The 57,671-nt window shown below is 38.1% G+C and carries 34 protein-coding genes, 1 tRNA gene and 1 pseudogene (1 of these 36 running past the window's edge); 32 read left to right on the top strand and 4 right to left on the bottom strand.

The window, feature by feature from the left end:
* From JO950_RS08650 to JO950_RS08615, 7 genes are all read left to right on the top strand, one after another.
* Nucleotides 1–1,158, top strand: partial view of a DUF4394 domain-containing protein gene (locus JO950_RS08650; protein WP_202702275.1) — the 3' portion only. Its footprint begins 378 nt before the window's first position; only the last 1,158 of its 1,536 coding nucleotides appear in the window; its start codon lies off the left edge, out of view; it ends in the stop codon at nt 1,156–1,158.
* Between the two features lie 171 nt (nt 1,159–1,329).
* Nucleotides 1,330–1,764 carry a hypothetical protein gene (locus tag JO950_RS22460; protein WP_370528117.1) on the top strand — a complete coding sequence of 145 codons (435 nt, stop codon included), beginning with the start codon at nt 1,330–1,332 and terminating at the stop codon, nt 1,762–1,764.
* Nucleotides 1,765–1,954: 190 nt separating this feature from the next.
* A complete protein-coding gene (locus JO950_RS08635; RefSeq protein WP_202702274.1) occupies nt 1,955–2,629 on the top strand; it encodes a response regulator transcription factor in 675 nt (224 codons plus the stop codon).
* Between the two features lie 12 nt (nt 2,630–2,641).
* Complete coding sequence (locus JO950_RS08630; RefSeq protein ID WP_237732321.1) at nt 2,642–3,979, top strand: cell wall metabolism sensor histidine kinase WalK; 1,338 nt, start codon at nt 2,642–2,644, stop codon at nt 3,977–3,979.
* Between the two features lie 106 nt (nt 3,980–4,085).
* On the top strand, nt 4,086–4,271 hold the full coding sequence (locus JO950_RS08625) for a hypothetical protein (RefSeq protein WP_202702273.1): 186 nt from the start codon (nt 4,086–4,088) through the stop codon (nt 4,269–4,271).
* Nucleotides 4,272–4,450: 179 nt separating this feature from the next.
* Nucleotides 4,451–5,686, top strand: coding sequence for a metallophosphoesterase (locus tag JO950_RS08620; RefSeq protein WP_202702272.1), 1,236 nt, complete (start codon nt 4,451–4,453; stop codon nt 5,684–5,686).
* Nucleotides 5,687–5,760: 74 nt separating this feature from the next.
* Nucleotides 5,761–6,063 carry a co-chaperone YbbN gene (locus JO950_RS08615; protein ID WP_068844990.1) on the top strand — a complete coding sequence of 101 codons (303 nt, stop codon included), beginning with the start codon at nt 5,761–5,763 and terminating at the stop codon, nt 6,061–6,063.
* Between the two features lie 24 nt (nt 6,064–6,087).
* On the opposite strand, the gene JO950_RS08610 is transcribed toward JO950_RS08615, so the two are convergent.
* Together JO950_RS08610 and JO950_RS08605 are read right to left on the bottom strand one after the other, a co-directional pair.
* Nucleotides 6,088–6,723 (bottom strand): polysaccharide deacetylase family protein, encoded by a 636-nt coding sequence (locus JO950_RS08610; RefSeq protein ID WP_202702271.1) that lies wholly within the window; start codon nt 6,721–6,723, stop codon nt 6,088–6,090.
* A gap of 95 nt (nt 6,724–6,818) precedes the next feature.
* Nucleotides 6,819–10,097, bottom strand: coding sequence for a DUF2723 domain-containing protein (locus tag JO950_RS08605; RefSeq protein ID WP_202702270.1), 3,279 nt, complete (start codon nt 10,095–10,097; stop codon nt 6,819–6,821).
* A gap of 245 nt (nt 10,098–10,342) precedes the next feature.
* On the opposite strand from JO950_RS08605, the gene JO950_RS08600 reads away from it, so the two are divergent.
* Nucleotides 10,343–10,413 (top strand) — tRNA-Gln (locus tag JO950_RS08600).
* A 50-nt stretch (nt 10,414–10,463) separates the two neighbouring features.
* Here JO950_RS08600 and JO950_RS08595 read toward each other — a convergent pair.
* Nucleotides 10,464–11,288 (bottom strand): universal stress protein, encoded by an 825-nt coding sequence (locus tag JO950_RS08595; RefSeq protein WP_202702269.1) that lies wholly within the window; start codon nt 11,286–11,288, stop codon nt 10,464–10,466.
* Nucleotides 11,289–11,454: 166 nt separating this feature from the next.
* On the opposite strand from JO950_RS08595, the gene rimP reads away from it, so the two are divergent.
* From rimP to JO950_RS08570, 5 genes are all read left to right on the top strand, one after another.
* A complete protein-coding gene (rimP, locus tag JO950_RS08590) occupies nt 11,455–11,919 on the top strand; it encodes a ribosome assembly cofactor RimP (RefSeq protein ID WP_202702268.1) in 465 nt (154 codons plus the stop codon).
* A 13-nt stretch (nt 11,920–11,932) separates the two neighbouring features.
* Nucleotides 11,933–13,186 (top strand): transcription termination factor NusA, encoded by a 1,254-nt coding sequence (gene nusA / locus JO950_RS08585; protein WP_017498147.1) that lies wholly within the window; start codon nt 11,933–11,935, stop codon nt 13,184–13,186.
* Between the two features lie 48 nt (nt 13,187–13,234).
* On the top strand, nt 13,235–16,114 hold the full coding sequence (infB, locus tag JO950_RS08580; protein ID WP_202702267.1) for a translation initiation factor IF-2: 2,880 nt from the start codon (nt 13,235–13,237) through the stop codon (nt 16,112–16,114).
* A gap of 154 nt (nt 16,115–16,268) precedes the next feature.
* Nucleotides 16,269–16,778, top strand: coding sequence for a DUF4920 domain-containing protein (locus JO950_RS08575; RefSeq protein WP_202702266.1), 510 nt, complete (start codon nt 16,269–16,271; stop codon nt 16,776–16,778).
* A gap of 221 nt (nt 16,779–16,999) precedes the next feature.
* Nucleotides 17,000–17,782 carry a phosphatase PAP2 family protein gene (locus tag JO950_RS08570; protein ID WP_202702265.1) on the top strand — a complete coding sequence of 261 codons (783 nt, stop codon included), beginning with the start codon at nt 17,000–17,002 and terminating at the stop codon, nt 17,780–17,782.
* 131 nt (nt 17,783–17,913) lie between these two features.
* Here JO950_RS08570 and JO950_RS08565 read toward each other — a convergent pair whose 3' ends face one another.
* Nucleotides 17,914–18,303, bottom strand: coding sequence for an SPOR domain-containing protein (locus JO950_RS08565; RefSeq protein ID WP_202702264.1), 390 nt, complete (start codon nt 18,301–18,303; stop codon nt 17,914–17,916).
* Nucleotides 18,304–18,522: 219 nt separating this feature from the next.
* Here JO950_RS08565 and JO950_RS08560 point away from each other — a divergent pair, with 219 nt between their 5' ends.
* The 19 genes and pseudogenes from JO950_RS08560 to JO950_RS08470 form a co-directional block, all read left to right on the top strand.
* Nucleotides 18,523–19,857 (top strand): c-type cytochrome, encoded by a 1,335-nt coding sequence (locus JO950_RS08560; RefSeq protein ID WP_202702263.1) that lies wholly within the window; start codon nt 18,523–18,525, stop codon nt 19,855–19,857.
* 32 nt (nt 19,858–19,889) lie between these two features.
* Nucleotides 19,890–22,949 carry a TAT-variant-translocated molybdopterin oxidoreductase gene (locus JO950_RS08555; RefSeq protein WP_202702262.1) on the top strand — a complete coding sequence of 1,020 codons (3,060 nt, stop codon included), beginning with the start codon at nt 19,890–19,892 and terminating at the stop codon, nt 22,947–22,949.
* Between the two features lie 33 nt (nt 22,950–22,982).
* Nucleotides 22,983–24,386: an NrfD/PsrC family molybdoenzyme membrane anchor subunit gene (gene nrfD, locus JO950_RS08550; protein ID WP_017498154.1), complete on the top strand. Its 1,404-nt coding sequence runs from the start codon at nt 22,983–22,985 to the stop codon at nt 24,384–24,386.
* Nucleotides 24,379–24,903 (top strand): DUF3341 domain-containing protein, encoded by a 525-nt coding sequence (locus JO950_RS08545; protein WP_017498155.1) that lies wholly within the window; start codon nt 24,379–24,381, stop codon nt 24,901–24,903. Before nrfD ends, JO950_RS08545 begins: the two co-directional genes overlap by 8 nt.
* Before the next feature lie 8 nt (nt 24,904–24,911).
* Nucleotides 24,912–25,457, top strand: coding sequence for a cytochrome c (locus JO950_RS08540; RefSeq protein ID WP_026110155.1), 546 nt, complete (start codon nt 24,912–24,914; stop codon nt 25,455–25,457).
* Between the two features lie 27 nt (nt 25,458–25,484).
* Complete coding sequence (locus tag JO950_RS08535; protein WP_202702261.1) at nt 25,485–27,005, top strand: quinol:cytochrome C oxidoreductase; 1,521 nt, start codon at nt 25,485–25,487, stop codon at nt 27,003–27,005.
* A 19-nt stretch (nt 27,006–27,024) separates the two neighbouring features.
* Nucleotides 27,025–28,221, top strand: a complete 1,197-nt coding sequence (locus JO950_RS08530) for a cytochrome c oxidase subunit II (protein WP_202702260.1) — start codon at nt 27,025–27,027, stop codon at nt 28,219–28,221.
* Nucleotides 28,222–28,252: 31 nt separating this feature from the next.
* Nucleotides 28,253–30,055, top strand: a complete 1,803-nt coding sequence (locus JO950_RS08525) for a cbb3-type cytochrome c oxidase subunit I (RefSeq protein ID WP_202702259.1) — start codon at nt 28,253–28,255, stop codon at nt 30,053–30,055.
* Between the two features lie 586 nt (nt 30,056–30,641).
* On the top strand, nt 30,642–33,269 hold the full coding sequence (gene mprF, locus JO950_RS08520) for a bifunctional lysylphosphatidylglycerol flippase/synthetase MprF (protein WP_202702258.1): 2,628 nt from the start codon (nt 30,642–30,644) through the stop codon (nt 33,267–33,269).
* Nucleotides 33,269–33,940, top strand: coding sequence for a DUF998 domain-containing protein (locus JO950_RS08515; protein WP_202702257.1), 672 nt, complete (start codon nt 33,269–33,271; stop codon nt 33,938–33,940). The genes mprF and JO950_RS08515 overlap by 1 nt, the downstream gene beginning before the upstream one ends.
* 231 nt (nt 33,941–34,171) lie before the next feature.
* Nucleotides 34,172–35,602 (top strand): AcvB/VirJ family lysyl-phosphatidylglycerol hydrolase, encoded by a 1,431-nt coding sequence (locus JO950_RS08510; RefSeq protein WP_202702256.1) that lies wholly within the window; start codon nt 34,172–34,174, stop codon nt 35,600–35,602.
* 154 nt (nt 35,603–35,756) lie between these two features.
* Entirely contained in the window at nt 35,757–36,593 is an 837-nt protein-coding gene (locus JO950_RS08505; protein WP_202702255.1) for an alpha/beta fold hydrolase, read from the top strand.
* A 1-nt stretch (nt 36,594) separates the two neighbouring features.
* The gene (locus tag JO950_RS08500; protein ID WP_202702254.1) at nt 36,595–37,089 is read left to right on the top strand and encodes an RNA polymerase sigma factor; all 495 of its coding nucleotides are present in this window, start codon (nt 36,595–36,597) and stop codon (nt 37,087–37,089) included.
* The gene (locus tag JO950_RS08495; protein ID WP_202702253.1) at nt 37,076–37,645 is read left to right on the top strand and encodes a hypothetical protein; all 570 of its coding nucleotides are present in this window, start codon (nt 37,076–37,078) and stop codon (nt 37,643–37,645) included. Before JO950_RS08500 ends, JO950_RS08495 begins: the two co-directional genes overlap by 14 nt.
* Nucleotides 37,646–37,972: 327 nt before the next feature.
* Complete coding sequence (ruvB, locus tag JO950_RS08490) at nt 37,973–38,995, top strand: Holliday junction branch migration DNA helicase RuvB (RefSeq protein ID WP_017498167.1); 1,023 nt, start codon at nt 37,973–37,975, stop codon at nt 38,993–38,995.
* An 11-nt stretch (nt 38,996–39,006) separates the two neighbouring features.
* Nucleotides 39,007–40,353 carry a cytochrome P450 gene (locus JO950_RS08485; protein ID WP_202702252.1) on the top strand — a complete coding sequence of 449 codons (1,347 nt, stop codon included), beginning with the start codon at nt 39,007–39,009 and terminating at the stop codon, nt 40,351–40,353.
* A complete protein-coding gene (queG, locus tag JO950_RS08480) occupies nt 40,350–41,276 on the top strand; it encodes a tRNA epoxyqueuosine(34) reductase QueG (protein ID WP_017498169.1) in 927 nt (308 codons plus the stop codon). Before JO950_RS08485 ends, queG begins: the two co-directional genes overlap by 4 nt.
* A gap of 270 nt (nt 41,277–41,546) precedes the next feature.
* A complete protein-coding gene (locus JO950_RS08475) occupies nt 41,547–54,515 on the top strand; it encodes a gliding motility-associated C-terminal domain-containing protein (protein WP_202702251.1) in 12,969 nt (4,322 codons plus the stop codon).
* A 478-nt stretch (nt 54,516–54,993) separates the two neighbouring features.
* Nucleotides 54,994–57,671 (top strand): annotated as a pseudogene (locus tag JO950_RS08470) (hypothetical protein); the annotation flags it as partial.

Raw genomic sequence — 57,671 nt, 5'->3', positions numbered from 1 at the left:
ATTGAAGGAACATCGTCTTCTATAGATTTTAACCCCACGGTTGACAGGGTGCGTCTGGTGTCTAATAACGGAAAAAATCTGAGATTGCATCCCGAACTCGGAACTGTAGCTGCAACCGACGGAAATATTAACGGGGTAGCGAATGCTCAGGTAGGAGCGATTGCCTATACCAATAGTCTTTCAGGAAGTACGACAACACAGCTTTTCGATATTGATTATGCTACGGATAAATTGTACCTGCAAAATCCCCCAAATGATGGAACTCTTCAGGAAGTAGGAAGTTTAAAAGTTGATTTTTCGGGAGTTGGAGGTTTTGATATACAGCCCGATTCGAATTTGGGAATAGCGGTAAACAATAAAAATAGCCAATCAAGATTGTATACGATTAATTTAACGAATGGAGAAGCAACCTGGGTCGGGGTTTTTACACAGCAGATTGTTGAAGTAGCCTTTAAAACAAAACCTATCGCCTTCGCGACATCCGAAACAAACATTTTGTATCGATTTAATCCGGTTACAGGAACTTCAAATTCAGTTGCTCTGATGGGGATGAATACAAGCGAGCAGGTGGTTGGTTTAGATTTCAGGCCTGCAAACGGAGCGCTTTATGCCCTGACCAATCAAAGCAGATTGTTAACGATTAATTCTTCAAACGGACAGGTGACCGCCGTTGGTGCTGGATTGTCACCAACATTATCCGGACAAAATTTTGGGTTTGATTTTAATCCCACGGTTGACAGAATACGTGTAGTAAGCAATACAGGACAAAATCTCCGATTGCATCCGGATACAGGGGTTGTTGCCGCTACAGATCTCAGTCTTAATCCGGGGACGCCATCCGTTACAGCTGCTGCTTACACGAATAATTTTGCACAAGCTTCGACTACACAGTTATTTGTTATCGATTCCGGTACTAGTAGCTTATATCTGCAAAATCCTCCAAACAACGGAACTTTAGTATTAGTAGGTAGTCTTGGAGTGACAGCCACAGGAATGAATGGTTTTGATATAGGAGGTAACAGTAATGAAGCCTTTGCAGTATTAACAGTTAGTGGTGTGCAGTCTGTTTATAAGATTAACCTAACTACTGGTACAGCAACAAAAACAGTTGATTTTTCTCCGGCAGTTACTTCGATGACTTTAGGATTGGGCTTTTAAAAAAGACAGCATTAAATATACATGCGATAAAGCGACAGGATATTCCGGTCGCTTTTTTTATAAATTAAAGTTAAAATTTTAATGGGACATGATTTCTTCATTTTGTCTTCATATTACGAGGGTAAATTTGATCTGTAAAATAAAAGGTATTAATATAAAAATGTAGAAATCATGAGAAATTTATTGATGTTATTAGTAGCAGTTTTGGGAACAAGCGTTATGGTACATGCATTTCCGGCTAAAGATGTTAAACCGGCTCCGGTCAAAGAAGTAAAAGCGACCAAACATCCTAAACACAAAGCGGATAAAAAAGTAAAATCACCAAAAATGGCAGCTCCAAAAGCAGAAGCTCCAAAAGCAAAAAAAGAAGACTATAAAAGGATAAAAAAGATAAATCAATTTAAATTAAAAATTATGAAAAATCTAGTAATGTTACTCGTGGCAGTTTTAGGAACAAGTGTAATGGTTAGCGCACAAACAGCTCCGGCACAGACAGCTCCTGCAAAAGAAGTGAAAGCAACTAAACATCACAAAAACAAAGCCGATAAAAAAATGAAATCGCAAAAAAGCGAAGCTCCAAAAGCAGAAACAACCAAAATGAAGTAGGAAAAATTGTTTTCGTTTTGCTTACGAAGAATTGTATACGAGGCAAAACAGAAGTAATGATTATGAGAATGCGGTTGAAGAGAGCCGGTAAAGAAATTTACTGGCTTTTTTTTATTCGTTAATTTTTTTAATAATGCGTAACAATGCTTTTTATAATTGCTTAAATTTAGTTGCATTTAAAAGTCGAATTATGAATATTTTGATTGTTGAAGATACGAAAGAACTTGCGGCAGAAGTTTACGATTTTCTGTGTAATGCAGGCTACATCTGTAAAATAGTTCACAACTGCAGTGATGCTCTGGAGGAGGTAAACAGTAATGATTATGATGCTATGCTGCTGGACCTTGGTCTGCCTGACGGAGATGGATTTGAAGTACTGAAAACAGTTCGTAAAACGAAATCGAAAATGGCCGTTATTGTACTTACAGCCCGTGGAGAACTGGATGACAGGATAAATGGTTTGCATCTGGGCGCCGATGATTATCTGACCAAACCTTTTGCCCTCACAGAGCTTAGTGCGCGATTGTTTGCGGTTATTCGCAGGATGCATGGTTTTACTATGAATAATTTAAGCATTCATGGTTTTTTATTGCAGCTTCAGGATTATAAAGTGAGTTATGATGAAACGCCCATTAATTTGACCAAAAAGGAATTTGATATTTTTCAGTATTTAGTCCTTAATAAAAACAGAGTAATTACGAGGTTGCAATTGACAGAACATATTTGGGGAGACATTCTCGAAGTCAATTCCGACTCTAATTTTATTGACGTCCATGTTAGAAACCTTCGAAAAAAATTAGACAAGCATACAGAAATTGATTGGTTTGAAACCGTTAGAAATGTAGGGTATCGTATAAACGAATAAAGAATACAGGTTGTGAAGATAAAACATCAATTGGCTATTTTTAATGCGCTGACAAGACTGTTGGTTATTTTTATTTTATGGCTGATGCTGCCTATTTTGGTAGAAAATGTGGTGTACAGGCATATCAATAACGGGCTGCTCGAAAAGAAACAGAAGTTTATTGAACATCTGAATCAGAATGAAATCGATGACTTTATTGAAAATTCAGGTGATTCGACCGAAACCTATTCACAGTTTTCAACCCTTCACAGCGAGTTTTTGGTGCTCTCAAAATCTTCTCTAAAACACGACCAGAAAAAACCTGTTTTTAGTAATGACTACCGAATTATTGAAGGAGAAGAAAACGAATACAGAATCTTGCAGTATCATTTTACCTTCGGAAATCAGGGATACCAGCTCGAAATTGGAAGCAGTTTGGGAGAAGTAAAAGACCTTACTTTTATCATCCGATTTTTTATTATTATCGTTTTTGTAGTGATATTATTGATTACTTTTTTGGCAGATACTTTTTATATCGAATACTTATTAAAGCCTTTTTATAAAATTATTGATACCAAGATAAGGCGGGTCAATGAGCCTGAGGCTTTTGATCATACCCCAATCAAAGTCAGGTCTCATGATTTTAGAGAACTCGATTCTGTTTTAAACCAAATGATGGACCGTATTGCGGAGCTTTTTAAAAAAGAAAAACAGTTCATATCAAATGTTTCCCACGAGCTGCTAACGCCAATTGCATTGCTCAAAAGTAAGTTTGAGAACTTATTGCAAAATGAATCTTTAGATGATAATGCTATTGATAAAATTGCAGGAGCATTGAAAACATTAGATATGCTCAAAAAAATCATTAATAATTTATTGTTGATTTCCAGAATCGAAAACAATCAGTATGAAGCCAACGAGAATATAAATTTTCATGAAATAGTCACCGATTTGCAGGAAGACTTACAGGATCGTATCGACGACAGAGAAATTCAGTTTTGGAATAAAATGAACCATCATTATGTTTTTACAGGAAACAAAACGCTGATTCATATTCTTATTTATAATTTGGTTACCAATGCCATAAAATACAATAAACCTCAGGGCAGCATAAGTGTTGCGGATGGTTTTCAGGATCATTACTATTTTATTTCTATTGCCGATTCCGGTGTTGGGATGAATGATTTTCAAATAGAACAGATATTCAACAGATTTGCCAGACTTAGTTCAGATCAGGAGGGGCAGGGTTTAGGGCTTGCTATTGCGGAGAGTATTGCTTCTTTTCATCATATCGAATTAAAAGTTACGTCTGAGATTGATAAAGGAACCACCTTTACATTATTGTTTCCGGGAGGGCAAAAACACAATTAAAAGTTAATTTTTTCAGACAGGCCTAATCTTCATTTTATCTTCATTTTGTGAGAATATCTTTGGGGTATAATAAATGAAGATAATAATAATCATAAAAACTAAAATCATGAGAAAATTAGTAATGTTGGCAGTAGCTGTTTTAGGAACAGTTGCGATGGTGAACGCTCAAACAGCTCCAGTAAAATCAGCCCCTGTAAAAGAAGCAAAAGCTCCTAAAAAAGAGAAAAAAGCAGATAAAAAAGCGAAAAAAGAAGCAGCCGCTAAACCGGAAGCAGCAAAAACACAAAAATAAAAAGGTATAGTTTATTTCGGTAAACACATGTTGTGGATTTTAAAAGGTTTTAAAAATTTGGTAGAGAAAAAGCTGATAGAGTAATCTGTCAGCTTTTTGTTATTATCAGCGTTAAATTTTTGATAATAAAAAGCCATAAGATTTTCATTCTTTGTTACTTTGTTCAAAACTAAAAAATAATGATCCTTAAGTTTCTAATTCTTTGTGCTCTTCTATTATTTATTGAGTACTATTCTTACCAGGCATTTCGAGCCTTAATCAAGTTAAGATGGGTTTTGATTAGTTATCAGGTTATAAGTTTACTAATTCTAATTTTTATCATTTATTCTTTTTCGCAAATTGACCGGTCTGTTGGACAAACGAAACAATTTATGTTTACAACAGGGTTAATGTTATTGGTTTATGTGCCAAAAATTGTTCTTACGCTTTTTATGTTTGGTGAAGATATTTTTAGAATAGGGGTTAGCATCGTCAATTACTTCGTGTATAATGTTCCAAAAAAGGAAATGATGCCTGAGAGGAGAAAATTTATCAGTCAGATCGCCTTAGGATTGGCAGCAGTTCCTTTTCTTTCTTTGATTTATGGGATATTTGAAGGAAAATACAATTTTAAGGTAATCAAGCAAACTGTCTTTTTTCCGGATCTTCCGGATGCTTTTGATGGTTTTAAAATCACTCAGATTTCTGATGTTCACAGTGGAAGTTTTGATAATCCGGATAAAATAAATTATGCTATTGATCTGATCAATGCTCAGGAAGCTGATCTGATTTTGTTTACAGGAGATATTGTTAATACACATGCTAAAGAAATGCATCCCTGGCTGGAAACTTTTAAGAGAATAAAAAACTATAAATACGGGAAGTTTTCTGTTTTAGGTAACCATGACTATGGGGAATATGTAACCTGGCCTTCTGAAAAGGATAAAAAGGAAAATTTTGAAGAAATTAAGAGCCTTTATGGGCAAATTGGATTTGAGCTTTTGTTAAACGAGCACCGATACATTCAAAAAGGAGATGACAAAATTGCACTGATTGGTGTAGAAAACTGGGGAAAGAATTTTGCGAAGTACGGAGATATAGATAAAGCCTCTCAGAATGTGTCTCAGGGCGATTTTAAAGTGGTCATGAGCCATGATCCGACACACTGGGAATACGTAATTAAAGAGCATCCGAAAAATTTTCATTTAACCTTGTCAGGTCACACACATGGCATGCAATTTGGGATAGAAATTCCGGGTTATTTTAAATGGAGTCTGGCTCAGTATATTTATAAACAATGGGCAGGCTTATATGAAAATGTAAGTCGATACGTTTATGTAAATCGTGGATTTGGTTTTCACGCATATCCGGGGCGTGTAGGGATTATGCCCGAAATAACCGTGATTGAACTAAAAAAGGGGAACAATGTGGCTTAATTCGTTAAAAATGCTACATTTGTATATAATTACCTCTTTTTAAAAGATTAAAAAAGAATTAAATTTTTGGTTTTATGTCAAAATTTGGAGAACTTATAAATGCTCAAGTTCCAGTGTTGATTGATTTTTACACCGATTGGAACGAATCATCTGTATCAATGCATCCTGTAATTAAGGATGTTGCGGCTGCACTTGGCGATAAAGCCAAGGTGATCAAAATTGATGTGGATAAAAATCAGGAATTAGCAGAAGCACTGCGTATTAAGGGACTTCCTACTTTAATGATTTATAAAGAAGGGCAGATGATTTGGAGGCAATCCGGAGAACTGGATGCGAATACGATTATAGGAATTGTTCAGGAACAATTTAATTTATAGAATACTACTTCTTAAAGATATTATTTAGTGAATAATATCAAATGTATACCCATTTTCTTTTAAAAAGTGTAAGGTTTTAGGTAAGGCAAATTTTAAATTTGGCGAGGCTTTTATGCTGTCGTGAAATACAATTACGCTTCCTGATTTCACATTTTTTGTTACGTTTTCAAGACATTTCTCAGGTGTGATGCTCTGGTCAAAATCAGCGCTTAAAACGTCCCACATGATGATTTTATATCCTAATTTTCGAAGGATTCTGGACTGTGCCTTTTTGATTTTTCCATAAGGCGGACGAAAGATAAGATTGCGTGTTTTTTTCTCTTCCAGAACAGCGGCACAATTTTGTACATTTTTAATGTAATCATCGGTGTGGCTTTTCCAGCCATTGACATGGTTCATGGTATGATTGCCAATAGAATGTCCTTCTTTGATTAGTTTTTCAAACAAAGAAAGGTTTGCTTTTATGTTTTTTCCAATACAAAAGAAAGTGGCTTTTGCGTCAAATTTTTTCAATTCAGATAAAACCCAGTCTGTAATCTCGGGAGTTGGGCCATCGTCAAAGGTGAGATATATTTTCTTTTCGTTGTTTGGAATGTCCCAACAATATTTAGAAAATACCTTCTTGATGAATGAATTTGTTTTTACCCAATAAAAGCTCATTTTGTTTTGGTTTACAGATATGTAAAATTAAAAAATGCAGCGCTACTAATCAAGCTGCGCTGCATTTTTTTAATTACTATGTTTTTCGTATCTTATTATTCTTTTTCTCTTCCAAAACGTTCGAAAACATTTACATAAGTATTAAATGTTACTTTGTGCTTCTCATAGAAAGTAAGATCGTTGTTTTCTTTCATCACTTGTAATAGACTTCTGTAGCGTTCAATGTCAGTAATGATGTCAATCGCTAAGTCAGTTTGGTCACCAGGAGTCAGAGTGGCGTAATAGTTTAGTTCCTCTTTGTATTTCTGAACCAGTTGGTTGAGTAAATTGTGTGCTTTGGCAGTTTCTCCTACTTTGTAATATCCTCCTGCAAAAGGTTCAACTAACGAATAATAACCAAACTTATCTACCGGCATTTTTGTCATTGCCAGTTCGATCACTTTTTTGGCTTTATCTGTTTTGCCTTCAGCAATCAATTGATCCATCAAACGGGATAAATTAGTACGGTAGGTAATACTGTTTCTTCTGGTTTCGGGATCGTGATAAATAGTCCCATTGCTATTGCCCCAGTCCCACTTCATTACGATATCGTACGATTTATCAGCATCCATTTGCCCCATATCCATAGGGCCTCCGTCTTTTGAAGGGATATTTTTAATAGGTACTAATTTGTAAACCATTCCGTCCAATTGCAGATAGTTTTTCAGCCATAAGTAATCTTCGTCGTCAAAAGCTCCTCCGCTAAAATAAATAGGTCTTTTCCAGTTATTGTTGGCCAAAATGTCCAGCATCATTAAGCGATTTTTATATAAAGCACTTCCTTTGATGTCGATATCCATGTAAGGAACAATAGAGTCGTTGTATTTCGGATTAACGACTTTGTTTTTGATAATCACATTTTTGTCAATAGGAACTCTGATTTTGTTCGTAGGGTAAAAATGGATCGTTTGTCCGTTTTGTAAACCTACTGTGGATTTTGGATTTTTAATAAAATCAATAAAATCTTTGATGTTCCAACGCGTGTCAATTTTAGGAATATGAGCTACATAGTCCAATTTGTCACCCACATATTCATCATGGGTAAAGGATATTGGTAACGGATCAGATTCGTAAGCTTTCGCTTTCATTTGATCAATGTACCAGTCGGTCATAAATAAGCTGGTGTTTACTATCTTAACATCGGTTCTGATGCCTTCGATCTCCTGGGCATACCAAAGCGGGAAGGTGTCATTGTCTCCAATAGTAAATAAAATAGCGTCTTTATCGCAAGAAGTTAAATACGCTTTAGCCATTGCAACTGCAGTATATCTTCCGGATCTGTCGTGATCGTCCCAGTTTTGAGAAGCCATTAAAATCGGTGCAGCTAACAAACTTCCGGCAATAATAATTGGGCCGGCAATTTTAGGGGCGATATATTTTTGAATGCTTTCGTAAAGTGAATAAACACCAAAACCAATCCAGATCGCAAACACATAAAAAGATCCTACTAATGCATAATCTCTTTCGCGAGGCTCAAAAGGTCTTTCGTTCAGGTATATTTTTAAAGCAATTCCGGTAAATAAGAATAGAGCCAATAGTACGTAAAAACTTTTTAAGTCCTTGTTGGCATGGTACATTAATCCGATAAGCCCCAAAATAAATGGCAGGAAGTAATAAACATTTCTTCCTTTATTGTTGGTAACATCAGAAGGTAAATTGTCTTGTGAGCCAAGATGTAAAGAGTCAAGTGCTTTGATTCCGCTAATCCAGTTTCCGTCAATATTATCGTATTTCCCCTGATTGTCGCTTTGACGTCCAACGAAGTTCCACATCAAATATCTCCAGTACATATATCCAAATTGGTATTCAAACATGAAACTGAAATTGTCGACAGCAGATGGTTTTTCGATAATCAGGTAATCGCCATAGCTTTTTAAGAATTTCACATAACCTTCGTTATCAATTTGTTTTTGAGCATAAGCTTTTCTAAATTCTGAAATTGTTTTTTCAACTTCATTTCGCAATTGAGCTGTAGCTTTGTTGTATTCTTCTTCAGTTAACTGACTGGCGTCAATTCCGTATTTTCCTAAATCCTGCTCGTAGTCATAATTTGGGTTTATTCGGAAGTTAGGCGGGGTCGTAAAGTTAATATAGTTTTGAATGTGCCCCATTTCAGTGCTCCACATTCTTGGAAGAATCGTTTTTTGGTTGTCGTCAGAGTTTTGCTGAGCGTTTTTGAAATTATTGGTAATGATGTATTTACCTGTTTTGTAATCTCTTTCGTAGTTAGGAGCCTTGTCTGAATAAGGATTTTTGGCATCAAGGCCTGCGAAATACTCCGTGTACTGAGGTCCGTAAAAAAGAGGATTTACTCCATATTGTTCACGATTGTAGTACGCCAGTACTTCTGCGGCATCCGAAGGTTTGTTTTCGTTGATTACGGTGTTGGCATTAGCGCGAACAGGCAGCATTATCCAGGTAGAGAATCCAATAAATATAAAAAGAACACAAAGAATAATAGTGTTGTAAAAAATTAATCCTTTTTGTTTGGTAAATCTTAACCCAAAATAGAAGAAGGCGATTAGGATCAGCGTTACGAAAATTGTTCCCGAGTTAAAAGGCAATCCAAAACTATTTACCATAAAAACTTCAGTGTCAGCAAAGGCCTCCATTGTTAAAGGTAAAAGCAATTTGAAGATAAAGAGAAGAACACCAATTACAACAACATTGGCAATAAGAAAGTTTTTGATGGTAACTTTTTCGTAATGTTTAAAGTAATACAGAAAACCAATAGAAGGAATGGTTAACAAAGCCATAAAGTGAACTCCAAACGATAGTCCGATAACAAGAGAAATGATCAATAACCATTTGTTTCCTTTTGGTTGGTCCATATCTTGTTCCCAACGTAAACCAAGCCAGAAAAGCAAGGCAATTAAAAGGGAGGCCATCGCGTAAACTTCCGCTTCAACAGCATTAAACCAGAAGCTGTCTGAGAAAGTGTAGGCAAGGGCTCCAACAAAAGAACTTCCTAAAATAACAATTGAATTGTTTTGGTCGATTTTGGCAAAACGGGCTACGATTTTTTTCAAAATCATAGAAGAAGACCAAAACATAAATAGAATAGTAAAGGCACTTGAAAAAACCGACATCATATTAACCATTACCGCTACATGTTGTGCATCTGTCGCAAACATTGCGAAAAAAGCACCCATCATTTGAAATAAAGGAGCTCCCGGCGGGTGTCCCACTTCCAGTTTTGCGGCAGTGGCAATATATTCTCCGCAATCCCAGAAACTCATCGTGGGTTCAACAGTTAAGGTGTAAGTAATTAAAGCGATTGCAAATGCAAACCAACCAATAATAGTATTCCATTTATTGAAATTGAATTGTGCCATATTTAGGTGTTAAAATTTTGTAATTTTTCTATCGTACAAAGAAAATGTTTTTTTGTTTAAAGAAACGAGCATTAACAAAAAAATCTGTAAAAGTATTTGGTTGAAGTAAGGTGTTGTTTGTGAAATACTTGTAAATGTGTTACGGATTTTGAGCAAAAAAAAACAGTAAAAAATGATTTTTTTTGCTCAAAAAGTTTGCACAAACTAAATAAAGCTCTAAATTTGCACTCGCTTAACAGCACTGCTGGTCTATGGTGTAATGGTAACACAACTGTTTTTGGTGCAGTCTTTCTAGGTTCGAGTCCTAGTAGACCAACATAAGAAGCCTCTCAATCGAGAGGCTTTTTTTATGTGTTTATTTTTTTTTTAAATTTTAAAAGTAAGTATCGGTCTGATGGCATGATTTACAAGTCCTTCGCTGATACTGCCGTTGAAAAAATGAGCAAAGCCGGTTCTTCCGTGTGTGCACATTCCTATAATATCGGCATTGATGCTGTTGGAGAAGTTGATGATTCCTTTTTCGATGTTGGTGTCGTTGTAGATATGAGCAGAGTAATTGGTCAGGTTAAATTCGGTTACAAAGGCATCTATTGTTTTCTGTAATTCATGAGTTGGTTTGAAGCTGTTCGGAGTGCAAATGGTGACTAAGTGTATCTTAGAGTCAAAGACACTGGCGAATTTCAGGAATTTTTTGAAGGGTTTTTTGGCTTCTTCTGAAAAGTCTGAGGCGAAAACAATGTTGGAGGCATTGAAGTTGGCAGTGTCTTTTTTGATTATCAGGACCGGGATTTCGGAATTTCGGACTGCTTTTTCGGTGTTTGATCCAATTAAGAGTTCTTCTATGCCGGATGATCCGTGTGATCCCATTACGATCAGATCGATTTCGTATTCTTTGCTTACCTGAGTGATGCCGTGAATGGGTTTGTCTATTTTTACAATTTCTGTAATTGGGATTCCGTCCAGATACGGTCTTGATGAAACCTGATCCAACATTTCGTTGGCTTTTTTCATGAAAAGCATTGTTTCGGGAATACTTGCTCCGCCTAAAACGGCATCGTTCATTTGACTTGGTAATTCGAGCATGTGTAAAATGATTATCTCAGAATTATTCTTCTTTGCAATTTGTGAGGCAACTTTTAAAGCGTTCTCTGCATGTTCGGAGAAATCGGTAGGTACTAGGATTCTTTTCATGGTGTTTTAGGGCTTGAATAGTTAAAAAATCGATTATTATAAAGATAAGAAATATTTTTAGGTTAATCTATTTATTTTGATTTATAAAAAAAACACTATATTTGCACCGTTATTTATTAAAATCTAAATAATGAGGGGACTAAGTGTCCCCTCTTTTTATAAAATTATGACATTTAAAGAAAAAGTAAACGGATTAATTACAGAAGCTCTTCTGGAGAAGCCATCGATCTTTTTGATTGATCTGGCTGTGTCAGACTCTTTTAAAATTAGTGTTGGTTTAGATGGTGATAATGGAGTGGCGCTGCAGGATTGTATTGACATAAGTCGTGCAATCGAGAATAATCTGGATCGTGAAGAGCAGGATTTTTCGCTTGAAGTAGCATCTGTTGGAGTAGGATCGCCTTTGAAAATGACAAGACAATACATTAAAAATATTGGTAGAACGTTGATTGTTACTACAAATACTGAAAAAATTGAGGCAGAATTGGTGGAAGCTAACGATGTTTTTATAATTTTGTCTTGGAAAGCAAGAGAACCGAAAAAAGTAGGAAAAGGAAAAGAAACAGTTCAAAAAGAGCAACAAATACCTTATACAGATATTAAGGAGGCAATTGTTACAGTAACATTTTAATTAAAGAATTCGCATGGAAAATTTAGCATTAATCGATTCATTCTCAGAGTTTAAGGATAATAAACTTATTGATCGTGTAACGCTTATGGCAATTTTAGAGGACGTGTTTAGAAATGCATTAAAGAAAAAATACGGTTCTGATGATAACTTTGACATCATTATAAATCCTGATAAAGGAGATATGGAGATCTGGAGAAGAAGAGTAATTGTTGCTGATGAAGATCTGGATTTCGAAAACGAAGAGATTACTTTGACTGAAGCAAGAATGATTGAAGCTGATTTTGAAATCGGTGAAGAGGTTTCTGAAGAGGTGAAATTGATTGATTTAGGAAGAAGGGCTATTTTGGCTTTGCGTCAAAACTTAATATCTAAAATTCACGAACACGATAATACAAATCTTTACAAGCAATTTAAAGATATTATTGGTGATATTTATACTGCCGAAGTGCACCACGTACGTCCAAGAGTTGTAATTTTGGTCGATGATGAAGGAAATGAAATTGTACTTCCAAAAGAAAAACAAATTCCATCTGACTTTTTCCGTAAAGGAGATAATGTACGCGGAATTATTGAAAGCGTTGAATTAAAAGGAAACAAACCTCAAATCATTATGTCCAGAACTTCTGAGAAGTTTTTGGAGAAATTGTTTGAGCAGGAAATTCCTGAGGTATTCGACGGTTTGATTACAGTTAAAAATGTAGTGCGTATTCCTGGAGAAAAAGCAAAAGTAGCGGTAGATTCTTATGATGATAGAATTGATCCTGTTGGAGCTTGTGTGGGGATGAAAGGATCTCGTATTCACGGAATCGTTCGTGAGTTAGGAAACGAGAATATCGATGTAATTAATTATACAAACAATATTCAATTGTTTATTACAAGAGCTTTAAGCCCTGCAAAAGTTTCGTCTATCAAAATTGACGAAGAAAATAAAAGAGCTGAAGTTTTCTTGAAATTAGAAGAAGTTTCTAAAGCAATTGGTAGAGGAGGTCACAATATTAAATTAGCAGGTCAGTTAACAGGTTACGAGTTAGATGTAATTCGTGAAGGAGATGTTGCAGGAGCAACGGCAGATGAGGATGATGTTGAATTAACAGAATTCTCAGATGAAATCGAAGGCTGGGTAATTGAAGAATTTGCTAAAATTGGTTTGGATACAGCAAAAAGTATTCTAAAGCAGGAAGTAGAAGATTTAGTAAGAAGAACAGATTTAGAAGAGGAAACTATTCTTGATGTTATGAAAATACTAAAAGAAGAGTTTGACAGTTAGTTGTCTGCTCTAACAACACAACGAAAAAGGTAATAATAAAAAGGTTATATGTCTGAAGAGAGAGTAATAAGAATAAACAAGGTTTTAAGGGAATTAAATATTTCGTTAGAAAGAGCTGTTGATTATCTAAAAGATAAGGGAATTGCTATTGATGCAAATCCGAATGCAAAAATTTCTGATAGCGAATTTAATATCCTACAAAGCCAATTTGCGGGCGATAAGGGGAATAAGGAAGCTTCTAAAGAGGTAGGGGAAGAGAAAAGAAAAGAGAAAGAAGCATTACGTGTTGAACGTGAGAAAGAAATTGAGGACAAACGCAGACAAGACGAAGAGCGCCAAAAACAACAGGAGGTTATAAAAGCGAGAGCTGTTGTAACAGGACCTGTTCAAGTAGGTAAAATTGATTTAAACCCGAAGAAACCTGCAATTGTTTCTACTCCTGTTGAGGAACCAGTGAAAACCGAAGAGCCAAAAGCAGTTGTTACTCCAACTCAACCAGAAAAACCTGTTCAAAAAGAAATTGTACAGCCAGAGCCGGTAGTTGCTCCTGTAGTTTCTGAAGAGAAAAAGGTAGAAAAACCTATTATTACAGAGAAGAAAGAAGTAAAAGTAGAGTCTCCAAAAGTAGCGCAGGAACCGGTTGTTTCAACTGATCCTAACACTGCTGAGGAAATAATTACTACACAATATCAAAAATTATCTGGAACTACTCTTACCGGGCAGACAATTGACTTGTCTCAATTCAATAAGCCTAAGAAAAAGAAAGAAGATCCAAAGATAACTCCTAATAAACCAGGAGCTCCGGGAGCCGGAAATAACGCTAATAAAAATAAGCGTAAAAGAATCGCTCCTAAACCGGGAACTCCGGGTGCGCCAAAACCTGCAACAGGTAATGCGCCGGGAACTCCAAACCCTAATAAAATTACACCAAATACTGGTGGAGGAGGTTTTAATGCAAACAGAAGTGCAAGACCAGGTTTTGTAAAAGGAAACCGTCCTGCAATTGTAGCAAAAGTGGAGCCAACTGAAGAGGAAGTAAAAAACCAAATTAGAGAGACTCTTGAAAAACTTCAGGGTAAAGGTGGAAAATCTAAAGCTGCTAAATACAGAAGAGATAAAAGAGAAACGCACCGTCAAAAATCAGATGATGAGCAAAGAGCACTTGACGAAGGAAGTAAAACAATTAAAGTTACCGAGTTTGTTACGGTAGGTGAAATTGCAATCATGATGGATGTGCCGATTACAAAAGTAATTGGAACGTGTATGTCTCTTGGTATCATGGTTACCATGAACCAACGTCTGGATGCTGAAACTCTAACAATCGTAGCGGATGAGTTTGGTTACGAAGTAGAGTTTATCACGGTTGATATCGAAGAAGCTATCGAGGTAGTTGAAGATAAAGAAGAAGACTTAGTGGTTAGAGCGCCAATTGTTACAGTAATGGGTCACGTCGATCATGGTAAAACCTCTTTATTGGATTATATCCGTAAAGAAAATGTTATTGCCGGAGAGTCTGGAGGTATTACACAGCACATTGGAGCCTATGGCGTAACTTTAGATAACGGTCAGAAAATAGCATTCTTAGATACTCCGGGTCACGAGGCGTTTACCGCGATGCGTGCACGTGGAGCTCAAGTTACCGATATCGCTATTATTGTTGTTGCTGCGGATGATGATATCATGCCACAAACAAAAGAAGCAATTTCTCACGCACAAGCGGCGGGAGTTCCAATTATATTTGCAATCAATAAAATTGATAAACCAAATGCTAATGTTGAGAAAATCAAAGAGCGTTTGGCTAGTATGAACTTACTTGTTGAAGATTGGGGTGGAAAAATTCAATCGCATGATATTTCTGCAAAAGTTGGAACAGGTGTAAAAGAATTATTAGAGAAAGTTTTATTAGAAGCGGAAATCTTAGATTTAAAATCGAATCCAAACAAAGCGGCTCAAGGAACAGTTGTTGAGGCGTTCTTAGATAAAGGAAAAGGATATGTGTCTACCATTTTAGTTCAACATGGAACTTTAAAAGTAGGGGATTATATGTTGGCAGGTAAGCATCATGGTAAAATTAAAGCTATGCATGATGAACGCGGACATATTGTTAAAGAAGCAGGGCCTTCGACTCCGGTATCTGTTTTAGGTCTTGACGGAGCTGCAACTGCCGGTGATAAGTTTAACGTTTTTGAAGACGAAAAAGAAGCAAAACAAATTGCTTCGAAACGTTCTCAATTAATGCGTGAACAATCAGTACGTACACAACGTCATATTACATTAGATGAGATTGGACGTCGTATCGCACTTGGTCAGTTTAAAGAATTGAACGTAATCCTTAAAGGAGACGTGGATGGATCTGTTGAAGCATTATCAGATTCGTTCTCTAAATTGTCTACAGAAGAAATTCAGATTAATATCATTCATAAAGGTGTTGGAGCAATTACTGAAACTGACGTTATGTTGGCTTCTGCATCTGATGCAATCATTATCGGATTTAACGTTCGTCCTGCAGGAAATGCGAGACAGCTTGCTGATAAAGAAGAAATTGATATCCGTTACTATTCTATTATCTACGCTGCAATCGATGACTTAAAAGATGCAATGGAGGGAATGTTAGCTCCTGAGATGAAAGAAGAAATTTTAGGAACTGCTGAAATTCGTGAGATTTTCAAAATTTCTAAAGTGGGTTCAATCGCTGGTTGTATGGTGATGGACGGTAAGATTATGAGAACTTCTAAAATTAGAGTAATCAGAGATGGAGTAGTGGTGCACACAGGTGAGCTTGTGGCGTTGAAACGTTTCAAAGACGATGTTAAAGAAGTTACTAAAGGATACGATTGTGGTATTCAGATCAAAGGATACAATGATATCGAAGAAAGAGATGTTATTGAGGCTTACCACGAGGTAGCAATCAAAAAGAAATTGAAATAATAATCAATACTTATATCAAAAGTCCCAACGAGAGTTGGGACTTTTTTTGTGGGAATATTTAAACGAAGTTTGTAGTGTTTAAAAAAATGAGGTGTCATTAATATTTTCGTTTATTTCAATTTTAATGCTATTTTTGATTAAAAAATATTTAATTATGAGAAAATTTATATTTGCAATCGTTCTTTCTGCGAGTTTTTCTTCAGTGTCTTTTTCGCAGGAAGCAGTTGAAAAAAGTGCTCCTCCGGCAGGAAATGCTGTAGTGGGAGATCATTACGGTGCCGATGTTTCGAAAATTTCAGAAAGCAAAGCGATCACGGTTGAGAAGTTGAAAAACGACTTAAAAACTGCTAATAAAGCTGAAAATATATCAGTAAAAGGAGTTGTGACCGATGTTTGTCCGAAGAAAGGATGCTGGGTTACTGTTAAAACAGAAGATGGATCTTCCTTTTTTGTGAAAATGAAGGACTATGCTTTTTTTGTGCCAACGGCCTTAAAAGGTAAAAATGTTGTTTTGGAAGGTACGGCCGAGAAGAAAATCACTTCTGTTGATGAGTTGAAGCATTATGCTAAAGATGCTAAAAAATCAAAGGTTGAAATTGATGCGATCAAGATGCCGAAAGAAGAAATACGGTTTATGGCAGATGGAATTAAGGTGGTGAATTAAAAGTTTTTTTTGATGTACTGTCCCGTGTTTATATTCTAAAGTTCCAGCGAAAGTTGGGACTTTTTTATTGGAACAAATTTCAGATTATCGTGTTTCCATTTATAATATGGAAGAGAAAGTTGGAATGTTTATTGGTTTTGTGAGAGGTGGAATTGATTTATTTGTAAGATTTTTTTTAGTTTTGCAAAAAGAGATAAAGCTGAATTGATTGCGTATTTCGTATGGGACTAAAATTATTTAATAGTATCACCCGTCTTTTTGACAAAAGGGGCAAGTCTGACGGGGCTAAGCATAAGTTTGTAAATGTGGAAGAGATGAGAGTTGAAATGCCTGACTTGTTGTATGGGTATCTTTCTGATGGTGAAATGCCAAATAGTTTGGTGTTGTTGGCTCCGCCTCCTGAACCTGCTTCTGCTGTTTTTGAATTCGACTTGGAGTATGCCAGGAGAGTGTCAAAATCTAAAGACCAGATTCGTTTTTTGCAGGCTGTTAGTGATGCCAATTTGTCTTTTCCGCATGCGGTTAGATCGTTTGAGGCTACTTTGGGAATTGATATTAATGAGGTGCTTACGCCTAAGTTGTATTTGCTTATGCGTCGGGTGATGACGGATGCAAGATTGTCGACGTATACGGCGAAGAATTTTTACAATCGCGAACGGCCCTTTGTGGTTAACAAGCAAAAAACTTGTACTCCCGAGCTGGAAGAGGTACTGCGTAAAGTAGGCTGTTTTCCGTCAGGACATGCTGCTGTAGGCTGGGCATGGGCTTTGGTGTTTAGTGAAATCTTTCCGGATAAGGAGAAGGTAATTCTTGAGCGGGGACTTGACTTTGGTGAAAGTCGGTTGATTTGTAATGTGCATTGGCATAGTGACGTAGTGAAAGGTAGGGAAATGGGAAAGGCTACTGTGGATTGTCTTCGTGTGAATACCGCTTTCAATACTGATTTATTGCAGGTTAAGGAAGAGGTATTTCAGGTGTTGAAATCAATGAAAACTAATGGGTGATGTTTGTTGTGAAGGAATGTAGTTTGCTGGTGAAACTTATGTTCTTGCAGTTGGATGTAAATCATACGAAAAAGGGCAACTTCGATTGTGAAGCTGCCCTTTTTTTTGATTGTTCTGTTTTAATTGAGAATTTACTTCCCTGGCTTTAGTAGAAAAACACTTTTGTATCTCTTTTTGATGTCTGCCAGGTTTCTTTCTGCTTCTATTCTGGTCTTGAAATTTCCAACAATAACCTTGTAATTTGGGGTGTTGAAAATTATGGTTCCGTCGATGTTGCTGTATTCTCTTTTGAAATCCGATAACGTTTTCTTTGCTTCTTCGCTTTTGCCGCTGAAGATTTGAATTTTATAGGTATCGTTTGTACTTATTGATGTGTTAATTTTGCGTTTATCATTCAATAATTGCTCAAATTTTGGATCCTGATTTAGTGTTAAATTTTGATCCTGAGCCTGAATGTTGTAAGCTAAAGTGATCATTGTTAGCGTGAAGAAAACTCTTTTAGATGGGGTTAAAATTCTCATAATGTGGTGGTTTTTGAGCAAAAATACTATTTAAAAATTGTATGTGAAAATTTGATATTATTTAGAATTGATATAAATTGATATTTAAGACTATTTTAAGGTTTTGAGAATAACACATAAGTCGTATTTTTGTGCAAGTTTTAAAAGAAGGTATTAGTTTTTTGTTGATTTACTACAGAAAAAATCATACCAAAAATTAGTAGATAATTATTATACTATATGAAAAAGGTGGGTAACCATAATTCGATCTCAAGAAAATTGCTGCTTAGCTTATCGCTAACGCTGATTTTCTCCCTAACTTCATTTGCTCAAGATCCAGCTGCTCCTGCGGCGACTGAAGCTGCTGCTGCTCCGGCTGCAACTGCTGGTGGTGATCCGGTAAAAGGGAAAGAACTTTTTAATGCAAATTGCGCTGCATGTCACAAATTAGATGCCAAATCAACTGGTCCTGCTTTAAGGGGAGTTGCTGAAAAGCATGATAAAGCTTGGCTTTATAAATGGATTCACAACAGTTCTGACATGATTAAGTCAGGTGACGCTGTGGCTGTGAAGCTTTTTGAAGAAAACAACAAGTCAGTAATGACTTCTTTTCCTCAATTATCTGAGGGGGATATTGATAATATTATCGCCTATACTTCTGAAGTAAAAGCTGAACCAGCTGTTGCTGGTGGTGGAGCTGCAACTCCTCCGGGAACAAACGTTGACGGTGGTGGTATTTCAAACAATATTATTTTAGGTGCACTTGCACTTGTAATGGCTATCTTGGTGGTAATGTTGTTCATGGTGAACAAAGTATTGACTAAAGTGGCTAGTAATAATGGAATTGTAGTTGCTCCTAAAGAAGCTACGACTCCTATCTGGAAAGCATTCGCTAGAAACCAGTTCTTGGTATTAGTTACTGCAATATTCTTGCTATTGGCAAGTGGATATTTTGTGTACGGATACTTAATGCAAGTTGGTGTGGATCAAAATTATGAGCCAATTCAGCCAATTCACTATTCTCATAAAATTCACGCTGGTGATAACGAAATCAATTGTAAATATTGTCACTCTGCTGCTCGTGTAAGTAAGACTGCTGGTATTCCATCTTTGAATGTTTGTATGAACTGTCATAAAAACATCTCTGAAGTTGCTGAAACTACTGCTACTCCTGAGTACAGCAAGGCATTTTACGATGCTCAGATCCAAAAATTATACGATGCAGTTGGTTGGGATAAGGCAAAGCAAGCTTATACCGGAAAAACGCAACCAGTAAAATGGGTTCGTATTCACAACTTGCCTGATTTTGTTTACTTCAATCACTCTCAACACGTTACTGTTGGAGGTATCGAATGTCAAACGTGTCACGGTCCTGTGGAAGAATTTGAAATCATGAAGCAATACTCTAAATTAACAATGGGATGGTGTGTTGATTGCCATAGAAAAACTGATGTTAAGATGGAAGGAAATGCATACTATGATAAAATTCATGCTGAACTTTCTAAAAAATACGGTGTAGAGAAATTAACTGCAGCGCAAATGGGAGGTTTAGAATGCGGTAAATGCCACTATTAATCGAATTATTAAGATTTTAATATTTATATACAATGTCATCAAACAAAAAATACTGGAAAAGTGTTGAAGAACTAGAAAATAGTTCTATTGTTGAGGCGCTTAGAAATAACGAGTTTGTTGAAGAGATTCCTACAGATGAATTCTTAGGGAATGCAGATGCTTTAGCTTCATCTGGAACTTCACGTCGTGACTTTTTAAAGTACGTAGGATTTAGTACTGCGGCAGTTACACTTGCTGCATGTGAAGGTCCTGTGCACAAGTCTATCCCTTATGTTTTACAACCAGAGCAAATCATTCCTGGTGTTGCAGATTATTATGCAACTACTGTATTTGATGGTTTTGATTTTGCTAATCTTTTGGTAAAAACTCGTGAGGGTCGTCCAATTAAAATTGAAAACAATGCAATCGCTGGTGCTAAATTTGCAGCCAATGCGAGAATTCACGCATCTATCTTAGGATTGTATGATAGCGCTCGTTTAAAAGAGCCAAAAGCAGATGGTAAACAAACTACTTGGTCGGCTGTTGATTTGAAAATTAAATCAAGTTTAGCTGAAGCAAAAGCTAAAAACCAACAGGTGGTATTATTAACAAATACACTTGCAAGTCCATCTACTGAAAAATTAATCGCTGAATTTATTGCTAAAAATCCAAATGCTAAGCATGTTGTTTATGATGCAGTTTCTTCATCTGAGGCTTTAGATGCTTTTCAGGCTGTATATGGTCAAAGAGCTTTAGTTGATTACGATTTTTCAAAATCTAACTTAATTGTATCTGTTGGAGCTGATTTCTTAGGAGACTGGCAAGGTGGTGGATACGATAGTGGATATGCAAAAGGACGTATTCCTCAAAACGGAAAAATGTCCCGTCATTTCCAATTCGAATCAAATATGACATTATCCGGAGCCGCTGCTGATAAGCGTGTTCCAATGACTACTGCTGTTCAAAAACAGGCTTTAGTTCAAATATATAACATTATTGCAGGTGCTTCTGTTCCTGTTACTTTAGATGCTGCTTATAAAGCAGAGGTAGTGAAAGCTGCTCAGCAATTAAAAGCTGCCGGATCTAAAGGGGTTCTGGTATCCGGAATTGAAGATAAAAATGCTCAGTTATTAGTTTTAGCTATCAATCAAATATTGGCGAGTGAAGCTTATACTACTGCAGGAGCAAGACAAATTAGAAAAGGATCGAATGCTGTTGTTTCTCAATTAATTAAAGATCTGAATGCTGGAAGTGTTCATACTTTAATTATGAGTGGAGTTAATCCTGTTTACACTTTAGCTGATTCAGCTGCTTTTGTTTCAGGATTGAAAAAAGTTAAAACATCTGTTGCTTTTTCATTAAAAGAAGATGAAACTGCTTCAATTGTTACTGTTGCTGCTCCGGCTCCTCATTATTTAGAGTCTTGGGGAGATTTAGAAATAACAAGCGGAACTTATAGCTTAACGCAACCAACGATTCGCCCTATTTTTAATACCAAACAATTTCAGGATGTTTTATTGTCATTAAATGGTGCCGGAGGTACTTTTTATGATTATTTAAAAGTTAATTCTTCAGCATTTACTGCAGGATCTTCTTGGAACAAAGTATTACATGATGGTGTTGCAGTAGTTGGATCTTCTGCATTGTCTGGAGGTGCTGTTGATGCTGCTACCGCTGCAAATGCACTTGCAAAATCTAAAGCTGCCGGTGATTTCGAATTGGTATTATATACTAAAACAGGATTAGGAGATGGACAACATGCTAATAACCCTTGGTTACAAGAGTTCCCGGATCCAATTACCAGAGTTTCATGGGATAACTATGTTACTGTTTCTAATGCTGATGCTAAAAAATTAGGATTATCAAATGAAATCGTTGCTAATGGTGGTTTGAACGGAAGTTATGCTACTATTACTACTGCTGACGGGGCTAAATTAGAAAACGTTCCGGTAATTGTTCAGCCAGGACAAGCTGTTGGTACAGTTGGTTTAGCAGTTGGTTACGGTCGTAAGGCAGCGTTAAAAGAAGAAATGCAGGTAGGTTTAAATGCTTACGCTTTATATAAAAATTTCAATAGTGTTCAGTCTGTTTCTATTGCGAAAGCAAATGGAGAGCATGAGTTTGCTTGTGTTCAGGGACAAAAAACATTAATGGGTAGAGGAGATATCATTAAAGAAACTACCCTTGATGTATTTAACAAAGAAAATGCTGAACATTGGAATCCACAGCCAATGGTATCTTTAGATCACCAGGAAGTTAAAGCTACAACAGTAGATTTATGGGAATCATTTGATCGTTCTACAGGACATCACTTTAACCTTTCTATCGACTTAAATGCTTGTACAGGTTGTGGAGCTTGTGTTATTGCTTGTCACGCTGAGAACAACGTTCCTGTTGTTGGTAAAGCAGAGGTAAGAAGAAGCCGTGATATGCACTGGTTGCGTATCGACAGATACTATTCTTCTGAAAGCACTTTTGAAGGTGATAACGAAAGAAAAGAAGGAATTGCAGGTTTATCAAGTTCATTATCTACATTTAATGAAATGGAAAAACCAGGAGACAATCCACAGGTTGCATTCCAGCCAGTAATGTGTCAACACTGTAACCACGCTCCTTGTGAAACAGTTTGTCCGGTTGCAGCAACATCTCACGGTCGTCAAGGTCAAAACCACATGGCATACAACAGATGTGTTGGTACTCGTTACTGTGCAAACAACTGTCCATACAAAGTACGTCGTTTCAACTGGTTCTTGTACAACAAAAACAGTGAATTCGACTATCACATGAATGATGATTTAGGTCGTATGGTATTAAACCCAGACGTAAACGTTCGTTCTCGTGGAGTTATGGAAAAATGTTCATTCTGTATTCAAAGTACACAAGCTGTTATTCTTCAGGCAAAACGTGAAGGAAGAGTTGTGGCGAAAGATGAATTCAACAATGCTTGCGCTTGTTCTGCAGCTTGTTCTTCTGGAGCTATGGTGTTTGGAGATGTAAATGATAAAGAAAGCGAAGTTGCTAAGTTAGCAGAAAGCGAAAGAATGTATCATTTATTAGAGCATGTTGGTACAAAACCGAACGTTTTCTATCATGTAAAAGTTAGAAATACTTAGTAAAATTATTAATTAGAAACAATATAAAGGATTATGTCGTCTCACTACGAAGCACCCATTAGAAAACCTTTAGTTATAGGTGATAAATCTTATCACGATGTAACAGTAGATGTAGCTGCACCTGTTGAAGGGCCTGCAAACAAACAATGGTGGATTGTATTTTCAATCGCATTAATAGCCTTCCTTTGGGGATTAGGTTGTATAATTTACACTGTATCTACAGGTATCGGAACATGGGGATTAAATAAAACAGTTGGTTGGGCTTGGGATATCACGAACTTCGTTTGGTGGGTTGGTATTGGTCACGCCGGAACATTAATTTCTGCGGTATTATTACTTTTCCGTCAGCGTTGGAGAATGGCTATTAACCGTTCTGCTGAAGCGATGACTATCTTCTCAGTAGTTCAGGCAGGTTTATTTCCAATTATTCACATGGGTCGTCCATGGTTGGCTTACTGGGTTTTACCTATTCCAAATCAATTTGGATCTTTATGGGTAAACTTTAACTCGCCATTACTTTGGGACGTATTTGCAATTTCAACGTATCTTTCGGTATCATTAGTTTTCTGGTGGACTGGTTTATTGCCTGACTTTGCAATGCTACGTGATAGAGCAATAACACCTTTCAATAAAAGAGTATATTCTATCCTAAGTTTTGGATGGAGCGGTAGAGCAAAAGACTGGCAGCGTTTTGAAGAAGTATCTTTAGTACTTGCAGGTTTAGCTACTCCACTTGTACTTTCTGTACACACCATTGTATCGATGGACTTTGCTACTTCTGTAATCCCAGGATGGCATACCACGATTTTCCCTCCTTACTTCGTTGCAGGAGCGGTATTCTCAGGATTTGCGATGGTAAACACCTTGTTGATCGTTATGAGAAAAGTTTCAAATCTTGAAGCTTACATTACACTACAACATATCGAATTGATGAACATCATTATCATGATCACCGGTTCTATCGTAGGTGTTGCTTACATCACTGAGTTATTCGTAGCCTGGTATTCAGGTGTAGAGTATGAGCAATATGCTTTCTTAAACAGAGCTACCGGACCTTACTGGTGGGCATATTGGTCGATGATGACTTGTAACGTTTTCTCTCCACAGTTCATGTGGTTCAAAAAACTAAGAACAAGTATCATGTTCTCCTTCATTATTTCGATTGTAGTAAACATCGGAATGTGGTTTGAAAGATTCGTAATTATTGTTACTTCTTTACATAGAGATTACCTTCCATCTTCTTGGACAATGTTCTCACCAACATTCGTTGATATTGGAATTTTCATCGGAACAATTGGTTTCTTCTTCGTATTGTTTTTATTATACTCCAGAACATTCCCTGTAATTGCTCAGGCGGAGGTGAAAACAATTTTGAAAGGAACAGGAGATAATTATATTAGAGAAAGAGCAGCAAATAAAGATTCACACCATGAGTAATAAAGTAATATACGCCATTTATAATGACGATGATATTTTGATGGATGCAGTAAAGAAAACCAGAGCTGCTCATCATCATATTGAAGAAGTTTTTACTCCATTCCCAGTTCACGGATTGGATAAAGCTATGGGCTTAGCACCAACAAGATTAGCAATTTGTGCATTTTTATACGGATGTGTTGGTATTTCTGTTGCAACATTCATGATGAGTTATATCATGATTCATGACTGGCCTCAGGATATTGGTGGAAAACCAAGTTTTAGTTTCATTCAGAATATGCCTTCTTTTGTGCCAATTATGTTTGAGATGACTGTATTTTTTGCTGCCCACTTAATGGTAATCACTTTTTACATGAGAAGTAGATTGTGGCCATTCAAACAAGCTGAAAATCCTGATGTAAGAACAACAGACGACCATTTCTTAATGGAAGTTGCTGTAAATGATAACGAAGCAGAATTAGTTTCTTTTTTCGAAGGAACAGGAGCTGTTGAAGTTAAAGTAATCGAAAAGAATTAATTGTAGCTATGAAAAGGATATATAAAATAACACTTTTAGTTGGTATAACTATTTTAGTTTCATCTTGCCACAATAATTCGGCACCAAACTATCAGTATTTCCCAAATATGTATGAATCTGTTGCTTACGAGCCCTATACAGAAGCAAAAATATTTAAAGGAGGAAAAGAAGGACAGCTTCCTGTAGAAGGAACTATCAACAGAGGTTTTGAACCTTATGAGTATGAGAATTCAACTGCTGGTTATGAATTAGCGAAAGCAAATTTAAAATCACCTTTGACTGAAGCTGAAAAAAGTTCTGAAAAAGGAAAAGAACTTTTTGAAATTTATTGTATCAGCTGCCATGGTGCAACTGGAAACGGTAAAGGTAAATTGGTTGAAAGAGAAAAATTTCTTGGAGTACCTAGCTACAAAGACAGAGTAATCACTGAAGGGAGTATCTTTCACGTTGAGACTTATGGTTTAAATGCAATGGGTTCACATGCAAATCAATTAAGTGCCCACGAACGTTGGTTAGTTGCTGACTATGTTCTAAAACTAAAAAGCCAATTATAATTGTTGAACAAACTGATCGTAATAGATATGTATACATTTTCAAGTAAATTAAAAACTTTTTCTATCGTCCTAATGGTTCTTGGCCTATTAGGAATTGGGTATGGTTTTTTAAATGCACCTAAAGATATTCAAGAAGTTGAAAAAATACTAGCTGCAGATGCTCATGGTTCTCATGGTGCTGCGCATGGTGAAGCTGCGGAAGCTTCTCATGAAACTGCAGGTCATGAAGCTACAGAAGCTTCACATGAAGGTGCTGCACATGCAGAAGCTCCGGCAGCTTCACATGATACAGCAGAAGCTTCACATGATTCACTTAAAGGTGCAGCGCACGCAGAAACTCCAGCAGTTTCTCATGAAGCTGCAAAAGTTTCACATGACTCACACGAAGGTGGAGAGCATGCGAAAGTTGATGCCGCAGGTGAACATGAAAAACATTTGGAGCATGTATTGCACCAATTGCAAAACAAACCATGGTCAGCATTATATGTTGCTTGTATTTTCTTTTTACTACTTTCTATGGGAGTTTTAGCATTTTATGCTATTCAACAAGTTGCTCAGGCAGGTTGGTCTCCGGTATTGTTTAGAGTAATGCAGGGAATCACAGGTTATTTACCAGCTGGTTCTGTTATATTCTTTATTATTTTAGTACTTTGCGGATTACATTTTAACCACATTTTCGTTTGGTTAGGAGAAGGAGTTACAGATCCAAAACATGCTAATTATGATGCTATCATTGCTGGAAAAGCAGGTTACCTTAACTTTCCATTTTGGATCATCAGAGCAGCAATCTTTTTAATAGGATGGAACTTATACCGTCACTATTCCAGAAAAAACTGTTTGGCTCAGGACGAAGCTAAAGATGATCTATACTACAAAAAGAACTTTAAGTTATCTGCAGGATTCTTAGTTTTCTTTATCGTATCTGAGTCTATTATGTCTTGGGACTGGATTATGTCATTTGATCCACACTGGTTCAGTACATTGTTCGGATGGTATGTTTTTGCTTCTTTCTTTGTAAGTGGTATTACTACAATCGCATTAGTAACGATCTACTTAAAATCTAAAGGATATTTAGAATATGTAAACACAAGCCATATTCATGATTTAGCTAAATTCATGTTTGGTATCAGTGTATTTTGGACATACTTATGGTTCTCACAATTCATGTTGATCTGGTACGCTAATATTCCTGAAGAGGTTACGTATTTCGTAACTAGAATTCAATTATACAACTTACCATTTTTTGGAGCTGTAGTTATGAACTTTTTGTTCCCATTATTAATATTGATCAATACAGACTTCAAACGTCTTAACTGGGTTATCGTAATGGCTGGTGTAGTGATCTTGTTAGGACACTATGTTGATTTCTTTAATATGATTATGCCTGGTACAGTTGGAGATAAATGGTTTATTGGAGTTTCTGAAATTGCATCTATTCTTTTCTTCTTAGGTTTGTTTATTTTTGTCGTATTTACTGCATTAACTAAAGCTCCTTTGTTAGCAAAAAGAAATCCTTTCATTGAAGAAAGTAAACATTTTCATTATTAATATTTAAAGAAGTAAACAGATGACAAGTTTGTTGGTAATTATAGTTTTAGTTTTATTAGCAGTTGCATTGTGGCAATTGACCAAGATATTCGATCTTACGCAGGTGGGATCCTCTTCTTCGGACGATTCGCAAGTAGCATCTGATAATGATAATAATGTTCAGGGGTATGTTATGTTTGGCTTTTTGGCTTTCATTTATATCTTTACGATTTACGGTTTACTAAAATGGGGTGGTTTAGCACTTCACACTCCGGCTTCAGAGCACGGACTTTTGGTAGATAATTTAATGAATATTACCTGGGTTTTAATTTTTGTAGTTCAGTTTATTACACAAGGTTTATTATACTGGTTCTCTTTTAAAAACAGAGGACATAAAGATAAAAAAGCTTTATTCTTTGCTGATAGTAATAAATTAGAAGCAATTTGGAGTATTATTCCATCTGTAGTTTTGGCTTGTTTAATTCTTTACGGATTATACGCTTGGAACAACATTATGTTTGTTGATAAAGACGAGGATGTAATCGAAATTGAATTATACGCTCAACAATTTAAATGGACAGCAAGATATGCTGGTCAGGACAATGTTTTAGGAAAAGCAAACGTTCGTTTAATCGAAGGTGTTAATACTTTAGGAGTTGACATGTCTGATCCTAATGCTCAGGATGATATTGTAGTTACTGAATTGCATATTCCAAAAGGTAAAAAAGTACATTTCAAAATGCGTTCTCAAGACGTATTGCACTCGGCTTACATGCCTCACTTTAGAGCGCAGATGAACTGTGTTCCGGGTATGGTTACTGAATTTGCTTTTATTCCAACGTACACTACTTCTGAATACAGAGAGTTACCTTTTATGGTGGAGAAAGTTGCACACATCAATAAACTTAGAGCTGAAAAAAGCGTTGAGTTAGTGGCTAAAGGTGGAACAGCTTTAGATCCTTATACATTTGACTATTTATTATTATGTAATAAAATCTGTGGATCTTCTCACTACAACATGCAAATGAAAGTAGTTGTGGATACTCCGGAAGATTATAAAAAATGGTTAAGCGAAAAAACTACATTAGCTCAGGATATTAAAGCCGCTGCTGCTGCAGATGCTGAAAAAAAGGCTGGTGAAGAAGCAAAAGCGAGCACTGATAGTACTGCTAAAGATACTGTGAAAGCAGTTATTGATACGGTTAAAGCAGTTGTAGCTAAAGTGGCTATGAAATAATATTTATTAAGAAAATTTAAAGTACACATATATGTCAGCAGAAGCGCACGGTCACGATCACGGACACGATCACGAGCACGAACATCATCATAAAGACACCTTCATTACTAAATACATCTTTAGTATTGATCACAAAATGATTGCTAAGCAATACTTACTTACAGGTATTGTAATGGGAGTAATTGGTATTGCAATGTCGTTGCTTTTCAGAATGCAATTGGCTTGGCCAGAAGAGTCTTTTAAAATTTTTAATGTTTTATTAGGAGATAAATTTGCACCTGATGGTGTAATGGCAAATGATATTTATCTGGCTTTGGTTACCATTCACGGTACCATCATGGTATTCTTTGTACTGACGGCCGGTTTGAGCGGAACCTTTAGTAACTTATTGATTCCACTTCAAATTGGAGCGCGAGATATGGCTTCCGGATTTATGAATATGATTTCATACTGGTTGTTCTTCTTATCTGCTGTAGTAATGTTATGTTCCTTATTTGTTGAAGCTGGACCAGCATCTGCAGGTTGGACAATTTACCCACCATTAAGTGCTTTACCACAAGCAATCCCAGGTTCTGGAACAGGTATGACTTTATGGTTAGTTTCAATGGCTATCTTTATCGCATCTTCTTTAATGGGATCTTTGAACTACATTGTAACGGTTATCAACCTTAGAACAAAAGGAATGTCTATGACAAGACTTCCATTAACTATCTGGACATTTTTCGTAACAGCTATCATTGGTGTTATTTCGTTCCCTGTATTATTGTCAGCTGCTTTATTATTGATCTTTGACAGAAGTTTTGGTACTTCATTCTTCTTATCTGATATCTATATTGCCGGAGAGGTTTTACACTACCAAGGTGGTTCTCCAGTATTGTTCGAACACTTATTCTGGTTTTTAGGACACCCTGAGGTTTACATCGTAATCTTACCAGCGATGGGTCTTGTTTCTGAAATTATGGCTACAAACTCTCGTAAACCTATCTTTGGTTACAGAGCGATGATTATGTCAGTTCTTGCAATTGCATTCTTATCTACAATTGTTTGGGGTCACCATATGTTTATTTCAGGTATGAATCCTTTCTTAGGATCTGTATTTACCTTTACTACTTTATTGATTGCAATTCCATCTGCTGTAAAAGCGTTCAACTGGATCACAACTTTATGGAAAGGTAACTTACAATTCAACCCTGCAATGTTATTCTCTATCGGAATGGTTTCTACTTTCATCACTGGAGGTTTAACAGGAATCATTTTAGGAGATAGTACGCTGGATATTAACGTTCACGATACTTACTTCGTAATTGCTCACTTTCACTTAGTAATGGGTATTTCTGCACTTTATGGAATGTTTGCTGGTATTTACCACTGGTTCCCTAAAATGTACGGAAGAATGTTGAATAAAAATTTAGGTTACATTCACTTTTGGATCACAGCAGTTTGTGCTTACGGAGTATTCTTTCCAATGCACTTTATCGGATTAGCTGGTTTACCAAGACGTTACTATACAAACACAAACTTCCCATTATTTGATGATTTACAAAATGTGAATGTTTTAATTACAACATTTGCTCTTGTAGGAGGTGCGTTCCAATTAGTATTCTTATACAACTTCTTCGTTAGTATTTTCTACGGTAAGAAAGCAGTTCAGAATCCATGGAAATCAACAACATTAGAGTGGACTACTCCTGTAGAACATATCCACGGTAACTGGCCAGGTGAAATTCCTCACGTATACCGTTGGCCGTATGACTACAGTAACCCGAATCACGATGTAGATTTTGTACCGCAAAATGTACCGATGAAAGAAGGTGAAGAAGTTCTACACCACTAAAAATATTTTAAAAGACTGTCTGAGAAGACAGTCTTTTTTGTTTTTGTAAGCCGCATAGAATGCAAATCTGATTATTTGATTTGCGTAGGAAAAGATTTGAATCCAAATTTCAATTGTGACAGGAGCACTATTGAAATTTGGATTTGCTGTGAAGGAACTATGGCAAAAGCATCGTGCGTAGTACTATGAATGATGATGGCAATTGTAGGTTACGCCCTGAAAGGGCAAAAGCCTGTCCGCAAAGAAAAGCATCCGGTATATTTAGTACTTGATTCTCTAAGAATGCTTTTTTTATTGGGATTTGTTGGAGTTGAAAATTGCTTTTGCCCTTTCAGGATAATTCTACACCTTAATCGAAGTTGTAGCGCTTTGCACTATGCTCGCGCTTTTCTGGCTTTCAGTCCTTTTTACCAACTTTTGTTCTTGATCCGAAAAAGTTAATTAGCTGTAGTCATAATTAGCCTTAGCTTTTCATGGTTTGTAAAAGTGAGAAAAATAGCAGGTTAAATGATTGATAGATAGATAATTATTGTATATTTATATAGAAACAGGTTTCATTTTTCATAAGTAAATTAATCGCTGTAATATGAAGACACAAGTGATTTCCAATAGCATTTTTAGTTTTTTTAAAGACAGAAAGGGAGTCTCTTTTTTACGTGAGAATGATAAAATTATCAGACAGTTTGTATTTACTATTTTTTTTATTGGAATCGGAATCTGGTTTATCAAACACGAACGTTCGGAATTAGTAGAAGTTAATACTGTAATTACCAATGCCAGCTTTTTTTGGGTTTCGTGCGGAATTGCTCTTGCTTTCTTGTATGTATCTCTTCAGGCGTTAATGTATTTTGCTTCTTTTAAAGCTGTTCAAAGTGGGATCTCTTTTAAACAGGCCATTGTTTTATTTCTCAAGCGAAATTTTGTAAGCGTTTTTTTGCCGGCGGGAGGAATTTCTTCTTTAGCTTTTTTTACAAAATCCATTGAAAAGAGCGGTGTAAAACCAACTCAAATTCATTTTGCTTCTGTAGTTTATGGTTTTGTCGGGATACTCTCGGTTATTATTGTGGCAATACCGGCGTTAATTTACTCTTTATTTGAGGGAACTGCGGGGTCTGGTGTAGGATATGCCCTGGGAGCGGTTGTGATCTTAGCTTTGTTTGTTTTTCTGATTTATGATTCGATATTAAAAAAAGGGTCTCTGTACCGTCTCGTTATAAAACTTCTTCCTTCTGCAGTTGTCTTTTTAGATGATTTGCAACAAAACAGAATCTTAAAAAAGAAATTTCTGCAAGTTGTTTTGTATTCCGTACTCATCGAGTTTGCCGGAATAGCTCATTTGTATATTGCGATGATTGCTTTGGGGTTTGAACCGTCGTTGCCTGCCGCTGTAATAGGATACATTGTTTCGGTTGTTTTTTTAATCGTTTCTCCTTTTTTGAGAGGGTTAGGGGCTATAGAAATCTCGATGAGTTTTATATTAATACAATTCGGGTTTGATAATGTTAGTGCTATTGCCATCACTTTTTTGTATCGTTTCTTCGAATTTTGGATTCCATTAGTTGCAGGGGCACTAGTTTTTTTGTTTCATGCGAATACCTTATTGATGCGGGTGGTGCCATCGTTTTTACTTTTTGTTCTGGGGTTAATAAATATAGTGTCTGTATTAACTCCGGCTATTTCAGAACGACTGCACATTCTCAGAAACATTATTCCTGTCTCGGCTATTAAAGCATCAAATGATTTTGTGATAACTGCGGGTTTATTCATGTTGGTAAATGCGACATTTATGCTCAAAGGTTTGCGAAATGCCTGGTGGTCTGCCATTTTCTTAAGCGGTATTTCTGTGATCGGACACCTCACAAAGGCCATTGATTATGAAGAAGCAGTAATCGCTTTGATTGTTTTTATCAGTTTAATTATTACCAGAAAAGAATATTATATCAAGAGCAATTCGCACTTGCAGAGTATCGGATTAAAAACAGTTTTAATTACTATGGCAGCTGTTTTAATATACAGCATTCTGGGATTCTATTTTTTGGATAAGAAACATTTTGGTATCGATTTTCATTGGCAGCAATCTATTAGATATGGATTTCAGAATTACTTTTTGGTGGGGAGCTCTGATTTGGTTCCCCTCGACAGATTTGCAAGGCGCTTTTTACTTTCCATCAACATTAGTGGTTTTTTATCCATTGGCTTTTTGATCTTTGCCTTAATTCGTCCCTACACCATAAAGAAAGAGGCAGTAGAAGATGATTTTTTATCTGCTAAAGATCTTCTGACTCTTTATGGAACTTCTGCTTTGGATTATTTTAAAACGTATGACGATAAAAATATTTTTTTAGCGACAAGTAAAAAGTCTTTTTTAGCTTATCGTGTGGGGGATAGTTTTGCGGTGGTTTTAGAAAACCCCGTCGCAGCATCGGAGGATGAATTTAAACAGTGTATTGTCGAGTTTGACTCGTATTGTTACGAGAATGGCTTGCGAAGTATTTATTATCGTGTACCCGAAGAAAATTTAGAACTCTTTGCCTCACTACACAAAAAGAATTTGTTTATAGGACAGGAAGCTGTCGTAGATTTATCGGTATTTACTATGGAAGGAGGGGCTAAAAAATCATTGCGTAATGCGATAAGCAAAGTCAAAGAAAAGGGGTTTAAGACTACCATTCATACCGCACCGGTTAAAGACGGATTGCTGCAAAAAGTTAAAGCGGTAAGTGATGAATGGCTTGCAGGTACCGGAAGAACTGAAATCGTTTTTTCGCAAGGTAAATTTGATTGGGAAGAACTCAAACAGCAAACCATCATAACAGTTGAAAATGCAGAAGAGAAAATTGTGGCTTTTTTAAATGTGATTCCGGATTATGCTAAAGGAGAAGGAACCTACGATTTGATTCGGAAAACCAATGATGCGCCGAATGGCATCATCGATTTTATCCTTTTAGAACTTTTTGCTTATTTGAAAACTCAGGGCTGTACGTCAGTCAATTTAGGATTAGCTGCGATGAGTGGAATTGAAGACCCGGACACTTTTCCGGAAAAGTCAATGAAGTTTGCTTATGAAAGAATTAAGTATTTTTCACATTATAAAGGATTGCGTGATTTTAAGGAAAAATTTTCTCCGGTTTGGTACAATAAATACTTAGTGTATACGCATGATTATGATTTGCTGCAGGCTCCGCTAGTTTTAAATAAAGTCGTAAAACCATAATGGAGAAGATGAAGACCGGGAAAACAGTACCATTCAATTGGGTTAGAGCAGCAGCAGTAATGTGTATAATTGCCTGTATTTCAGATTGTATAGTACTGTTTGTCTTAGGAAAGTATTATCAGGGGTATAGTCAGCTGCAGAACACCATTAGTTCGTTGGGAGCCACTATTAGTCCGGTATCTAAATTAATTTCTGCCTGGTGGATTTTAATTGGAATCGTATTTGTTTTTTTTGGAGTCTTTTTCAGAAAAGCCTTTGAGAAAGATGGGAGATATGTAAAACTTGCTTCTTTGTTGATTGTGATGTATGGATTAGGAGAAGGGATAGGCTCCGGTTTGTTTAAAGCGGATAGCATAAACGGTAAAAGGACATTCTCGTTTCTTTTGCATGATATTGCAGGGGGTATCGGAATTATTGCTGCAGTATTGCTGCCTTTAGTAATGTGCAGCGTGATTTCAAAAGAAGACAATTCACCGTTTTACTGTTTTTCATGGATTGTTTTTATCATTGGCAGTATTACGCTGTTGTGCTTTGGGATTCGTTTTCCTTCTGAGGCAGGTGATTTAATTGCTTCATGCAGAGGATTATGGCAAAGGCTTTTTCTGCTCAATCTGTATGTTTATTTTATTGCAATTTCAGTCATAATGTATAATAGGAAAATTCCAGTTTAACTCGTTGGGCGTAATTACTAAATTTTTAGTTAAACACATAGAAACATAGATTTTTAAACTGGAAAGGAATACAAAAAGAAACAAATTTCTCTCACATAGTAAATACTTTGTGTATTTAAATAAAGTGAAACGCCTTTTTTAGGGATGCAAAGACTATGTTTCTATGTGTTAAATCAATTTTTCCCAACAGGTTTATAGTTTAAGATTTCGTAATGTTAAAAAACAATCAAGATGAACAAAGTCGTAACACTTCTTCTGTCGGTTTTTATTTTTGGGACTAATGTTTATGCCGTAACAACAGATACTTTAAGGGTTGGAGCATTTGGAAAAATTATGATATACAAACCTAAAACAACACCAACAGCGGTTGTTTTGTTTGTGTCAGGTGATGGCGGATGGAACAGCGGTGTCGTCGATATGGCTAAAAATATTGTCGACCAGGGAGCTGTGGTTGCGGGGATTGATATTCAGTATTATTTTAAGGAAATCAAAAAAGAAAAATCCAAATGTTATTATCCTGCCGGAGACTTTGAAGAGCTTAGTCTGATGCTGCAAAAAAAGATAAAGATGAAGCAATATCTAAAGCCAATATTGGCCGGATATTCTTCGGGAGCAACCCTGATCTATGGTATGCTGGCTCAGGCTCCCGCGAATACTTTTGGCGGAGCCATTGCTTTAGGGTTTTGTCCCGATATAGAAACCGACAGGACTTTATGCGATGGTTCCGGACTGACTTCACATGTTTTGAAAGAAGGAAAAGCTTATTTTCTGGAAAAAACCGAAAAATTATCGGCTCCTTTTATCGTCTTGCAAGGAATCACCGATCAGGTTTGTAATTATGCCGACACCCAAAAATACATGGAAGGCATGAAGCAGGGAAAACTAATCACACTGCCCAAAGTGGGACATGGTTTTTCTGTTACTAAAAACTGGCTGCCTCAATTTACAGCTGCCTTCAGGGAGATTTTGAATACCCCGAATTATAATCAGCAGAAATCAGAACAAAACCTTTTGCTGAAAGAACAGCACCTTGCACCTTTGCCTTTTGAAATGCCTTTAATCTTAATTCCAACAAAAAGTAAAGAGGAATCTTTGCCGGTCGCTTTTTTAATTTCAGGTGATGGGGGATGGACTAGTTTTGATCAATCTGTTGGTGAAGCATTGGCAGAGAAAGGAATTGCCGTAATAGGATTGGATTCCCAGAAATATTTTTGGAATGCCAAAACTCCTGCCGAGACTTCGAATGCAATAGCCAAAGCAGTTGAACATTATTTACAGCAATGGAATCGAAAAACATTTATACTTGCCGGTTATTCGTTTGGTGCTTCTGTAATTCCGTTTGTAGCAGGTAATTTTCCGGAACCCCTAAAAGAAAAATTAAAAGGATTGTATTTGTTGTCTCCGGATGTAAAAGCTGATTTTGAAATTCATATTGCAGACATGCTGAGTATGGAAAGTTCGAAGGACACTTTTGATGTGATTTCCGAAATAAAAAAAATCAAGTCCTATGATCCAATTTGTTTTTTCGGAGATGAAGAAGACGTTGCAACCCGCAATCGTTTCTCAGCAGCCGGAATCAAAACTATTGCTTTGCCCGGGTCACATCACTACAACAATGACTATAATAAAATAGCCGAGAGTATTCTGAAAGAGATTAAATAATTAAAGTAGCTGGATTATTCAGTTTTTTGCGGAACAAAAGCACGCGTGAAGTGCCGCAGATTAAGGGTTTATAATTTATTTTAAAAAAAAGTATTTTTTGAGGTAACAAATAGCATAGCACTGCATCAAAAGAGAAACTTTAAAAAATAACATTATGAAAACTAAATCAATTTTACTGATCGCATTGATGCTTCTTATTTCAAAATCTGTTTTTTCGCAAACCGCTTTTAAGGTTGATGTAAAAGGAAAAGGAGCACCTGTTTTATTATTTCCGGGTTTTGGCTGTACAGGAGAAGTGTGGAACGAAACCGTAGCCGAACTTTCTAAAAATTACGAATGCCATATTTTTACTTTTGCCGGGTTTGGAAATGTTCCTCCAATTGAAGGCCCTTGGTTGTCTACAATAAAAAACCAGGTTGTCTCTTATGTCAAAACGAAGAAACTAAAGAAAGCCACATTAATGGGTCACAGTTTGGGAGGAACTCTAAGTTTGTGGCTGGCAGCCGAAGAAACGAATTTGTTCAAAAAAGTAATCATCGTTGATGCTTTACCGGCAAGTGCAGCACTAATGATTCCTAATTACAAAGGAGAAGTTATTCCTTATGACAATCCACAAAGCAAAATGATGCTGGCTATGGACCAAAAGGCTTTCAATGCGATGAATTCCCAGACGACTTCTTATATGTGTCTGAACAAAGAAAAGCAAAAAACAATCAACGAATGGATGAATGCGGCCGACAGGAAAACCTATGTATACGGTTATATCGATATGCTTAATTTAGATTTACGTAAAGAAATTGCCCAAATTAAAATTCCGGTAGTAATTTTAGCGGCCACAAATCCCGATCTTGCTACCGTACAAAACACCTATAAAGCGCAGTATGAAAATCTGCCATCGGTGAAAATTTATTATGCAGCAAATTCGGCACATTTTGTAATGTACGATCAACCGGAGTGGTTCATGGAAAAAGTAAAATCAGAAATACGTTAAGGTGAATAAAAAAGAACAATTTAACGAGATATATAACAAACATTACAATAAAGTGTTTCGTTTGTGCAAAGGTTATTTTTGTGGAGATATTGCATTAGCTTCTGATGCAGCTCAGGAAGTTTTCATCAAGGTTTGGGAGCATTTAGATACCTTTCGGAATGAATCGAGTATCAGTACCTGGATTTACAGGATCACCGTTAATACCTGTCTTCTTTTTTTACGAAAATCATCTACGCGAAAAGAAATCAGAACAGATATACTGCCTAAGGTTGCTTCGGAAACGTATTCGGATGAAAAAGAAGAACAGCTTCAGCAAATGTATCAGTGCATACAAAAGCTCGAAGAAACCAATAAAATGATCATTCTGATGATCTTAGATGGTATCGAATATCCCGAAATATCAGAAGTAATCGGAATCACTGAAGAAACACTTCGGGTTAGAATCCATCGAATTAAAAAAAGTTTAACGCAATGTGTACAAAATGAAAACATTTGAAGATTTACAAAACATTTGGGATCAGCAAGCAGTATCCAATATAAAACCAGCCGCCAACGATGTCATTGAAAAGGCAGAAGCACATACTAAAAAAATAAAACGCAATCATCTTTGGACTAGAATAATTCTGAGTCTGACGGCAATCATACTGATCGTCTATTACATTTGGGTGGGAGCCTATAAACAAACTGTATTCAGTTTCGGATTGGGAATTATGATTACCATGTTGGTGGTCCGCATCGCTCTGGAGTGGAGGAGCGCAAGAAAATTCGAGAATTTAAAAACAGACGTTCCTTTAATCGAATACAGCAAGCAGGCTCAACACTTTTATCAATGGAGAAAAAAAATCCATTACATTTTTACGCCCATAATTTATATGACTTATGTTGCCGGCTTTACCTTGCTTTTACCCGTTTTTAAAGAAAATTTGTCCAAAGGGTTTTATCTCTATATCCTTGTTAGCGGATTTGGTTTTTTACTGTTTTTTGGAGTTATGTTGGTAAGAATCATTAAGAGGGAAGTAAAGCTCCTGGATTTCTTAAAAAACATTTCCTAAAAAGAGTATCGGAATTCAAATGGCGGATAACGAAGAGGTGTTCGTCATTAGTCCGGCAAAGGAATGATTTAGAACTTGAAACCTGAAACCTAAAACCTAAAACTTGAAACCTGAAACTTGAAACTTGAAACCTGAAACTTGAAACCTGAAACTTGAAACCTGAAACCTGAAACCTGAAACCTGAAACTTGAAACTTGAAACCTGAAACTTGAAACCTGAAACCTGAAACCTGAAACTTGAAACTTGAAACCTGAAAGCTGAAACCTGAAACTTCGAATTTGAAATGTAACTGTTTTACAAACTAATTTCTTTGTCTATCTTTGTAAAATGAATGAAAACTTAGATCCCACTACAAAAGGGTACAATCCGGAAGAATTAGATCTTGAAAAAAGATTGCGTCCACTGTCATTTGATGATTTTGCAGGACAAGATCAGGTTTTAGAGAACCTAAAGATTTTCGTTGCTGCCGCTAATCAGCGTGGTGAAGCACTTGATCACGCTCTTTTTCACGGACCTCCGGGATTGGGTAAAACTACTTTGGCGAACATTTTGGCCAATGAGCTTGAAGTGGGGATCAAAATTACTTCAGGGCCTGTTTTGGACAAACCGGGAGATTTGGCAGGTTTATTGACCAATCTTGACGAAAGAGACGTTTTATTCATTGATGAGATTCACCGTTTGAGTCCTATTGTCGAAGAATATTTGTATTCGGCTATGGAGGATTTCAAAATCGATATTATGATTGAATCCGGACCAAATGCCAGAACGGTACAAATCAATCTGAATCCTTTTACGCTGATAGGAGCTACAACGCGTTCCGGATTATTGACAGCCCCGATGAGAGCTCGTTTTGGAATCTCCTCCCGTTTGCAATACTATACTACTGAACTTTTGACCACCATTGTAGAAAGAAGTTCTTCTATACTTAAAATGCCAATTTCATTGGATGCCGCTATCGAAATAGCCGGTAGAAGCCGTGGAACACCTCGTATTGCCAATGCATTGCTGAGAAGAGTTCGCGATTTTGCACAGATTAAAGGAAATGGAACCATCGATATCGAAATTGCACGTTATGCCTTAAAAGCACTAAATGTAGACGCGCATGGATTGGATGAAATGGATAATAAAATTTTACTGACCATTATTAACAAATTCAAAGGTGGCCCCGTAGGACTTTCGACTTTGGCAACTGCTGTATCAGAAAGCAGTGAAACCATTGAAGAAGTTTACGAACCCTTTTTGATTCAGGAAGGTTTTATTATGCGTACACCACGCGGACGTGAGGTTACGGATAAGGCCTACAAACACTTAGGAAAAATAAATACCAACATTCAGGGCGGATTGTTTTAATCCTGTTAAGCATGTCTGAAAATAAAAAATACAAGTACCCGAATAAGCTTTCGATCGTAAGGTTCTTTTTAGATGCCGAAGGAGTGCGTAGAAACCCTATTCCTTATCATAAAAGATATTTTGATCAGTTTGGGGATTCTTTTTCGCTTCAGATAGGACGTTCGAAACACTTGATTTTATCGCGCGATAATGAGATTGCCCAGCATATTCTACAGAAAAATCAAAAGAACTATCACAAATCTAAATTTCAGTCCGTTTATCTTTCAAAATACTTAGGAAAAGGACTTTTGACCGTTGACGGTGATTTTTGGCTGAAACAAAGACGACTCATTCAGCCCGCGTTTCATAAACAGAAGATGAATCAGCTGGTTGAGAATATGAACGAGACAATCGTTTCAGAATTAAAGGAATTGGAGGAAGAAAAGTGCATTGACCTCTTTCCTGTTATGAGTGAGCTCGCATTTAATGTAGTGGCGAAATCACTGTTTCACCTTTCGATTTCGGAAGAGAAATTAAATCGTATCAAATACATCATCGAAGAAGTTCAGCATTTTTTGATCAAAGAAATTCGGCTTCCCCATAAAGCATGGTGGTTTTCGGTGAGTGGTCAGGTGGCAAAACATTTGGAACTGGCCGAAGAAAACAACCGAATCATTCAGGAAATTATCGACGAGCGAACCACTTCGGGAGAGCCCGTAAACGATTTGCTTCAGCTGCTTTTAGAAACCCGTTACGAAGATACCGGTGAAGGAATGTCGGTCAAACAACTGATCGATGAAATTAAGATTCTTTTTATTGCCGGACATGAAACCAGTGCCAACGCTTTAACTTTTACACTATATCTTTTGGGAAGAAATCCGGAGATACAGCAGAAAGTATTGGATGAAATTCTGGAAATCGAAGCACAAACAGAGAATGTAGTAGAACAATTGCAGAAGATGACCTATTTGAATGCCGTTATCAATGAAGCGATGCGCCTGTATCCGCCAGCCTGGATTACAGACCGGCAAAATGTTGAAGACGATACTATAGGACCGTATCATTTAAAAAAAGGAACACTAATTGGAGTTTCTTTTTATGAGTTGCATCGAAATCCTAAATACTGGGAAAATCCCGAAGAGTTTATTCCTGAGCGTTTTCTTGGGGAACAAAAGAAACACTCGATGCAATATTTTTATCCTTTCGGAGCCGGACCAAGAATGTGTATCGGAGCGGGATTTGCGATCTATGAAATGTGCCTTACTGTGGCTCATATTGTGAAAAAATATGTAATTAAATCGGAGACTGATACGGTTCAATTCAATCCGTTAATTACTTTAAAACCTGTTGGAATAGAAGTTTTATTCTCTAAAAGATGACAATCAATTCTAAAGAGACCTATTCAAAATTCATAAAAGCTGAAGCCAAAAGGCTTGGTTTTCTTTCTTGTGGAATATCCAAAGCAGGATTTCTGGAAGAGGAGGCGCCGCGTCTTGAAAAATGGTTAAACAACAACCATCATGGGCAGATGGGGTATATGGAGAACTATTTTGACAAACGTCTGGATCCTACTTTATTAGTAGATGATGCTAAGAGTGTAGTGTCGCTTTTACTAAATTACTACCCAACAGAAACTCAGACCGACGAAAGTTTTAAAATTTCGAAATATGCCTACGGTCAGGATTATCATTTTGTGATTAAAGAAAAATTAAAAGAATTTTTACACTCGATTCAGGAGAATATAGGAGAAGTATCAGGCCGTGCTTTTGTAGATTCGGCACCCGTTTTAGATCGGGCCTGGGCAGCAAAAAGCGGACTGGGCTGGATTGGTAAAAGCGGTAACCTGCTGACTCAAAAAGTAGGATCTTTTTATTTCATAGCCGAACTTATTCTGGATTTAGATTTAGAGTACGACCACGCTACAACAGATCATTGCGGGTCGTGTACCGCCTGTATTGATGCCTGTCCCACACAGGCAATAGTGGCTCCTCATGTAGTCGACGGCAGTAAATGTATCTCGTATTACACGATCGAACTCAAAGAAAACATACCTCATGAAATGAAGGGAAAGTTTGATGAATGGATGTTTGGCTGTGATACCTGTCAGGATGTTTGTCCGTGGAATCGGTTCTCAAAGCCGCATTCCGAACCTTTATTCAATCCCAATCCGGAACTGCTTTCTTTTTCTAAAAAGGATTGGATCGAAATTACCGAAGAGACTTTTCGGTTAGTTTTTAAAAATTCTCCTATCAAAAGAACCAAATTTGATGGCTTAAAACGCAATATTCTCTTTCTTGAATAAAACTAAAAACAGGATGTAGTTTGTCTTGTTTTTTTGTTTTTTTAATGATTTTAGGAGTTCTTATTTCGTTTTTTTATACAAATAAAACCCCTCTATACTTGTAACTTATTGATAATCAGTAAAGTACGACTTTAAATTGTTTCGATTCTGTAACTATCTAATAATCAATGCGTTTATTAAGGAGATAAGCTTTTTTTTATTAAATTTGTGTTAAGCCGCCCCAATGTTTTTACTGTTATTTCTTTGTTTTTAATTCAAAAATTTAAATTTATGAAATTAAATTACTCTGATAAATTACATAAAGGACTAAATAAAACGCTTTTCTTTTTTTTATTTGTACTTCCCGTTTATACTTTTTCACAGAATTGTACTGTAAATGCAAATGCAGACAGAACAATTTGTCCGGGTGGAGCAACAGCTTTACCGCCGGATCAGTTTTATTTACTGGGGACAGCCAATACGGCACCGGGGACTAATTTTATGGATGCTCCGAAATGGAGTCAGATAGGAGGGCCAGCGGTACAAATCGATGATCCGAACGCATTGCAAACCTTAATTAAGGGAGCGATTCCAGGAAATAGTTATACTTTTAGATTAACGGCTAAATGTGGCGACGATTCAACCATATTTGATGATGTTGTAGTGACGGTTTCGCCACTTACACGTGCAAATGCAGGACCAGATCAAACCTATTGTCAGGGGACATATCCACTTACCGGAAATACAGTTGGAGGAACAGAAACAGGAACCTGGAGTATTGTAGGAAATAATAATGCCGGAGTTACAATCAACAATCCAAATTCTCCCACTAGTACCATTTCGGTTTCCGGAAATAGTTCCGGTTCGACCACTTTAAGATGGACGATAACAAATGCATCCTGTACTTCAACGGATGACGTAGTTATTTCAAGCTTGGGCGGAAGAATGCCTGTTACCGCAGGAGCTGATATCACGCTTTCAAACTGTTATTCTGCAACTCAGACCGTTACTCTTAATGGGAGTTTTGGCGGAAGCACACCAGGACAGCAGCAAGGTACCTGGACAGTTGTTTCAGGACCTGGTATTCCAACTTTTACGAATGCCAATCAAAACAATACAACCGTAACAGGTCTGCTTGAAGGTACTTATGTTTTTAGATGGACTGTTGCCGGAACCTGTGCCAATGGAATGGATGAAGTAACAGTAGTGGTTCCGCCTCCAACAGCAGATGTTACCAATGTGAGTGGTTCAACCGCTTATTTTTGTGATGGCCGAACCTCAACAATCCTTCAGGGAACAATACCCCGATACGTAAATGAAAGTGTGCAGTGGACACAAACCGGAGGTCCGACAGCTGTAATTCAAAATCCGACTTCCCCTTCCACAGCAGTGTCAGGAATGACCACATTAGGAACCTATACTTTTTTGTACACCCTGACTAATAGTGTAACAAATTGCGTGACGACGGCTAACTATGTCGTCGTCTTAGAAGATATAATATCCATTTCAGGAGGTCCGGATCAGGTTCTGGGCTGTAATGAGTCTGAGGCAACAATTCCGGTAACTTTTGCAGGTAATGGGCAAATGAGCTGGCAGATCGTATCAGGCCCAAGTATCAACCCCATTCTGAATCCGCCCTATCCTTCGTTCCCGACACCTCCGGTGAATTTTTCAGGAAACAGTCTTACGATTAGTCAATTGACTTTTTCAGGAACTTATGTTGTTCGGTTAATTAAAGCGCCAAATCAGGGGAGTCAGTGTGAAACTGTTAATGATAATGTGACATTGGTGGTATCTGCAACTCCTACCACTTCGAGTGCTGGAACGATGCAGATAGTACCTTGTAATTCAACTTCCGGAACATTGGCAGGAAATCTGGTCGTTCGGGGGAAAGGAAAATGGTCACAGATTTCGGGCCCTAGCAGTGTGACTTTTTCTGATGTCAATAGCCCCACTACAACAGTATCTCCCTTAATTAACGGGGCATATAAATTTAGATGGACCATTTCCGGTGGAGAAGCTTGTGAGGTATCTCAAAGCACTTCTGAGGTTTTGGTATCCAGTGTTGCCCCTACAGCTGCTAATGCGGGACCTGATCAGGCAGTTTGTTTCGGGGCAAAAGTTCAACTACAGGGAAATGCTATACAGAACAGCGAAAATGGTACCTGGACAGTTTCTCCCAGTGCCGGTGTAATTATTAGCGATCCGGGTGATCCAAATACCAAAGTAAGCGGATTGGCTGCCAATACAACGTATACTTTTACCTGGACTATTGCAAACGGCTGCGGTACGTCGGCAGATACAGTTGATGTTGTTACCAATGGAACAGAAGGAGCGGATGCCGATGCAGGAGCTGCTCAATGTTTTCCAACCGGTACCAGCACGATTACCTTAAAGGGAAATGATCCTGCTCCCGGAACCGGTATTTGGACTCAGACCGCAGGAACATCAGTAACCATTACAAATCCAACGCAATATAATACTACGGTAACAGGATTAAGTGACGGAGATTATACTTTCAAATGGACCGTTAGTAATGTGGGCTGTACTGATGGTGAAGATAGTGTAGGTATAACTATAGCACCAGATATTACTGTAGCTCAGGCAGGTCCTGGTCAAAGACTATGTGCGAATAATACAACAGTAACGGCAAATGCACCAGCTTCCGGAGAAAGCGGCCTATGGGAATTGGTTAGTGGAGGAGACGGACCTGTTATTACAAATCCGACTAGTCCCACTACTACAATCACGGGACTAACTTCAGGTTCTTGGGTGTTCAAATGGACCATCTCAAGAGGATTCTGTGCGAGTACATCAGCTACGGTACAGCTTAATGTTGATGAAGGTCCTTCACCGGCAATCGCAGGACCTGATCAAACGGTTTGTAATCAAAATTCGGTTACGCTCGGGGCAACTCCTCCGGTGATTGGCAATGGAATCTGGTCGTTAGTCAGCGGACCCAATTCGCCTGTGTTTTCAGATGCTAGAGCGGCTAATTCAACTTTATCCGGACTTATAACGGGAGAATATATTTTAGAATGGACAACCTCTACAGGAATAAATTGTTCGACAAACCAAGATCAGATGACTGTAAAAGTAACGGAAGTTGCAGCTGCGGGGTCTGATTATGCCACCTGCTTAGAGGGACCTTTATATTTAACGGGTAATCCCAACAGTACAGGAACCTGGACTTATGTTTCCGGAGGAGCAGGAGCTCCAACCATTACAACAACCAGTAACAATAGCGCGGCAGTAACTAATTTAATACCGGGTGTTTATGTATTTCGATATACTATTGCGGCACAAGGCCTTTGTCCTGAAACGTCAGATGATATTCAGGTAACGGTAAACGGTCAGATTACAACACCTCCAAATGCGGGGCCTGATCAGGAATTTTGTGATGTAGGTGCAGGAGGATTTCAGCTGGCAGCTTCGACACCTGATCCCGGAACAACAGGAAAATGGACCCTATTATTTGGCCCGGGAACGGGATCTTTTGTAAACGATACCGATCCTAATACGATGTTTATAAATCCGGGTTATGGCTTTTATGTGTTTAACTGGACCGTTAGTTCAGGAACCTGTAGTGAGTCGGATCAAATTAGGATTGAGAATTCAGAACCGCCTTCACAGGCCATTGCGGGTGGGGATAAAAGTATTTGTGGATCTGTGACAGATCTAACGGCAATTCCACCACTGGCAGGAGTGGGAAAATGGGCTCAGGTTTCCGGACCAACTACAGCGGTATTTAGTTCTGATATTATGCCTACTACAACGGTTAGCAATCTGACACAAACAGGAGGGGTATATGTTTTTAGCTGGACCGTTAGCAATGGAGCGCTTTGTCCGTCTACAACAGACTCGGTTCAAATTACGGTGACTGCAGATTTAACAATTCCTAATGCCGGACCTGATCAGACGATTTGTGAATCTGATAGTGCAATTTTAGCCGCCAATGCCATTGCAGTTGGAACGGGGCAATGGTCAAAAACCAGTGGACCGGCAGGAGTTTTTTCTGCTGCTTCGAGTCCGACTTCTACATTTACACCAAGTGCTTCGGGAACTTATGTTTTGAGATGGACAGCCACAAATCTGAGCTGTCAATTTTTTGATGAGCTGACTTTAACGGTTAACCCTCTGCCATCCACTTCAAATGCGGGAACTCCAATTAGTATCTGTGAATTTCAAACACTTACTCTGGCAGCAAATACACCAATAATCGGAACGGGTTTATGGACACAAGTTTCAGGGCCGGTAACGGTGAGTTTTACAGATGCCACTTCGCCAACAACAACGGTTCTGGGAACACAGGCAGGTAATTATGTTTTTAGATGGACGATTACAAGCGGAGTGTGTGCATCAAGTTCCAGTACTGTTTCAGTAACTGTAAATGCATTGCCGCCTTTAGCAAATGCAGGAGCCGATCAGACGATTTGTAATACGGGAACCGCAACCTTAAATGGAAACAATCCGGTAACAGGAACTGGTATTTGGACTTTTGTCACGAATCCCGGAGGCACGGCAGTAATCACCAATGCCAATGCTTTTAATACTACGGTAACGAATATATCAGTAGGGACAACGCGATTAAAATGGACGATCAGCAATGGTTCTTGTAATTCTTATACAGATGAAGTCAATATAGTACGGCCTTCTGACTTAGTTCTTCCGGCATTAACAAGTGACACCACCATTTGCGAAGGAGGTACCACAACTTTTACGGCTAGCCCAACCGGAAGTATAGCTCCTTATACCTATCAATGGCAAACTTCTGCCAATGGCGTAACGGGCTGGGCCAATATTTCAGGGCAAACGAATGCTTCTTTTTCCACTAATAATGCTTTAACAACCGGAGATTATTATAGAGTAATGGTTTCGAGTACTTGTACACAGGTTACGAGTAATGTGGCAAAACTTACGATTATTGCGGACCCCGTTGTCACAATTCAGCCAACAGGAAGTACAATTTGTTCGGGAGATACACATACGATGACGGTCGCTGCGACAACTACCAATACCGCTGCAGGAACGATTGGGTATCAATGGCAAAGTTCGGTGAATGGAACTTCGGGCTGGACCAATGTTTCAGGAGGAAGTGGAGCCAATACCGCAACTTATACTACAGCGGCCTTAACATCGAATTTGTATTTTAGGGCACAAATTACACAATCGGGAAGCGGCTGTGAAACCTTCTCCAATGCGGCATTGGTCAATGTTGCACGAATTACAACGCAACCTGCAACTCCGGCGGCTATTTGCGTAGGTGGAATTGTAAGCATTACTATTGCTGCCACACTAGATGGAGGTGCGGGAACGCTTAGTTATCAATGGCAAAGTAATTCAGGTGCGGGTTTTGTAAATGAAACCAATGGGACGGCAACAACCGCTAATTTTACGTCTGATGTTTTAAATACTACCACCCAGTTCAGATGTCTCGTGACCTCATCAACAACCAATTGTGTATTGACTTCAAATACGGTTACAGCAACTGTAGTCGCTGATCCTGCCATATCAGTTCCGCCAACAGGCGGAATTGTCTGCTCAGGCGGAGCATTTACCTTATCGGTTACAGGAACAGGCGGAACTCCGTCTTTAAATTATCAATGGTACAGCAGTTCAGATAATATAAGTTTTGCGCAAATATCCGGTGCGACTTCCAGTACCTATACCACTCCGGCATTAACACAGGATACTTATTATCGTGTGGATGTTTCGGCTACCGGAAACGGTTGTGGTCTGGTATCTTCCAATAGCGTATTAGTGGATGTAATTCCTGATCCGGTTGTGAACCAGCAGCCTATTGGAAATACAATCTGTTCCGGTGCGACACATACCATGACAGTCGCAGCTTCGGGCGATCCTTTGGGAGGAACTTTGATTTATCAATGGGAAAGATCGGCAAACGGTACAACAGGCTGGGCCAATACAACCGGAGGAAGTGGTGCCACAACAGCCGCTTACACCACCGGAGCGTTAACTTCTACTTTTTATTACAGAGTAAGAGTGAGACAAGCTGCAAATGGCTGCGAAGTTTATTCAGACGCCGTAGCAGTATTTGTGGCAACTATTGCTACCCAGCCAGTAACTCCAGTGGCTATATGTGTGGGAGGAATTGTAAATATTAGTATTTCGGCTTCTTTAAATGGAGGTACGGGATCACTTAGTTATCAATGGCAAAGTAATTCGGGTTCAGGTTTTGTGAATGAAACCAATGCAACGGCAACTACGGCTAATTTTACTTCAGATATATTAAATGGAACTACACAATTCAGATGTTTAGTGACCTCATCGACTACCAATTGTACTTTAACCTCCAATACCGTTACAGCAACAGTGGTTCCGGATCCATCTATTACCGTTCAGCCAACAGGAGCGACAATTTGTTCGGGAGGAAATCATACTTTATCGGTAACCGGAGCGAATGGAACTCCGACCTTAACGTATCAATGGTATAGCAGTACAAATAATGCGACTTTTACAGCCATAAGCGGGGCAACGGCAGCAACTTATGCAACTCCTGCTTTAACACAAACTACTTATTATAAAGTTGAGGTTTCGGCCAGTGGAAACGGATGTAATACCATTACTTCGAACGTAGCGACCGTAACGGTTTTGTCGGCCATTACCATAGTGACACAGCCGGTGTTTAGAACAAACATCTGCAGTGGTTCAAACGCCACCTTAAATGTAGTAGTGGCAGGAGGTTCCGGAAATTATGCGTACCAATGGAAAAGCTCTGCTGCTTTAGCGGGTCCGTTTACTGATATTTCGGGTGCAAATTCGGCATCTTATACGACTCCAAACTTAACGGTGACTACTTTTTATCAGGTGGCCATTTCTGATCCTACTCAGGGATGTATACCAATTTTATCGAGTATTGCTTCCGTAATTATTCCAAGTATTACGACTCAGCCTGTTAATCCGAATACCGTTTGTGTGGGAGGAACAGTGTTGATGTCAACAGCGGCTTCTGCTAACAATGGGTCGGCTTCGTTTACCTATCAATGGCAGCGTTCTTCTGACGGGGTTAATGGTTGGGCTGATATTACCGGAGAAATCAGAGCACAAAATCCGAATTATTTGACGGGACCACTTTCAGTTACAACTTATTATCGTTGTGTAATCACTTCGTCAAATCCAAACTGTACTCTTATTACCAATGTTGTAGTAGCAAGTGTTATTCCGGATCCAACGATAGGCATACAGCCCGTGGGCGGAAATATTTGTGAAGGAGGTGTGTTTACGATGACATCAACTGCCCAAAATGGTTCCGGAAACTTTACCTATCAGTGGCAAAAATCGTTGGATGGAACAACAGGCTGGGCAAACGTAACGGATGGTTCAGGAGCCAATACAACAACTTATACCACCGGTTTTGTAAATGCCGATGCGTATTACAGATTAAATGTAACAGATTCAGGTGTTGGATGCGGAACTATAAATTCTAATCCGGCGAAAGTAGATGTTTTTGAGATTCCAATAATCAGCACACAGCCAAAAGATGGGGAAGCCTGTATTAATGAGACTCATACTTTTACCGTTGTGGCAGCAGGAAATATTTCCGGAAGCCCAATATTGTATCAATGGCAAAGTGCTGCTGCTTTGGCAGGACCTTATACAGATGTAACAGCTGGAGTTGGCGGTACAACAGCTTCTTATACAACACCGGCTTATGCGACCGCAGGAAACCGTTATTTTAGAGTTATGATCTCTCAGGCTGAATCCGGTTGTCGTACCTTTTCCAATCAGGTAACCTTACAAGTTTTTAATCTTCCGACCGCCCCAGTTGGTGCAGTAACAGAACAGCCTTCCTGTACCATTGCTACAGGGACTGTTAATATCACGAATCCGGATCTGGGTACCGGTTATGAATATAGCAGTGATGGAACAACTTTTCAGGCCAGCAACGTTTTTACAGGTTTACCTTCCGGAAACGTAACGATTTATGTCAGACGGGTAGGGCTGAATACTTGTATTTCGTCAGGGACTATCTTTACTATTTTTAACAGAATTTGTGCAGTTCCAGAAAATTTTGCCTCAATCTCCGGAGACACAGGTGGAAGTACCGCACCACATTCTATATTAGACAGCGATACCATAAACGGAGTGATTTTGAATCCTTCATCGGTTAATGTGACCATAAACTCTATTTCAAGTTATTTAACCTATGATTTTAATCCGCTATCCAGAACCATTTCTGTGGCACCGGGAACACCAGCGGGAGATTACACCTTAACTTACACGATATGTGAAATTGTAAACCCGGGAAATCCGTCAGATCCTTCCAATTTTAAAAATTGTTCTACAGCAACAGAGGTAATTAGTGTAACCACTGCCGGAATTGATGCCAAAATCGATATTGTTAGGTATCTCGTAAATGGATACACGGGAGCTAACAATGTAATCAATGCCCTGACGAATGACAGATTGGCCAGTGCACAGGCAACATTATCTAATGTGACACTTTCTGTAGTAAATCCGGCCTTGCCGATTGACCCTTTGGTTACAACAGTTCCGTATCTGGATATTACCACCGGAAATGTAAATGTTCCGCCGGGAACTGTAAAAGGGCTATATGAAATTGAATATAAGATTTGCGAAATTGGAGTCCCTACAAATTGTGATACTGCATTTATTTTGGTTCCTGTTGGAAATGCATTAATTGTAGCGAATGATGATAAAGTAGAAAATATAAATGGTTATTTAGGGCAAATGAACGCCGCAAACGCTTTAACCAATGATAGTTTAAACGGAGTTCCAATTACAGCAGCAAATTTTGATGAAATAACAATAACACAAAATATAGCTGCTACACCTTTGTATCCTGGTGCTAATGTGCCTGTCTTTAGTTCTGCGACAGGAAGTATTAGCATTCCTGCAGGAACTCCGGCCAATACTTATTTTATCACTTATACTATTTGCGAAAAATTAAACCCAACCAATTGTGCAGACGCTAGTATTGCAGTTGTCGTAAAAGCTGCTCCGCTAATTGTAAATGACGATCAGGTAAACAATGTAAACGGTTACGAAGGCGGGGTAGATGTGATTAATGTTTATACCAATGCAGCAGGCGCTGATACTTTTGACGGGCAAGTCATTAATATCAATTTGGCCAATTTATTGACTCCATCCATTTTAACACCTGCCCAGCCTAAAGTTCCGGGAGCTCCGGTTCCGGAATTGGATGTTTCGTTAGGTTTTGTGACTGTTCCACCGGGAACTCCGGCAGGGCAATATCAAATTAAATATCAGATCTGTGAAGACCTTAATCCCGGCAATTGTGATGATGCAATTGTAATCATTAATGTAGTTGCACCAATTATTGAAGCCATTGATGATACCGTTTTAAATGTGAATGGTTATGATGGAGCAGACGATATTATCAATATTTATGATAACGATTTACTGAATGGAGGCATGCTGGACCTTCCGGATATTACGACAACCGTTATATCAACTCCAGCGGCTATAAATGGCGGTCCGGTTCCGACACTTGACAGCGTTACCGGTTTAGTAGACGTTCCCCCGGGCACACCGGCAGGAGAATATAAGTTTGTGTATAAAATATGTGAGAATCTAAATCCGACGAATTGTGATCAGGCAGTCGTTACCATTATAGTTGTTCCTGCGCCAATTGATGCCGTAGATGATGCTAATTTTGCCCCAATTAATGGGTTTGTTGGTGATCCGAATGCTTTAAATGCTTTAAACAACGATACCTTAAATGGTTTGGCAGTAATTCCTTCGGAAGTAACGATTACTAATATTATTCCGGCAACACCTATTAATGGAGGTCTCGTTCCGGTATTAAACGCAACAACAGGAAACGTAAGCGTACCACCGGGCACTGCAGCGGGAATTTACTTTATAGGTTATCAGCTGAATGAAAAACTAAACTTGTCAAATAACGATGCTGCTATTATAACCGTTGAGGTTTCGGCTCCGTTAATTGTCGCAAATGATGATACCATTGCTAATGTCAACGGATATGTAACGACCAACAATGCAATTGATGTTTTACTAAATGATACTCTTAACGGAACTGCAGCTAATATTTCGAAAGTAAACATTACAGTTGACGTTCCCGCAACAGCAATAAACGGAGGCCCGGTTCCGGTATTAGAACCGCTAACAGGATTTGTTCGTATTCCGGCAGGAACTCCGGCTGGCGATTATGAAATTAAATACCACATTTGCGAGAAAATAAATCCGCTGAATTGTGACAATGCTACAGTTTTCATTAATGTAACAGGAGCTCAAATAGATGCCGTGAATGATGCCGTGGCCAATATCAATGGTTTTACAGGAGCAGTTAATGTACTAAATGCACTAACGAACGATACTCTAAACGGAGCGGCCGTTATTCCTTCTCAGGTAACTATCAGTAATGTAGTTCCGGCAACACCAATTAATGGCGGAGCGGTACCAGTTCTAAATCCTTCAAACGGAAATGTAAATGTACCGGCAGGAACCGCAGCGGGAACTTACACCATTCAATATCGCTTGAACGAAAACTTAAATCCTGCCAATTTTGATACGGCAACTATAACTATTGATGTTATAGCGCCAACGATCGTCGCCAATGCAGATAACGCAGGTACGATTAATGGGTATACAGGTGCAACCAACATCCTAAACGCTATTACAAATGACAGACTGAACGGTTCGGATATTCAATTGGTTAACATTGATATTACATCTGTAAGTAGAATAACTCCAACAGGATATGTTTCCGGCAACCCGGTTCCGGTATTGAATACAGCGACAGGAAATGTCGATGTACCGGCAGGAACTTCAGCAGGAATTTACGTTATTCACTATCGTATTTGCGAAAAACTAAATCCGTCCAATTGCAGTGAGGCAGATATAACCGTAAACGTTATTGCCCCAATTATTGATGCTAATAATGATTTTGCAAGTAATATTAACGGCTATGTTGGTGCAAACAATGTAGTAAATGTGCTAACTAATGATGCTCTTAATGGAGTAACAGCACAAGCCACTCTGGTTAATATCAGTGTTTTGAGTACTACGCCACCGTCAACATCAACAAATGGAATTGTTCCGGTATTGAATACCGCTACAGGAAATGTAAATGTACCACCAGGAACCTCTGCAGGGACTTATTTCATTCAATATCAAATTTGCGAAAAACTAAATCCGACGAATTGTGATCAGGCAACGATTATCATAATTGTAAACGCACCTCCGATAGTTGCCGAAGATGATACCATCACAAACGCAAACGGCTTATCAGGAATAAATAATGTACTGAATGCTTTTACAAACAATGATACGTACAACGGAGTTCTTCTAACAGATGTGAGTTTAATTAACCCAACAATAATCAGTGGGGCAACTTCTATCAATGGTGGACTGGTTCCTGTCTTAGATCTGGCGACTGGTTTTGTTAGCATTCCGGCAGGTACACCGGTGGGAACTTATCAGATTAGATATAGAATCTGCGACAAATTAAACCCGGCAAATTGCGACGATGCCATTATTACTGTTGTAGTAGCGGTTCCGACAATTGTTGCGAATGATGATGCCGCTGACAATATTAATGGATTAACCGGAGCAAGTAATGTTTTAAATGCGTACGCCAACGATACTTTAAACGGAACAACAATTCTGCAGACCAATATTAATAGTACGCTTATTACCGCGGCAAACTCCATAAACGGAGCTGCAGTTCCTGTTTTAAATATTCTTACCGGTGCTGTAGATGTTCCTGCGGGTACGGCTGCGGGAATATACTCTATTGTATATAAAATTTGTGACAAATTAAATCCGTCAAATTGCGATGAAGCGGTTATCAAAATAACGGTAGCACAACCTTCCATTCAATTGCTTAAACAAGGTGTTTTCGTTGACTCCAATGGTGATGGGTATGCACAGCCGGGAGAGCAAATTCGTTATTCCTTCGTTATTACCAATACGGGAACTTTAGATTTAAACAATGTGGTGGTAACCGATCCAAAGGCAAATATTACAGGTACACCAATCGCAGTATTGGGAGTGGGGCAATCCAATACAACAAGTTATAAAGGCACTTATGTGTTGACTCAGGCAGATATTAATCTGGGCTATGTCGAAAATCAAGCTTTGGTTACAGCACAGCCGACTAGCGGATCAGCCATTCAGGATTTGTCCGACAGTAATGATCTTACCTTAATTGGACCTAATGACCCTACAATTACTCCGGTGCCTCAACATAAAGAACTAACTTTAATAAAAGGTGGAAAATTAACCGGAAATGGCGGAGTAGGTTCAATCATCAATTATAGTTTTACGGTTAAGAATACCGGAAATGTAGTACTCACCAATTTGGTTGTAACAGATCCGATGTTAACAGCGACAACCATTGCTGTTTCTCCTAATGTACTCGCACCGGGAGCAACAGGAGCAGCCACAGCATCGTATACCGTAAATATTGCAGACGTTGCCAAAGGAGTAGTAATCAATTCGGCACTTGCAATTGGAGATGACCCTCAGGGGAATCCGGTTACCGATATCTCCGATAGCGATGACCCCACTTTAATTGGTGATGATGATCCAACGGTTGTTAATTTAAGCCTTAAACCTTCTATTGCACTGATCAAAACGGCTACTTTTAATGATGAAAACAAAAATGGATATGCTGAGGTAGGGGAAACAGTTACGTATCGCTTTAGCATAACCAATACCGGAAATATTATACTCGTAAATGTTGTCGTTAAAGATCCTAAACCTGGAGTAACTATTACCGGTGATCCGGTGATTCTAAAACAGGGAGAGACAAATTCTAATAACTTTGTTGGAACCTATGTTTTAACAGCTGCTGATCTCGAGGCAGGGTCTGTAGAAAATCAGGCTGAGGTGAGTGCCGTCAGCCCGGACGGGCAAATTGCAAAAGACTTGTCTGATGGAAATTCTATTTTAGGAGACAATCCTACCGTACTGCCATTAGATGCTTGTAAAATTACAGTTCACAATGCATTTTCACCTAATAATGATGGGATCAATGAAGTTTTTAAAATTGATGGGGTCGAATGTTATCCTGATGTAACGGTAGAAATTTATGACCGTTGGGGAGTTCTGGTTTATGATGCTCATGGTTATAATAATACGTCAGTTGCCTTTAGAGGAATTTCAGAAGGAAGGGCAACTGTGAATAAACAAAAAGGATTACCGGTTGGTACTTATTTTTACGTGATTACGTATAAAACGTATTTAAACGAACCGGTAAGTTTAATGGGGTATTTGTATTTTTCTAAATAATATAAAATACTGGAAAACAGTATTTTATATTTAAAAAGCGCAACATTGTTGCGCTTTTTTTTATTGCAATTTTGTCATTATATTCTTTAAAAGTGTAATATATACATAATATAGCTCCTCATTTTTACCGCTTCGTTATCAAATAGTCATTTTTTTTGTAGTCAAAAGAGTATTAGGGTTTATAAAAAATGTCATTCATCGTTAATTCGGGTAGTTTGTCGAAAAATATAGCTGATAACCAGTTGTTTGCATATTTTCGCGCCTCCAAAAACTACTAATTTAACCAAAAGACATTTTGTGTCTTGAACCTATATACCTATGGTCCAAACGCTACCCTTTTTTGATAAAGCTTTTAAAAAGCACTTTTTAAGACTTCAAAAAACCATTCCTGTTTTTTTCTCGTATTTATCCAATGTGCTGAAAACCACTATTGTTTTTTCAGTATCTGGTATTTCTATTTCTAAAAACCCAGTTGTTTATGTGTAACTTTACTTTTATAAAGAATGTTTTTATAACATTTTCTTTTTTATTATTATCTGTAAATACAATTTCTGGGCAATGTCTCCCAGGGCAAATGCCTTCCAGTACTACCACTCATGTATATGCTGCAAGCGTAACGTCAAATACAGGTGTCGCTAATGGAACGAATGCAACAGGAAGTGACGATAATACTGTGGCCACTTTTGATAGTAGTAGTGATGTGCTTGTTCTTGATATGGGCACTACTATTAATAGCGGTACTTCTGTAAAAGTTAATGGAGGCGATGGAGGGAAACTTGATTTACGTGTTAGGGCAGGTACTACTGGTGCATGGACCTCTGTTGGAACCGATTTATCATTAGATTATACTTTTTCATCTCCTATTAATTGGAGATACATAGAGGTCAAAAGAGGGAGTAATTTTAGTGGAAATGTAACGTTGAGTTCTATCGATGCTTCGGTAGTCACTACAACATGCGTTATAGATCCAAATTTTACAGTTGATACAGATGCTGATGGAGTACCGGATTGGAAAGATTTAGATGATGATAATGATGGTATTCTCGATACCGTTGAATGTTTAGGCTGCTCTGTTAAGTTTGCAAATGGAGGATTTGAAGATCCGGTAATTGCGGGTAGTACCTATACTTTGTTAAACCAAACGGCTGTTCCCGGTTGGAATACTACTGCTACTGATGGCCAGATAGAAATTTGGAAATCTGGATTTATGGGGGTTCCTGCTGCTGAAGGAAATCAATTTGTAGAACTTAATGCCAATCAGGTTTCTACTCTTTATCAAGAGTTTTGTTTAAATGGAGCCGGAGGTACTGTTACCTGGTCTTTAAAGCACAGAGGAAGGGAAGGCACTGACATTGCAAGTGTTAACATGGGAGAAACTGTAGCAACAGCAACCGAACAAGTTAGAATGTCAGATGGTAATTCGTCGTGGGGATCCTACTCAGGGACGTATACCATCGCACCGGGAAAAACGGTACTTGTAATTGCTTTTAAATCTATTTCATCAAATGGGTCGAGTGGTGCTTCATCTGTAGGAAATTTTCTGGATGATATAAAAATAACGATTAATGAGTCTTGTGCAGATACAGACGGAGATGGTATTCCTAATTCTTTAGAAACAGATAGTGATAATGATGGCTGTACTGATGCAAACGAATACTATAATAATACAACTGCAGACGGAGGTGATGGAGGTGCCTATGGCGTCGGAAAGCCGGCAGTTGATCTTAACGGGAAAGTAACTGCAGCATCCTATACCGGTAGTTACACAAATGTTACAAAAGCAACAAAAGTTACTGTAACAACTCCTCCGGCTAATCAAACGGTAGCGATTTGTAAATCAGCAACTTTCTCGGTGGTAGCAAATGCCGCTAATGCTATATCTTATACAAATGGAGTACCAAATTATACAGTTCCGCCAGCTACGGATGTTTCGGGTTCTATAACATATCAATGGCAGGAAAATGGAGTTAACTTAACGAATACCGGGGTATATAGTGGAACCACTACAGCTAATTTAGGAATTTCAAATGTATCCGGATTAAATGGAAAAATATATACTGTAATTGTTAAACATCCGGATAATGTTTGTTTTAGCGCATCGCCTAATGCAACATTAACGGTAGCTCCGTTGCCGGCAGCACCAACTATTGGAACGATAACACAACCAACGTGTACGGTTTCAACCGGAAGTGTTGTCTTAAGCGGATTACCGACTGGAAATTGGACGATTACAAGATCGCCTGGAAATGTAACTACTACAGGAACAGGAGCAAGTACAACTATCACAGGTCTTCCGGCTTCGGGAACCTATACTTTTAGAGTGACCAATGCAGATGGATGTTCTTCAGCAGCTTCATCGAATGTCGTAATTAATGCACAGCCAGTTGCTCCGGCAGCTCCGGTAGCGACTGCTGCAACTGTGATAACTTGTAACAGCTTTACCGCTAATTGGAATGCTGCTGCGGGGGCGACTTCATATGGATTGTCAGTCTCTAACAATAGTAATTTTAGTTCTCATGTCAGCACTAATTTAGATGGCAGGGATTTGGGGAATACTGCTACTTCATACAGCGTTACAGGATTAGCTCCCGGAACTTATTTTTATAGAGTTTGGTCCTACAATAGTTGTACAACAGGTGTTGTTTCTAATGTAATTCAGGTTACTTTAAATCCGGCGGTTTCTATAGCGCCATTCTCACCCACAACATCTAGTCGTTGTCAGGGAGCCGGAACAGTAACAAGAACGACTACAGCTACTAATGCAACAGGAATCACATATAGCCTCGATGCAGGAAGTCTTGCAGGAGGAAATACAATAGATGCGGTAACCGGAACAGTTACTTATGCAGCAACATGGTCGGGCACAACTACAATCACTGCAAGTGCAGCAGGCTGTAATGGTCCTGTAACCACCACTCATGTAGTTACGGTGAATGCGTTTGCAGGCACTGCCAATAATACCACTCCAACGACCGCTATTTGCGAAACGGCTACCAAAACCTTAACTGCTACACCTGCGGGAGGTACCTGGAGCATTATTTCAGGAGGCGGAAGTATTACAGGATCGGTTTACACGCCAGCTGATGTTACAGCAGATACAGCGGTAACGATAAGATACACGGTTGCTTCTAACGGAAGTTGTGCTGCTAGCAGTTC

It is taken from the genome of Flavobacterium sp. UGB4466, assembly GCF_903469665.1.
Lineage (GTDB): Bacteria > Bacteroidota > Bacteroidia > Flavobacteriales > Flavobacteriaceae > Flavobacterium > Flavobacterium lipolyticum.
This window is presented reverse-complemented; position numbering and strand designations above follow the sequence as displayed.

Coding starts and splice junctions, on each gene's coding strand:
- JO950_RS22460 (WP_370528117.1), top strand. CDS start 1,330: ATGAGAAATTTATTGATGTTATTAGTAGCAGTTTTGGGAACAAGCGTT.
- JO950_RS08635 (WP_202702274.1), top strand. CDS start 1,955: ATGAATATTTTGATTGTTGAAGATACGAAAGAACTTGCGGCAGAAGTT.
- JO950_RS08625 (WP_202702273.1), top strand. CDS start 4,086: ATGAGAAAATTAGTAATGTTGGCAGTAGCTGTTTTAGGAACAGTTGCG.
- JO950_RS08620 (WP_202702272.1), top strand. CDS start 4,451: ATGATCCTTAAGTTTCTAATTCTTTGTGCTCTTCTATTATTTATTGAG.
- JO950_RS08615 (WP_068844990.1), top strand. CDS start 5,761: ATGTCAAAATTTGGAGAACTTATAAATGCTCAAGTTCCAGTGTTGATT.
- JO950_RS08610 (WP_202702271.1), bottom strand. CDS start 6,723: ATGAGCTTTTATTGGGTAAAAACAAATTCATTCATCAAGAAGGTATTT.
- JO950_RS08605 (WP_202702270.1), bottom strand. CDS start 10,097: ATGGCACAATTCAATTTCAATAAATGGAATACTATTATTGGTTGGTTT.
- JO950_RS08595 (WP_202702269.1), bottom strand. CDS start 11,288: ATGAAAAGAATCCTAGTACCTACCGATTTCTCCGAACATGCAGAGAAC.
- rimP (WP_202702268.1), top strand. CDS start 11,455: ATGACATTTAAAGAAAAAGTAAACGGATTAATTACAGAAGCTCTTCTG.
- nusA (WP_017498147.1), top strand. CDS start 11,933: ATGGAAAATTTAGCATTAATCGATTCATTCTCAGAGTTTAAGGATAAT.
- infB (WP_202702267.1), top strand. CDS start 13,235: ATGTCTGAAGAGAGAGTAATAAGAATAAACAAGGTTTTAAGGGAATTA.
- JO950_RS08575 (WP_202702266.1), top strand. CDS start 16,269: ATGAGAAAATTTATATTTGCAATCGTTCTTTCTGCGAGTTTTTCTTCA.
- JO950_RS08570 (WP_202702265.1), top strand. CDS start 17,000: ATGGGACTAAAATTATTTAATAGTATCACCCGTCTTTTTGACAAAAGG.
- JO950_RS08565 (WP_202702264.1), bottom strand. CDS start 18,303: ATGAGAATTTTAACCCCATCTAAAAGAGTTTTCTTCACGCTAACAATG.
- JO950_RS08560 (WP_202702263.1), top strand. CDS start 18,523: ATGAAAAAGGTGGGTAACCATAATTCGATCTCAAGAAAATTGCTGCTT.
- JO950_RS08555 (WP_202702262.1), top strand. CDS start 19,890: ATGTCATCAAACAAAAAATACTGGAAAAGTGTTGAAGAACTAGAAAAT.
- nrfD (WP_017498154.1), top strand. CDS start 22,983: ATGTCGTCTCACTACGAAGCACCCATTAGAAAACCTTTAGTTATAGGT.
- JO950_RS08545 (WP_017498155.1), top strand. CDS start 24,379: ATGAGTAATAAAGTAATATACGCCATTTATAATGACGATGATATTTTG.
- JO950_RS08540 (WP_026110155.1), top strand. CDS start 24,912: ATGAAAAGGATATATAAAATAACACTTTTAGTTGGTATAACTATTTTA.
- JO950_RS08535 (WP_202702261.1), top strand. CDS start 25,485: ATGTATACATTTTCAAGTAAATTAAAAACTTTTTCTATCGTCCTAATG.
- JO950_RS08530 (WP_202702260.1), top strand. CDS start 27,025: ATGACAAGTTTGTTGGTAATTATAGTTTTAGTTTTATTAGCAGTTGCA.
- JO950_RS08525 (WP_202702259.1), top strand. CDS start 28,253: ATGTCAGCAGAAGCGCACGGTCACGATCACGGACACGATCACGAGCAC.
- mprF (WP_202702258.1), top strand. CDS start 30,642: ATGAAGACACAAGTGATTTCCAATAGCATTTTTAGTTTTTTTAAAGAC.
- JO950_RS08515 (WP_202702257.1), top strand. CDS start 33,269: ATGGAGAAGATGAAGACCGGGAAAACAGTACCATTCAATTGGGTTAGA.
- JO950_RS08510 (WP_202702256.1), top strand. CDS start 34,172: ATGAACAAAGTCGTAACACTTCTTCTGTCGGTTTTTATTTTTGGGACT.
- JO950_RS08505 (WP_202702255.1), top strand. CDS start 35,757: ATGAAAACTAAATCAATTTTACTGATCGCATTGATGCTTCTTATTTCA.
- JO950_RS08495 (WP_202702253.1), top strand. CDS start 37,076: ATGAAAACATTTGAAGATTTACAAAACATTTGGGATCAGCAAGCAGTA.
- ruvB (WP_017498167.1), top strand. CDS start 37,973: ATGAATGAAAACTTAGATCCCACTACAAAAGGGTACAATCCGGAAGAA.
- JO950_RS08485 (WP_202702252.1), top strand. CDS start 39,007: ATGTCTGAAAATAAAAAATACAAGTACCCGAATAAGCTTTCGATCGTA.
- queG (WP_017498169.1), top strand. CDS start 40,350: ATGACAATCAATTCTAAAGAGACCTATTCAAAATTCATAAAAGCTGAA.
- JO950_RS08475 (WP_202702251.1), top strand. CDS start 41,547: ATGAAATTAAATTACTCTGATAAATTACATAAAGGACTAAATAAAACG.